The 55,240-nt window shown below is 50.7% G+C and carries 47 protein-coding genes (1 of these 47 running past the window's edge); 20 read left to right on the forward strand and 27 right to left on the reverse strand.

Translation table 11 applies throughout. From position 1 onward, the window contains the following. The 6 genes from DHN43_RS25620 to DHN43_RS25645 form a co-directional block, all read right to left on the reverse strand. Positions 1-346, reverse strand: partial view of an SUF system Fe-S cluster assembly protein gene (locus tag DHN43_RS25620; RefSeq protein WP_063288640.1) — the 5' portion only. The gene continues 50 nt to the left of window position 1, outside the view; only the first 346 of its 396 coding nucleotides appear in the window; its start codon is at positions 344-346; the stop codon falls past the left edge of the window. A gap of 5 nt (positions 347-351) precedes the next feature. Continuing rightward, positions 352-1,599: a cysteine desulfurase gene (locus DHN43_RS25625; protein ID WP_108820545.1), complete on the reverse strand. Its 1,248-nt coding sequence runs from the start codon at positions 1,597-1,599 to the stop codon at positions 352-354. After that, positions 1,596-2,879: a Fe-S cluster assembly protein SufD gene (sufD, locus tag DHN43_RS25630; RefSeq protein WP_108820546.1), complete on the reverse strand. Its 1,284-nt coding sequence runs from the start codon at positions 2,877-2,879 to the stop codon at positions 1,596-1,598. Before sufD ends, DHN43_RS25625 begins: the two co-directional genes overlap by 4 nt. A 15-nt stretch (positions 2,880-2,894) precedes the next feature. Beyond that, positions 2,895-3,647: a Fe-S cluster assembly ATPase SufC gene (gene sufC / locus DHN43_RS25635; RefSeq protein WP_057465164.1), complete on the reverse strand. Its 753-nt coding sequence runs from the start codon at positions 3,645-3,647 to the stop codon at positions 2,895-2,897. 60 nt (positions 3,648-3,707) lie between these two features. Then, on the reverse strand, positions 3,708-5,180 hold the full coding sequence (gene sufB / locus DHN43_RS25640) for a Fe-S cluster assembly protein SufB (RefSeq protein ID WP_057465165.1): 1,473 nt from the start codon (positions 5,178-5,180) through the stop codon (positions 3,708-3,710). Between the two features lie 151 nt (positions 5,181-5,331). Then, complete coding sequence (locus DHN43_RS25645) at positions 5,332-6,489, reverse strand: cysteine desulfurase family protein (protein WP_063304929.1); 1,158 nt, start codon at positions 6,487-6,489, stop codon at positions 5,332-5,334. Between the two features lie 328 nt (positions 6,490-6,817). Here DHN43_RS25645 and DHN43_RS25650 point away from each other — a divergent pair, with 328 nt between their 5' ends. Beyond that, positions 6,818-7,477 (forward strand): alpha/beta hydrolase, encoded by a 660-nt coding sequence (locus tag DHN43_RS25650; protein ID WP_057465167.1) that lies wholly within the window; start codon positions 6,818-6,820, stop codon positions 7,475-7,477. Positions 7,478-7,546: 69 nt separating this feature from the next. Here the strand turns inward: DHN43_RS25650 and DHN43_RS25655 are convergent, their stop codons facing one another. After that, positions 7,547-7,933, reverse strand: coding sequence for an NADH:ubiquinone oxidoreductase subunit NDUFA12 (locus tag DHN43_RS25655; RefSeq protein ID WP_057465168.1), 387 nt, complete (start codon positions 7,931-7,933; stop codon positions 7,547-7,549). Positions 7,934-8,102: 169 nt separating this feature from the next. After that, positions 8,103-8,792 (reverse strand): response regulator, encoded by a 690-nt coding sequence (locus DHN43_RS25660; protein ID WP_108820547.1) that lies wholly within the window; start codon positions 8,790-8,792, stop codon positions 8,103-8,105. A 698-nt stretch (positions 8,793-9,490) separates the two neighbouring features. Between DHN43_RS25660 and DHN43_RS25665 the strand changes: the two genes are divergently transcribed. Continuing rightward, a complete protein-coding gene (locus DHN43_RS25665) occupies positions 9,491-13,162 on the forward strand; it encodes a vitamin B12-dependent ribonucleotide reductase (protein WP_108820548.1) in 3,672 nt (1,223 codons plus the stop codon). Positions 13,163-13,291: 129 nt separating this feature from the next. Here DHN43_RS25665 and DHN43_RS25670 read toward each other — a convergent pair whose 3' ends face one another. The 11 genes from DHN43_RS25670 to DHN43_RS25720 form a co-directional block, all read right to left on the reverse strand. Further along, positions 13,292-14,665 carry an aspartate aminotransferase family protein gene (locus DHN43_RS25670; RefSeq protein WP_108820549.1) on the reverse strand — a complete coding sequence of 458 codons (1,374 nt, stop codon included), beginning with the start codon at positions 14,663-14,665 and terminating at the stop codon, positions 13,292-13,294. A gap of 12 nt (positions 14,666-14,677) precedes the next feature. Next, on the reverse strand, positions 14,678-16,153 hold the full coding sequence (locus DHN43_RS25675; RefSeq protein ID WP_108820550.1) for an NAD-dependent succinate-semialdehyde dehydrogenase: 1,476 nt from the start codon (positions 16,151-16,153) through the stop codon (positions 14,678-14,680). A gap of 89 nt (positions 16,154-16,242) precedes the next feature. Beyond that, positions 16,243-16,728, reverse strand: coding sequence for an Lrp/AsnC family transcriptional regulator (locus DHN43_RS25680; protein ID WP_244306978.1), 486 nt, complete (start codon positions 16,726-16,728; stop codon positions 16,243-16,245). Between the two features lie 13 nt (positions 16,729-16,741). Beyond that, a complete protein-coding gene (gene doeB / locus DHN43_RS25685) occupies positions 16,742-17,749 on the reverse strand; it encodes a N(2)-acetyl-L-2,4-diaminobutanoate deacetylase DoeB (RefSeq protein ID WP_208980956.1) in 1,008 nt (335 codons plus the stop codon). Positions 17,750-17,758: 9 nt separating this feature from the next. After that, positions 17,759-18,748 carry a cyclodeaminase gene (locus DHN43_RS25690; RefSeq protein ID WP_108820551.1) on the reverse strand — a complete coding sequence of 330 codons (990 nt, stop codon included), beginning with the start codon at positions 18,746-18,748 and terminating at the stop codon, positions 17,759-17,761. Further along, positions 18,741-19,754 (reverse strand): hydroxyectoine utilization dehydratase EutB, encoded by a 1,014-nt coding sequence (gene eutB / locus DHN43_RS25695; RefSeq protein WP_108820552.1) that lies wholly within the window; start codon positions 19,752-19,754, stop codon positions 18,741-18,743. Before eutB ends, DHN43_RS25690 begins: the two co-directional genes overlap by 8 nt. Then, on the reverse strand, positions 19,751-20,542 hold the full coding sequence (eutA, locus tag DHN43_RS25700) for an ectoine utilization protein EutA (RefSeq protein WP_108820553.1): 792 nt from the start codon (positions 20,540-20,542) through the stop codon (positions 19,751-19,753). Before eutA ends, eutB begins: the two co-directional genes overlap by 4 nt. A gap of 8 nt (positions 20,543-20,550) precedes the next feature. After that, the gene (locus tag DHN43_RS25705) at positions 20,551-20,991 is read right to left on the reverse strand and encodes a universal stress protein (RefSeq protein ID WP_063289782.1); all 441 of its coding nucleotides are present in this window, start codon (positions 20,989-20,991) and stop codon (positions 20,551-20,553) included. Positions 20,992-21,004: 13 nt separating this feature from the next. Then, the gene (locus DHN43_RS25710) at positions 21,005-22,291 is read right to left on the reverse strand and encodes a TRAP transporter large permease (protein WP_063289781.1); all 1,287 of its coding nucleotides are present in this window, start codon (positions 22,289-22,291) and stop codon (positions 21,005-21,007) included. A gap of 11 nt (positions 22,292-22,302) precedes the next feature. Beyond that, positions 22,303-22,866, reverse strand: a complete 564-nt coding sequence (locus DHN43_RS25715; RefSeq protein WP_108820554.1) for a TRAP transporter small permease — start codon at positions 22,864-22,866, stop codon at positions 22,303-22,305. Positions 22,867-22,944: 78 nt separating this feature from the next. After that, positions 22,945-23,964 (reverse strand): TRAP transporter substrate-binding protein, encoded by a 1,020-nt coding sequence (locus DHN43_RS25720; RefSeq protein ID WP_057464136.1) that lies wholly within the window; start codon positions 23,962-23,964, stop codon positions 22,945-22,947. Between the two features lie 307 nt (positions 23,965-24,271). Between DHN43_RS25720 and DHN43_RS25725 the strand changes: the two genes are divergently transcribed. The 6 genes from DHN43_RS25725 (at position 24,272) to DHN43_RS25755 (ending at position 33,354) form a co-directional block, all read left to right on the forward strand. Continuing rightward, positions 24,272-25,456, forward strand: a complete 1,185-nt coding sequence (locus DHN43_RS25725) for a M24 family metallopeptidase (RefSeq protein WP_108820555.1) — start codon at positions 24,272-24,274, stop codon at positions 25,454-25,456. Between the two features lie 103 nt (positions 25,457-25,559). Further along, positions 25,560-26,258 (forward strand): GntR family transcriptional regulator, encoded by a 699-nt coding sequence (locus tag DHN43_RS25730; protein ID WP_244306981.1) that lies wholly within the window; start codon positions 25,560-25,562, stop codon positions 26,256-26,258. Positions 26,259-26,832: 574 nt separating this feature from the next. Beyond that, a complete protein-coding gene (locus tag DHN43_RS25735; protein ID WP_063318700.1) occupies positions 26,833-28,494 on the forward strand; it encodes an acetolactate synthase large subunit in 1,662 nt (553 codons plus the stop codon). Beyond that, a complete protein-coding gene (locus DHN43_RS25740; protein ID WP_108820556.1) occupies positions 28,491-29,876 on the forward strand; it encodes an aldehyde dehydrogenase family protein in 1,386 nt (461 codons plus the stop codon). The genes DHN43_RS25735 and DHN43_RS25740 overlap by 4 nt, the downstream gene beginning before the upstream one ends. 414 nt (positions 29,877-30,290) lie before the next feature. Beyond that, entirely contained in the window at positions 30,291-32,285 is a 1,995-nt protein-coding gene (locus DHN43_RS25745) for a BCCT family transporter (RefSeq protein ID WP_108820557.1), read from the forward strand. A 763-nt stretch (positions 32,286-33,048) separates the two neighbouring features. Next, positions 33,049-33,354 carry a DDE-type integrase/transposase/recombinase gene (locus tag DHN43_RS25755; RefSeq protein WP_159096989.1) on the forward strand — a complete coding sequence of 102 codons (306 nt, stop codon included), beginning with the start codon at positions 33,049-33,051 and terminating at the stop codon, positions 33,352-33,354. A 583-nt stretch (positions 33,355-33,937) separates the two neighbouring features. Here the strand turns inward: DHN43_RS25755 and DHN43_RS25760 are convergent. After that, positions 33,938-34,168, reverse strand: coding sequence for a hypothetical protein (locus DHN43_RS25760; protein ID WP_057462080.1), 231 nt, complete (start codon positions 34,166-34,168; stop codon positions 33,938-33,940). On the opposite strand from DHN43_RS25760, the gene DHN43_RS25765 reads away from it, so the two are divergent. The 9 genes from DHN43_RS25765 (at position 34,167) to DHN43_RS25805 (ending at position 45,194) form a co-directional block, all read left to right on the forward strand. Further along, complete coding sequence (locus DHN43_RS25765; protein WP_057462081.1) at positions 34,167-34,427, forward strand: DUF4212 domain-containing protein; 261 nt, start codon at positions 34,167-34,169, stop codon at positions 34,425-34,427. The genes DHN43_RS25760 and DHN43_RS25765 overlap by 2 nt on opposite strands. 14 nt (positions 34,428-34,441) lie before the next feature. Further along, positions 34,442-36,229, forward strand: a complete 1,788-nt coding sequence (locus tag DHN43_RS25770) for a sodium:solute symporter family protein (protein WP_063292108.1) — start codon at positions 34,442-34,444, stop codon at positions 36,227-36,229. A 105-nt stretch (positions 36,230-36,334) separates the two neighbouring features. Continuing rightward, positions 36,335-38,164, forward strand: coding sequence for a DUF294 nucleotidyltransferase-like domain-containing protein (locus DHN43_RS25775; RefSeq protein WP_108820560.1), 1,830 nt, complete (start codon positions 36,335-36,337; stop codon positions 38,162-38,164). Between the two features lie 116 nt (positions 38,165-38,280). Further along, positions 38,281-38,802 (forward strand): hypothetical protein, encoded by a 522-nt coding sequence (locus DHN43_RS25780; protein WP_108820561.1) that lies wholly within the window; start codon positions 38,281-38,283, stop codon positions 38,800-38,802. After that, positions 38,802-40,214, forward strand: coding sequence for a 3'-5' exonuclease (locus DHN43_RS25785; protein WP_108820562.1), 1,413 nt, complete (start codon positions 38,802-38,804; stop codon positions 40,212-40,214). The genes DHN43_RS25780 and DHN43_RS25785 overlap by 1 nt, the downstream gene beginning before the upstream one ends. 460 nt (positions 40,215-40,674) lie before the next feature. Next, the gene (locus tag DHN43_RS25790; RefSeq protein ID WP_108820563.1) at positions 40,675-41,139 is read left to right on the forward strand and encodes a type III secretion system chaperone; all 465 of its coding nucleotides are present in this window, start codon (positions 40,675-40,677) and stop codon (positions 41,137-41,139) included. A gap of 26 nt (positions 41,140-41,165) precedes the next feature. Further along, positions 41,166-43,139 (forward strand): type III effector, encoded by a 1,974-nt coding sequence (locus DHN43_RS25795; protein ID WP_108820564.1) that lies wholly within the window; start codon positions 41,166-41,168, stop codon positions 43,137-43,139. Between the two features lie 161 nt (positions 43,140-43,300). Continuing rightward, on the forward strand, positions 43,301-44,293 hold the full coding sequence (locus tag DHN43_RS25800) for a hypothetical protein (protein WP_108820565.1): 993 nt from the start codon (positions 43,301-43,303) through the stop codon (positions 44,291-44,293). Positions 44,294-44,573: 280 nt separating this feature from the next. Then, positions 44,574-45,194, forward strand: a complete 621-nt coding sequence (locus DHN43_RS25805) for a 2OG-Fe(II) oxygenase (protein ID WP_208995632.1) — start codon at positions 44,574-44,576, stop codon at positions 45,192-45,194. A 28-nt stretch (positions 45,195-45,222) separates the two neighbouring features. Here the strand turns inward: DHN43_RS25805 and DHN43_RS25810 are convergent, their stop codons facing one another. Further along, complete coding sequence (locus DHN43_RS25810; protein ID WP_057465180.1) at positions 45,223-45,669, reverse strand: Lrp/AsnC family transcriptional regulator; 447 nt, start codon at positions 45,667-45,669, stop codon at positions 45,223-45,225. A 148-nt stretch (positions 45,670-45,817) separates the two neighbouring features. Here DHN43_RS25810 and DHN43_RS25815 point away from each other — a divergent pair, with 148 nt between their 5' ends. Then, positions 45,818-46,888 carry an ornithine cyclodeaminase gene (locus DHN43_RS25815; RefSeq protein WP_108820566.1) on the forward strand — a complete coding sequence of 357 codons (1,071 nt, stop codon included), beginning with the start codon at positions 45,818-45,820 and terminating at the stop codon, positions 46,886-46,888. Beyond that, positions 46,885-47,808: a citrulline utilization hydrolase CtlX gene (gene ctlX, locus DHN43_RS25820; protein WP_063292007.1), complete on the forward strand. Its 924-nt coding sequence runs from the start codon at positions 46,885-46,887 to the stop codon at positions 47,806-47,808. The genes DHN43_RS25815 and ctlX overlap by 4 nt, the downstream gene beginning before the upstream one ends. Before the next feature lie 76 nt (positions 47,809-47,884). Here ctlX and alr read toward each other — a convergent pair whose 3' ends face one another. The 4 genes from alr to dctP all read right to left on the reverse strand — a co-directional run bounded on the left by alr (position 47,885) and on the right by dctP (position 52,089). Further along, a complete protein-coding gene (gene alr, locus DHN43_RS25825; RefSeq protein ID WP_208995633.1) occupies positions 47,885-49,027 on the reverse strand; it encodes an alanine racemase in 1,143 nt (380 codons plus the stop codon). Between the two features lie 88 nt (positions 49,028-49,115). Further along, a complete protein-coding gene (locus tag DHN43_RS25830; protein ID WP_063292005.1) occupies positions 49,116-50,405 on the reverse strand; it encodes a TRAP transporter large permease in 1,290 nt (429 codons plus the stop codon). Continuing rightward, on the reverse strand, positions 50,402-51,016 hold the full coding sequence (locus DHN43_RS25835) for a TRAP transporter small permease (protein ID WP_057465184.1): 615 nt from the start codon (positions 51,014-51,016) through the stop codon (positions 50,402-50,404). The genes DHN43_RS25830 and DHN43_RS25835 overlap by 4 nt, the downstream gene beginning before the upstream one ends. Positions 51,017-51,096: 80 nt before the next feature. Beyond that, on the reverse strand, positions 51,097-52,089 hold the full coding sequence (gene dctP, locus DHN43_RS25840) for a TRAP transporter substrate-binding protein DctP (RefSeq protein WP_108820568.1): 993 nt from the start codon (positions 52,087-52,089) through the stop codon (positions 51,097-51,099). Between the two features lie 166 nt (positions 52,090-52,255). Here dctP and DHN43_RS25845 point away from each other — a divergent pair, with 166 nt between their 5' ends. Next, complete coding sequence (locus tag DHN43_RS25845; RefSeq protein WP_108820569.1) at positions 52,256-53,215, forward strand: LysR family transcriptional regulator; 960 nt, start codon at positions 52,256-52,258, stop codon at positions 53,213-53,215. A gap of 73 nt (positions 53,216-53,288) precedes the next feature. Here DHN43_RS25845 and DHN43_RS25850 read toward each other — a convergent pair whose 3' ends face one another. Together DHN43_RS25850 and DHN43_RS25855 are read right to left on the reverse strand one after the other, a co-directional pair. Next, entirely contained in the window at positions 53,289-54,458 is a 1,170-nt protein-coding gene (locus DHN43_RS25850) for an amidohydrolase (protein WP_244306984.1), read from the reverse strand. 454 nt (positions 54,459-54,912) lie between these two features. Next, on the reverse strand, positions 54,913-55,240 hold a 328-nt coding region (locus DHN43_RS25855; protein WP_159096990.1), incomplete at its 5' end, for a transposase.

Here is a 55,240-nt window from a genome sequence, read left to right on the forward strand (position 1 = left end):
CCCATGGAGGATCAAAGGTCATATCCACTTGCACGGTGCCAACGCCTGGTACAGAGCTTACTGCGTTTTCTACCCAAATTGGCATTTCGCCAGCAACCGGGCAGCCTGGAGCGGTCAAAGTCATGTCGATTTTGACCGCGCGGTCGTCCTCGATATCAACCTTGTAGATTAAGCCAAGCTCGTAGATATCGACCGGAATTTCCGGATCGAATACGGTTTTCATCGCAGCAATGATATCGCCGGTCAAACGCTCCAGCTCTTCCGCAGGGATTGCGGAGCTCTGGTTGATTTCCGGAGTTGTCAAAGGTCCGTCAGAGAACTCGCTTGTTTGTGTGTTGTCTGTCATAGGTCCTAACCAAACATCATCTGCGCTTTACGCAAGGCTTCTACCAGGCGGTCGACTTCATCATGGGTGTTGTACAGGCCAAAACTTGCACGGCATGTACTGGTCACGCCGTAGCGCGCCAGCAAAGGTTGCGCGCAATGCGTACCGGCCCGAACTGCAACGCCCGCTCTGTCAATCACCATCGAGATATCGTGGGCGTGAACCCCCTCAATCTCAAAGGAGAAGATCGATCCCTTATCCTTGGCGTTACCAAAGATCTTCAGGGAATTGACTTCCTTTAAGCGCTGCTCTGCATAATCACGTAGGGACGCTTCATGCAATGCGATATTTTCGCGCCCCAGACTCTCCATATAGTCAAGGGCGGCCCCTAATCCAATAGCCTGAACGATTGGCGGGGTACCAGCCTCGAAACGATGCGGAGCTTCAGCATAGGTGACAAGACACTCGGTCACGTCCTTGATCATCTCACCACCGCCCTGGAATGGGCGCATCTTGTTGAGAATCTCTTTCTTGCCGTAGAGCACGCCGATGCCGCTTGGACCGTAGAGCTTATGCCCGGTGATCGCATAGAAGTCACAGCCAATATCCTGAACGTCGACAGGCATGTGCACTGCACTTTGCGAGCCGTCGATCAGCACTTTTGCACCACGTTCGTGCGCAAGGCGCGTGACTTCTTTCACTGGAACCACAGTTCCGGTGACGTTGGACATATGGGTCATCGCGACGATTTTGGTGCGATCTGTCAGGAGTTTTTCAAACTCATCCAGCAGAAACGTTCCATCTTCTGCAATGGGTGCCCATTTGATGACAGCGCCTTTGCGTTCCCGAAGGAAGTTCCAAGGCACGATGTTGGAATGGTGCTCCATGATGGAGATGATGATTTCATCGCCTTCCTGGATGTCATCTTCCAAACCGTAGGACACAAGGTTGATTGCTTCAGTCGTTGATTTTGTGAAAATAATTTCGTCAACGCTTGGGGCATTCAGGAAGCGGCGCACGGTTTCGCGTGCCGCCTCAAAGTTTTCGGTGGCCGTGTTCGACAGATAGTGTAAGCCACGGTGCACATTGGCATATTCCTGGGTGTAGGCTTTGGTGATTGCATCAATCACCGCCGTCGGCTTTTGGGCTGACGCACCATTATCCAGGTAGACCAACGGCTTGCCATAGACCTGAGTTGAAAGGATCGGAAAATCTTTCCGAACCTTCTCAACATCGTATGGAGCTGTGAAAGCCGTGTTGTCGACCTTGGTCATTCGCTCACCATATCATCGGCATGAAGCCAACTGCGTGTCATTGCTTCCAGCAATTCTACACACTGTTCCTCTTCAAATTCCTCAATAGCTTCTGAAAGGAATGCGAGAACGAGGATTTTGCGTGCCTGCGCTTCTGGAATACCGCGTGCCATGAGGTAGAACAGCAGGTCTTCGTCAATGTCGCCGGTGGTGGAACCGTGGGCGCACTGAACGTCGTCCGCAAAGATTTCCAACTCAGGTTTGGCATTGATTTCAGCGGTATCGCTCAGCAGAAGCGTTTTGATCATCATCTGACCATCAGTCTTCTGAGCTGCTTGTTCCACAATGATCTTGCCCTGGAAAACTGCGCGGGCTTTGTCGTCGACGACAGAACGGTAGTATTCGCGGCTTTCACATCCTGGAACGGCATGCTTCACAAACAGTGTGATATCAGCATGTTGGTTGTCTTTGAGCAGAGATGTTCCGCGCAGGCCAGCATGGGTGTTCTCGCCCTTGAACTCAAGGAAGAGCTGGGCACGAGAGAGCGATGCGCCTTCATTGTAGATGAAGTGCTGGAAATTGGTTTCCGCACCCAGCTCAATGCTAAGCGTCTCGATATGCTGCGCTTTTGCGCTTTCCACCTGCAGCTTCAGCCAGTGCACATCTGCTTTATCACCAACCTTGACCTCTGTGAGGGCGTTGGATTGGTAAGCAGCGTCGGCATCGCCTTCAAAGCTCTCGATAATGAGCGCTTTTGCGCCCGAACCGATCTCAACCGTGGTGCCTGCATAGGAGCTGACTTGGGAACCGTCGGTGTAACGAACGATCTCAATCGGCAGCTCAATCTTTGCATTTGCATCGATCTTGATGCTGATGCCGCCCTGAACCAGAGCCTGATTGAGGTGCGCCATGGCATCATCAGTGCCCAGCTGTGCTGCCAGGAAGCCGTTGGTCTGAGCGATGCTCAAGCCTGCAACATTCTGATCTGAAGACAGTTCTGGCGCATAGCGACCATTGACGATGGCAATGCGGTAGGTCTTCAGATCACCAGCACCCTTCAAAGCATCAGCTTTAGGTGCGGTTTTTGAAGCCAATGCAAATGCATCGTTCATCTTGGTGCGCAGGTCTGTGTAGTGCCACTCTTCAACGCGGCGATGTGGAATACCTTTCGCTTTGAAAGCATCCCACGCCTGTTTGCGTTGATTTGCGTTTTCCTGCGTTGTTTGCGCGAAAATTGCGTCGAACTGAGCGTTCAGGCTCTGCTCTGCTTTTGTCTCTTTGATATTTGCCGGAGCATTCATCGGTTACCCTCCAGCTCAAGCAGCTTCTTCGCCGACGTAATCAGCGTAACCGTTTTTCTCCAGTTCAAGAGCAAGCTCTTTACCGCCGGTTTTCACGATCTTACCTTTGGACAGAACGTGCACGACGTCTGGTACAATGTGGTCCAGCAAACGTTGGTAGTGCGTGATCACGATCATAGAGCGCTCAGGGGAGCGAAGCTGGTTGACGCCTTCAGAAACAACGCGCAGTGCATCGATGTCCAGACCTGAATCTGTTTCATCCAAAACGCACAGAGTTGGTTCCAGCAGAGACATCTGCAGGATCTCAGCGCGCTTCTTTTCGCCGCCGGAGAAGCCAACGTTGAGTGGACGCTTGAGCATGTCTGGCGTCACTTTCAGCTCTTTGGACTTCTCACGTACGAGCTTCATGAAGTCAGGGGTGGAGATTTCATCTTCACCGCGTGCTTTGCGCTGTGCATTCAACGCAGTCTTCAGGAAGGTCATGGTTGCAACACCCGGGATTTCGATCGGGTACTGGAACGCAAGGAACATGCCGGCAGCGGCGCGCTCATCGGCACCAAGCTCAGCCCAGTCAACGCCATTGTAGGAGATGGAGCCCTCAGTGATCTCGTAATCGTCTTTGCCTGCCAATACATATGACAGGGTGGACTTACCAGACCCGTTTGGTCCCATGATCGCGTGGACTTCACCCGGGCGTACAGTCAGGTCAATGCCGCGAAGGATTTTGTTGCCATCAACTTCGGCGTGCAGGTTTTTGATCTCAAGCATCTATCGTTCTCGTCTTTTCAATTCGTCAATAGGTACGAGGCAAACGCGGTGATCCGCGTTTTAGCCCACACTTCCTTCAAGGCTGATCGAAATCAGTTTTTGTGCCTCAACTGCGAATTCCATCGGCAGTTGCTGGATTACGTCCCGGACAAAACCATTCACGATCAATGCGACAGCTTCTTCCTCATCAAGGCCACGGGCCTGACAGTAGAACATCTGGTCGTCAGAGATCTTGGAGGTTGTTGCCTCGTGCTCGAACACCGCTGAGGAGTTCTTGCTTTCGATGTAAGGGACGGTGTGGGCACCGCACTTATCGCCAATGAGAAGCGAGTCACACTGGGTGAAGTTACGTGCGTTAGATGCCTTGCGATGCGCGGAAACCTGCCCGCGATAGGTGTTTTGAGAGACACCTGCGGAGATACCCTTGGAGATAATCCGGCTGGCAGTATTTTTGCCCAGATGGATCATCTTGGTGCCGCTGTCGATCTGCTGGTGACCATTAGAGATCGCAATGGAGTAGAACTCACCTTGTGAGTTATCTCCGCGCAGAATGCAGCTTGGGTATTTCCAAGTGATGGCAGAACCGGTTTCAACCTGTGTCCAAGAGATTTTGGAGTTCTTTTCGCGGCAATCGCCACGCTTGGTCACGAAGTTGTAGATACCGCCTTTGCCTTCAGAGTCGCCTGGGTACCAGTTCTGAACGGTAGAATACTTGATCTGTGCATCTTCCAGAGCAACAAGCTCAACCACAGCAGCGTGCAGCTGGTTTTCATCGCGCTGAGGGGCAGTACACCCTTCCAGATAAGACACATAAGAGCCTTTATCTGCGATGATCAGCGTACGCTCAAACTGGCCTGTGTTCGGCTCGTTGATGCGGAAGTAGGTGGACAGTTCCATTGGGCAACGCACGCCTGGTGGAATGTACACAAACGACCCATCAGAGAACACAGCTGAGTTCAATGTTGCGTAGAAGTTGTCGGAGACCGGAACAACAGACCCAAGGTACTTTTGAACCAGCTCTGGATGCTCACGAATTGCTTCGGAGATCGGGCAGAAAATAACGCCTGCCTTGGCCAGTTCTTCCTTAAAGGTTGTTGCTACTGAAACACTATCGAAAACGGCATCAACTGCGACGCGATTTTCTGGTGCAACACCTGCCAAGATTTCCTGCTCGGACAATGGAATGCCCAGCTTCTTGTAGGTTTCCAGAATCTCTGGATCCACCTCGTCAAGAGACTTGGGTCCCTCACGTTTTTTAGGTGCTGCATAATAATGAAGGTCTTCAAAGTCGATCTTCGGGTAATCAACTCGCGCCCATGTTGGCTCTTCCATCGTCTTCCAACGACGGAACGCTTCCAAGCGCCAATTGAGCATCCATTCGGGTTCGTCTTTTTTAGCCGAAATGTATGCAACGATATCTTCATTGAGCCCTTTGGGAGCAAGCTCACTTTCGATATCGGTTACGAAGCCATATTTATACTGATCAACATCAATTGCTTTGACCTGATCAATTGTTTCCTGGACTGCCGCCATGCTTTGTCTCCATACGCGGTTCAAAGCCGCATTGGGTACGATTATTGGACCCGTTTGCCCTTACTTAACAGATGCTCTGTCGCAACACAGTGCATCCTTATTTATACGAGGGTTTGTCCTCGTTTATTTTTATATACGGCGTTCACCCCTTCTATGTGGGCTTCATTCGTTTATAAATTTTCGTCCAAGCGCCTAAAAAACGCTCAACATCTTCATGGGTTGTCGCCCAACCGAGACTGACCCGGATTGCGCCACGCGCCAATGATTCCGATACTCCCATTGCAAGAAGCACATGGGATGCGCCTACTTTGCCGGATGAACAAGCAGACCCAGATGAAACAGCGACACCAAACAAGTCAAAGTTGATCAGTGCGGTTTCAGCTGAAATCCCTTCAACTGCGAAACACGTCGTGTTGCCAAGACGCGCGACATCTTTACCGAAGATAATCGCATCTGAAGAAAGTTCATTCAGTCTCTCTTCCATATGGTCTCGCAGGCGCGAAATCCTAGCATGTTCATCAGGATTAGTTGATTGCGCTGCCGCAACCGCAAATCCTGCAATGCCTGCCGTATTCTCTGTTCCGGCTCTTCTCCACGATTCTTGTCCGCCACCCGTCAGCAGCGGAATGGGGCGAAAATCACCTTTCCCGAGGATAAGAGCACCAACCCCTTGTGGACCTCCGATTTTATGGGAGGAGATCGACATGGAGTTGCAGCCAATCATGGCCATTGAAAGTGGTTCTTTCCCTGCCATCTGGACTGCATCCACATGGTAGAGATGACCTAAATCTTCTGTGAGAACGCCGATTTCTTGCAGGGGCTGCAAAACACCGGTCTCACTATTGGCAGCCATAACAGAAACCAACGCGGTTTCATCTTCTCCCAGCTTCTCAAGCAATCTGCGCAGTTCACTCACTACCACGCGCCCGTCTTCATCAACGGGAATGCTTTGAACATTTTGGGCTGCAAACCGACCACCAGCTATAATGGATGGGTGTTCGATTGCGCTCACAAAAACCTGGGTCAGAATATAGGGCTCGCCATTTTTTAGCCAAGTGGGCGATAATGCTGTGACGTTTGCCTCTGACGCTCCACTCGTAAAAATGATATTCGCCGGGTTGCCATCTACCAGATCTGCAATTTTGTGCCTTGCATCTTCGATGATGGATCGGGCGCGCCGACCGCTGCTGTGAATAGAGGACGCATTGCCAGCTGCTTTGTAGGCTTCCTGAAGAGCTAAAAGAGATTCTTCCCTCAGCGGAGCGCTGGCGTTATAGTCTAAATATGTCAGTTCACGGTTTATTGTCATAGTTTAACACAGAAAATGGGGTTCTTTAGTGCCCTAATTGGGTCTCTATGGAAATGGAAACCTTGATATTTTCCACGGTGCTTACGATAAGGGGTAAAGAGTTCCCTTTGAGTTCGTTGAGGTCTATAACGTGCGTGCGCCGAGTTGGATATACCTTTCTCCAATAGAGGCCGATTTTCAGTGTAGCCCTTGAGGTTCATCGTAGAATAATTCTAAACTGGTTCTAATAAACTTGCGTCTCGCAGTCAAGTTTAATCGACAATGATCCGGTATACCAAAAAGCCGGCAGACATTTGCTGCCGACTAAAACAAGAGGATTTTGCAGTATATGCCTGAGGTGATCTTCAATGGCCCTGCAGGGCGGCTAGAAGGCCGTTTCCATCCAGCAAAAAAACGTAATGCTCCGATTGCACTGGTTCTTCATTTGCACCCGCAGTTTGGCGGCACGATGAACAACCAGATTATCTATCAGACCTATTACATGTTTGCGAAACGCGGCTTCGCAGTTTTGCGTTTCAACTTCCGCGGCGTGGGTCGTTCCCAGGGTCAGTTCGACCATGGTCAAGGTGAGCTTTCAGATGCTGCTGCGGCGTTGGACTGGGTACAAACCATCCATCCGGATGCACGTGCTTGCTGGATTGCGGGCTTCTCATTTGGTGCATGGATTGGCATGCAGCTCTTGATGCGTCGTCCTGAAGTTGAGGGCTTTATCTCTATCGCCCCACCAGCCAACTTGCATGACTTCTCCTTCCTTGCCCCCTGCCCGTCTTCAGGGCTGATCATTCATGGTGAGCAGGACAAGGTTGTTCCTCAAAAGGACGTGCAGGCGCTGGTTGATAAGTTGAAAACCCAAAAGGGTATCATTATCGACCATCAGGAAATGCCAGGTGCAAACCACTTCTTTGAAAACCATGTAGATGGTCTGATTGGGAACTGTGCCGGCTATCTCGATCGCCGTCTCGGCCTGATCGGAGAAGACGCTGGATAATCAGCGATGCTTTACGCATTAAAAAAGCCCGGTCGATTGACCGGGCTTTTTTCGTAACTCATGTCTGGCTTATTCGCCAGGTGTCCAGGCGTGGTAGTCTCCAGTCACTTCCGGACGTTTTTCCGGGGTCAGGATGGACCCTTTTGGACGATATGCATTTGGTGTGCCTGTCAGGTTTGGAGAGTGAGCGATTTCCCACTCACGCGCGACATAACCACTCTCTGTTGGTGGAGTGTCTGTGCGGTAATGCATCCAACCGTGCCAACCGGCAGGGATCTGGGAGGCTTCAGCAAGGTTTTTATAAATCACCCAACGACGCTTGCCGCCGCGCTCTTTATAATACTTGTTACCAAAGTCATCGGTCCCGACGAACTCACCCTTTCTCCATGTGAAGAAGCGAGTGCCCCACGTGTCACTGTTCCACCATGTGAAGAACGTAAGCAGAAGGTGTTTCATGTGTCTGGCCTTTCCAGATCGGTGGCTTTGTAAATTTTCCCGGAATATGACGAGTGTTTGGGTGCCTGTCCAGTCTTAGAGTACCGTAGTTTCAACTATTCACCGGAAGTCGCTTTAAATATCCTAGGGTCAGTTATTATTTTCACAATTCCGATGACTATTTTGCACGTTACTTCTTGGTACGGCGCGACAAGTACGGGTTTTGACTGAACTTGTCTGCTGGTGAAACATTTCCAACTTCCAGATCCTTGAGTGAGAGAGGCTCGTTCTCATCTCTTTTCGCCGATCTGCGCGGCCTTGGCACCATTTCAGATTCGGGTGATGGTGCGTTCTCGTCCTTCTGGTATTCGCGCGCTTTGTTGAGCGCCGCGAACTTGGCCTGATTCTGTTCCAGTCGCTTTGCCGTTCCATCAATAATGAAACCACCGTCGTTGTTGCGGACGAACTGACGACGATCCTTGCTGATTGATTCTAGCGATTTCTTCAAAACAGAGGATGAAATCGGCGTGACCAGCAGATGATGGGCCCCTGCTTCCAAGGCGCGCGTCACCAAAGCACGGGTGCCATAGGCCGTAATAAAGACGAGCGGAACATTGATGAGCTCGGGGATTCGGCCTGAACGCATAAGCTTTAAGAGCTGGAAACCGCTGACGGGTTTCATCTCCCAACCGGATAACACCAGATCTGGTGGGTCCGAGATGAGCATTGGTAATGCATCTTTGGGACTGTCATAGACACGCACGCGCCCAAGCTTCAGGGTGCCTAAGATACCCCTTAGGATTGCTTGGGTGGGTTTTGACTGTTCCACAAGAACCACATCTAACTGAGAAATGTCCTTGCCGAAGGAGGTGTGATGCATATCTGCTCGCTAATTTAACCTAACCAGATACCGAAGGTAATTGAGAAACTATATATGATCTCTCCATACAACTACTGCGTAAAATTGCGTGGGGTACACAGACTTTTTTACCCGTGAAATTTTCTGATCCACTGAATAATTTTTCCTAAAAATATCCCCCAGAAAAAATGAGCTTGAATTTGCATTTTCGCTTGGCTTTGCGGAAATGGCGGGGTTCTGCTGCCTGTGCCCGATTTGGAACACACCAGAGCCTCCCCACAATCCACACAGATTACAATATTTGGTGTTCCGATCCCTCTTATGCACACAACCAGTGGACAGATCGCGCTTGACGATGCTTTCCGATTCAATCTAATTTGAGGTCGAAATCAAGACGTGTTCAGGATAGTGCGGCCTCGGCCGGGAGTTCACCACATTTAAGTAGCTTCGAGTGCTAGGAGTTGGATTAACATTCACTTCCAGCGGTCGCTTTTTTTTGCCAATTACAGCCTAAATATTGTGTTAATATATTATCAGCACACTAGATATTGTGATAGCATCGAATTGCGTGCCACTTTACCTGCGTTTACTAGGATAAATGCCAGATAGCGGATTAATCAAAACCGGCGGCGGACTTTTGGTTAAAATCTTAGCTATCGGCACTCTTAAAACCGAGATGCACCGCGGTGACCGTCACCGGGTGCGATAAGGGGCTAAACATGAGAATTGAGCGGCGATATACTGCGGAAGGACAATCCCCCTACGCAGATATTGAGTTTTGCAACGCAACGAGCGAGATCCGTAACCCAGACGGTTCCGTTGTGTTTCGCTTGGAGAACATTCAGGTTCCTAAGCAATTCTCTCAGGTTGCCTCTGATATTCTGGCACAGAAATACTTCCGCAAAGCTGGCGTTCCGGCCAAGCTGAAAGCGGTAGAAGAAAACACTGTTCCATCTTGGCTGTGGCGCAAAGCTCCAGACGACAAAGCTCTTTCCAAGATGGCGAAAGACAAGCGCTTTGGGTCTGAGATCGACAGCCGTCAGGTGTTTGATCGTCTGGCTGGTACATGGACGTACTGGGGCTGGAAAGGCGGATACTTCGACAGCGAAGCTGATGCGCAGGCGTTTTATGACGAACTGCGGTACATGCTCGCGACCCAGAAGGTTGCTCCGAACTCCCCACAGTGGTTCAACACCGGCCTGCATTGGGCGTATGGCATTGATGGCCCAAGCCAGGGTCACCATTATGTAGACTTTCAAACTGGTGAGCTGACCCGCTCTGCGACCGCTTATGAGCATCCGCAGCCGCATGCTTGCTTCATTCAGTCTGTTGACGATGATCTGGTGAATGAAAACGGCATCATGGACCTGTGGGTTCGTGAAGCACGTCTGTTCAAATACGGCTCCGGTACCGGCACCAACTTCTCCTCTCTGCGTGCAAGCGGTGAGCGTCTGGCAGGCGGTGGCAAGTCCTCCGGCCTCATGAGCTTCCTGAAGATTGGTGACCGTGCAGCTGGTGCAATCAAGTCCGGTGGCACAACACGCCGTGCAGCTAAGATGGTTGTGGTTGATATTGACCATCCGGATATCGAAGAATTCGTGACCTGGAAGGTGCATGAAGAACAGAAGGTTGCGGCCATCGTAACCGGTTCTAAAGTGTGTCAGAAGCATCTTCAGGCTGTGATGAAGGCTTGCGTTAACTGCGAAGGCAGCGGCGACGATTGCTTTGATCCTAAAAAGAACCCTGCCCTGAAGCGCGAAATGCGCGCTGCCAAGAAGGCAATGGTTCCTGATAACTATATTCAGCGTGTGGTTCAGTTCGCACGTCAGGGTTACAAGACCATTGAGTTCCCGATCTACAACACAGACTGGGATTCTGAGGCTTATCTGACCGTTTCTGGCCAGAACTCCAACAACTCCGTTCGTGTGACTGATGGCTTCCTGAAAGCTGTTGCTGCTGATGGAGACTGGGATCTGATTGGCCGTATCGATGGTGGTACCAAGAAGACCATCAAAGCAGCCGAGCTTTGGGAACAGATTGGTTATGCGGCCTGGGCGTCTGCTGATCCGGGCCTGCAGTACCACACCACCATCAATGAATGGCACACCTGCCCGCAGGGCGGCGAGATCCGCGCATCCAACCCATGTTCTGAATACATGTTCCTGGATGACACCGCGTGTAACCTGGCCTCATTGAACCTGCTGCAGTTCCGTAAGGAAGACCAGCAGTTCGACTTTGACAAGTTTGAGCATGCGACCCGCCTCTGGCAGATCGTGCTTGAGATCTCCGTCATGATGGCGCAGTTCCCATCCAAGCAGATTGCAAAACTGTCCTACGAATACCGCACCACTGGTCTGGGCTATGCCAATATCGGCGGCCTGCTGATGACCTCTGGTATTGCTTATGACAGTGATGAAGGCCGTGCGCTTTGTGGTGCGATCACCGCGATCATGACCGGTGTTTGTTACGCCACTTCTGCTGAGATGGCTGGTGAGCTTGGCTCTTTCCCTCGTTATGAGGAAAACGCCAAGGACATGCTGCGCGTGATCCGCAACCACCGCCGCGCTGCGCACAGCGAGAGCAAGGGTTATGAGAACCTCAGCACCCTGCCCGTTCCTCTGGATGCTTCCAACTGCCCACAGGCTGAGCTTGTTGAGCGTGCCCGTCTTGCATGGGACAAAGCTCTTGAGCTTGGAGAGGCACACGGTTACCGCAACGCGCAGACCACTGTGATCGCACCAACCGGCACCATTGGTCTGGTTATGGATTGTGACACGACCGGTATTGAGCCTGACTTTGCGCTGGTGAAGTTCAAGAAGCTCGCAGGTGGCGGTTACTTCAAGATCATCAACCGCGCTGTTCCTGAAGCGCTGCGTACACTTGGTTACTCAGAGGCTGAAATTGCCGAGATCGAAGCTTATGCAGTTGGTCACGGTTCCATTTCTCAGTCCCCTGCCATCAACAGCGCCAGCCTGACAGCCAAAGGCTTCGATGATGCTGCACTTGAGAAACTGGCTGGAGCACTTGGGTCTGCATTCGATATCAAGTTCGTCTTCAACCGCTGGACCCTTGGTGATGAGCTGCTGACCGGCAAGCTGGGCGTTTCTGCTGAGCAGCTGGAAGATATGGACTTTGACCTTCTGAGCCACATGGGCTTTAGCAAGGCAGAGATTGAAGCTGCTAACACACATGTGTGTGGTGCTATGACTCTGGAAGGTGCACCACACCTGAAAGAAGCGCATTACCCGGTCTTTGACTGTGCAAACCCTTGTGGCCGCATTGGTGAGCGCTTCCTGTCTGTTGACAGTCACATCAAGATGATGGCCGCTGCGCAGCCGTTTATCTCCGGTGCGATTTCCAAGACCATCAACATGGCAAACACTGCCAGTGTTGAGGACTGTAAAGAAGCTTACATGCTCTCCTGGAAGTTGGGTCTGAAAGCAAACGCTCTTTACCGTGATGGCTCCAAGCTATCTCAGCCGCTGAACGCTCAGCTGCTGGAAGATGAAGACGATGATGCAGAAGACACTGTTGATGACATCATTGCACAGCCACAGGCAGCTCGCGCTGAAGCTGTTGCAGAGCGTGTTGTTGAGCGGATCATCGAGCGTGCTGTTCGCAATCGTGAAAAGCTGCCAAACCGCCGCAAAGGTTACACTCAAAAAGCTTCCGTTGGTGGCCACAAAGTGTACCTGACAACCGGTGAGTATCAGGATGGCCGCATCGGCGAAATCTTCATCGACATGCACAAAGAAGGCGCTGCCTTCCGCTCGTTGATGAACAACTTTGCGATTGCGATCTCCCTTGGTCTGCAATACGGCGTTCCGCTTGAGGAATATGTTGACGCGTTCACCTTCACCCGTTTTGAGCCTGCTGGCATGGTGATGGGCAATGACGCAATCAAGAATGCAACCTCCATTCTTGACTACATCTTCCGTGAGCTGGCTGTATCTTATCTGGGTCGTAACGATCTGGCCCACGTGCCGCCAGAAGCATTGGACAGTGCGACATCTACTTCCCGTTCTTCTGCTGAAGGTCAGGATGAAGAGAGCAGCCCTGCGATTGTTTCTCACGGCCTTGTACGTGGTCAGACTGAAAAATTCCGTCTGGTCCCAGGTGGCGATCCGGCTGTTCAGCTGGCCGGTGCGATCACTGCTCAGTCTGATGCGATTGCAACGGCCTTCCAGCGTGGCGGCGAAGCGACGGCAACAGCAAGCGTAGGCACCGCAACACCTGCAGCTGCACAGCCATCTGTCGCCAGTCAGGTCGCTCAGGCCCGCATGAAGGGGTATGAGGGTGAAAGCTGCGCAGAATGCGGCAACTTCACCATGGTCCGCAACGGCACCTGCCTAAAATGCGACACCTGCGGCTCCACCAGCGGCTGCAGCTGATTACCGATCAAAAGCTTCTAAAAACAGGCCCCAAAGCTCTGCTTTGGGGCCTGTTTTCGTTTTAGAAAAGAATGAATGGCACATTGCTAGAGCAAGCTGATTGAGACACCAGCCTACACTAAATCAGTATCAACCTAATACAGCTTTCACCGCTCTTACTGTTGCGGCAACGACTGTGTCTGCTTCTTCGTGTGTTAAGCAGAATGGGGGGGCAAAGCCGAGGATGTCGCCTTGGGGCATTGCGCGTGCGATGACTGCATCCTGAGACAGCAAGGCTGCGGAGATTTGAGCCCCGATTTTGTCGGATGCCTCGAAGAAACTACGGTCGTCGCGGTCTTTAACAAACTCTACGGCGCAGAGTAATCCCTCGCCGCGCACATCTCCTACATTGGCATGATCACCCAAAGCTTCCTTCATGGATTTGTTGAGATATGCACCAGTGGTACCGGCCTTCTCAACAAGGTTCAGGTCGTCAAGCAATTTGAGGTTTGCGACACCGGCTGCGGCGCCAATGGGATGAGCTGAATACGTCCAGCCATGGCCGATTGGTCCATTTTCATCTGTGCCCTGTTCAAGAACCTTCCAGACCTTGTCTGAGACAATAGAACCGGAGAGCGGTGCGTAGGCAGATGTCAGGCCTTTGGCGATGGTGATGATGTCCGCTTCCAATCCATAATGATCAGAACCAAACATGGATCCGAGGCGCCCGAAACCTGTCACCACTTCATCAGCAATCAGCAGAATATCGTGTTTTTTCAAAACGGCTTGAATAGCCGCCCAATAACCAGCTGGTGGTGGAACAATCCCGCCGGTTCCCAGTACCGGCTCGCCAATAAACGCCGCAATCGTGTCGGCCCCTTCTCGCTCAATCAGAGCCTCCAATTCAGTAACACAATGGGCGACAAATTGCTCTTCACTTTGCTCCAAATTGTCACGGCGGAAATAATAGGGAGCCTCCGTATGAATGACCTGTTCGACGGGCAGATCAAACTTCTTATGAAACAGCTCAAGGCCTGTCAGCGAACCAGTAACCAGACCCGAACCGTGGTAACCACGCCAGCGGGAGATAATTCGCTTTTTCTCCGGCCGACCTAAAATATTGTTGTAATACCAGATCAGCTTGATGTTGGTTTCATTGGCATCTGAGCCGCTCAACCCGAAGTAAACCTTAGACATATTACTCGGCGCACGATCTAAAATCATCTTGGAAAGTGTGATCGACGCTTCTGTGCCATGCCCGACATAGGAGTGATAATAGGCCAGTTCTTTGGCCTGTTCGGCGATTGCCTCAGCAATCTCCTGACGGCCATACCCTACATTCACACAGTATAGTCCGGCGAACGCATCCAACATTCGGCGCCCTTCACGGTCCTCTATGTAAGAACCTGAGGCGGTCTTGATCACTCGAGTTGACGTTTCACCTCGGGCGTGCTGAGCCAGATGAGTTGAAGGATGGAAAAAATTCTCCCGATCCCATTGTGCCAGCTGATCGTTTCGTAACATGACTTTCCTCCCTTATGCCCAGTCGCGGCAAACGTATTTAACTTCAGTAAACTCTTCCATGCCCAGTCGTGCGCCTTCCCGGCCCAGACCAGATTGTTTGGTGCCTCCAAATGGAATGGGTGCGCCAGTTACCTTTGTGCGATTGACTGCAACCATTCCGAATTGAAGAGCACGGCTAACCCTATAAATCCTGCGCGGATCATCGCTGTGCAGATACGCAACCAGCCCATATTCACTGTCATTGGCACGGGCGATGACTTCCTCTTCACTGTCAAAAGGAGCTATCGCAGCAACTGGCCCAAAGGTCTCTTCACGCATAATGAGAGCCTCTGCGGGCACATCAATCAGCACCGTCGGCTCAAAAAACAGTGGTCCCAATGAATGTCGGGTGCCCCCACAGGCAATCTTTGCGCCTTTGGCAACGGCATCGGCGACATGTTCTTCTTGTTTCAGAACAGCTTTTTCGTTCATCAACGGACCAATGTCCGGATCATCCAATCCAGCACCTATGGAAAGAGACTGAGCGGCTTTTGTAAAACTTTTGCAGAACTCTTCGTAGATCGGACGCTCAACAAATATTCGGTTCGCCCCCAGACAATCCTGACCGGATGTTGCGAACTTGGATTTTATGGCCTCAGCAACCGCGTTCTTCAGATCTGCCCCTTTAAAGACAATAACCGGAGCATGTCCGCCAAGTTCCAGGATAAGACGTTTTATGGTGGAGGCGGATTGGCTATAAAGCAGTTTGCCGACAGGGGTAGACCCCGTAAAGGACAGCGCCCGCACGCGGCTATCGCGGGTCCAGGGCTCGACAATTTCTGGAGCTGAGCCAGTCACCACATTAAACACACCTGCGGGAACTCCAGCTCGCTCAGCCAGTTCCGCTAGGGCGAGTGCGCTGTACGGGGTTTCCGCTGATGGGTGGGCAACGATCGTACAACCTGCTGCCAAGGCAGCGGCAGCTTTCCGTGTCAACATCGCACTTGGGAAGTTCCAGGGTGTGATAAGGGCAGCAACCCCAACGGGTTCCCGCCAAAGCTCCACTTCTGCATCTGCTAGATGACTGGTGACGCCTTCAATGTTGGGACGCTTGGCTTCCTCGGCATAGAACTCAACAAATGCTGCACCATACTCTATTTCACCACGGGCTTCTGACAAGGGTTTGCCCTGTTCCAGAACCATGATCCGTGCGAGATCTTCTTTATGCGTAAGCTGAAGTTCAAACCAGCGTCGCAAAATAGACGCTCGTTCTTGCGGTAGTAATCCCGACCATTTGGGAAAGGCATCTGAAGCTGCAGTTACCGCAGCAGACGATTCATCTGCTGAAAGGCCTGCGACATCCCCTAGGTAATCCCCGTTTGCTGGATCAATAACCGCAAATGTCTCATCTGTTTTTGCAGCACACCACTTTCCATTTATATAGGAAAAGGAACGCACTAGCGCTTTGTCTTGAATGTCCGTCCGTGCAGACAAGGCTGTTTCTGACATGGCGCATCCTCCTTGCTCTACAACAGAATTTGCCTGTTTTTGGCGGAGGATGTGACTGAATGAAGTGTTCGTTACAGAATAATCGTCTGCTAATCGGCTGCGAAAAGAAGATTCAACGGAGGTGCCGCATTTCCCTTTACAGGCTTCGTCACAATGTACGTGAAGTAGCGGGATAACCCGATGCGTGCATCCAGCATGGTGTCGATCAGCCTTTGATAGGCGTCTACGTCTCTGGTCACGATCTGTATCAGATAGTCAAATCCGCCCCCTAATGCCCAGCAAGCCACGACTTCCTCGTAGTTCTGCATGGCTGTTTCAAAGGCGTAAAAGCTCGCAGCCGTATGGTCCACCAGTTCAGCAGCGACGAAAACAGTGACGTGAGGCCCCAGTTTTTTGAGATTAATTCTTGCACCATAGCTTTCGATCAGACCAGATTTCTCCAGCTTCTTCAGCCGGTCCCAACAAGGTGTTGGAGACAATCCGATGCGGTCCGCCAAAGCGGCTTTGGTGATGCGGCCCTCATATGAGAGTATTCGCAGGATATCCAGATCACGCTGATCAAGTTGCATGCTCATCTTTTGATATCTCTCACACTTCAGGAACGCCAATCACCGCCGCACAATCACCGGATTTGATCAGTCCGGGGAAATGACGACTAATGAGAATGCCGCTACGCTTTGCGTGGTATCTGGTTGGTTCAACACCGGTTCTGTCCATTGGCCAAACACGGGCAACAATGTCACCTTCTCCAACGGGATCTCCCAGATCGACCATAGGTTCGTATAGCCCGCCCTGCTCGCAAAATGTAAAGCAATCTGCGCCTGGCATCCCCAAATTTACGGAGGACTCCAGTTGTTTTTCTCCTTGCAGGATACCGAACTGGATCAAGACGTTACGCAATCCTTTGCGTGCGATTCCGATTGTTTTTGCCGTCGCAGTTCCACCACCGCCCAGTTCTGTTGTCACAAGAACCTTGCCCATGCTTTCAACTGCTGTGTCGTACATACCTATATTATCGATTTCGAGGAGCTGAACGGAGTAAGGTGCGTTAAACGCAGCCATTGCTTCAAAGCAGGCCTTCTCATTGCTCTTATCTTCCAGAATATGAGCTGCTGCGAACGGCACAAAATCAAGGGTCTTACCTCCGCTATGGAAGTCGACAGCGACATCTGTCAGAGGAAGCAGGTAACGTTGAAAGTAGTCGGCAATTTTCTCGGTTGGAGTTCCGTCAGGACGACCGGGAAATGAACGGTTCAGGTTTCCCCTATCAATGGGTGACGTCCGCGTTCCCGCCATAAATGCCGGAAAGTTGAAGGCCGGAACTATGATAATTCGACCAGTTACGTCCTCTGGTTTCAACGCAACTGTCAGTTCCTGGAGGACAACTGGCCCTTCGTATTCATCGCCGTGATTTGCGCCTGTTAAGAGCGCTGTCGGCCCTTCCCCGTTTTTGATGACCGTAATGGGGATCATAACAGAGCCCCACGCACTGTCATCACGGCTATAGGGTAACCGTAAAAACCCATGATGAATGCCGTCCTGATCCAATGGGATTGTGGGCGTGATGGGATTTGCCTGCATAATTTTCGTCCTAATACACACGGATCAACTATTGATAGCTGTGCCTGCTTTTACGGCTTCAGCTCGGGCTCCGGCCAAGGTGGCAATGGCGGTGTCTTGCACCCCAGTTCCTGTCAGATCGCAAACCGTAATGTCTTTGTCCGACTGCCGCCCTGGCTTTTGGCCAGAAATTACTTGTCCAAGTTCTGCGTACATCTCAGTACTGTTGATCGTGCCAGCTGCTATCGCTGTACGGAGTTCGCCTTGTTTGATGGATTGAGATAAGCGGTCACAAACGAAAACAGAGGCACCTGGAATAACGCAGGGCGCGAGTTCCGATTTATAGTCGGCATCTGATCCCATGGCAGTAATATGCTGCCCAGGTCGCATCATATCCGCCTTGATCAAGGGCTCTTTGGAGGGGGTTGTTGTTACGACGATATCGGATTGAGCCATAACCTCAGCGATGCTGCCAGCAACGACTTCAATTCCCAATTGAGTTGCACACTCCCGAGCACAGGCAGCTGCTTTTTCGCTGTTGCGCCCCCAGATAACAGCTCGTTCAATATTACGAACAAGCGTCAATGCTTGCAGTTGGAGGCGGGCCTGAATGCCACTTCCAAGAATACCGGCAATCTTGCTGTTCTCTCGTGACAGATGCTTGGCTGCGACGGCTCCAGCGGCAGCTGTGCGCACATCGGTCAGATACCCGTTATCGAGCAGTAACGCCTTGACGATGCCGGTCTTTGCATCAAACAACACCATCAATCCGTTCAGGCTTGGCAGTCCCAGTTTGGGATTGTCGAAGAAACCCGGGCTCATCTTGATCGCAAAACTGTCTATGCCGGGAACATAGGCAGTCTTCACATCCACTTCCCCATTGTGCTCAGGTACATGGAAGCTCAGGATAGGCGGCATTACAACGTCTTTTGTTGCAAGCAATCGAAATGCATTTTCTACACATGCAACAGCATCCAGATCCAAAGAAACAGCAGAGCGCAGATCTGCCTCCGTCAGGATATTAATCTCAGGCATAAAGGCTTCCATTCACAGAGGTCGGCGCGGCAACATCGACGTTCTCGCCGTCGATCAATCGTTTATGCAGCGCCATATCAATATTTTGCCCGCTGATGAGGCTCACACATTTTCCGGGTGTTTTGATCTTTCCAGCGAGTAAGGCAGCAATACCGACACTGCCTGAGCCTTCAATCACCAGACGTTCCTGCCAGTAAGCGTGTCGAATGGCTTCTGCGATTTCTTCTTCGCTGACCAAGATCAAGTCATCTACCAGGTCCCGTGTCATCTCGAAGGTATAGGCATTGTTCAGCCCAATCCCACCACCCAATGAATCTGCGAGTGTTGGCACTTCTTCAACAAGGATCGGTTTGCCTGCACGCTGGCAGCTATACATGGCGGCACCGCGCTCCATTGAAACGCCAACTACACGAACTGAGGGATTGATGGTTTTCATCACCAAAGCCACTCCAGAAATTAAGCCACCGCCCGAGACTGGTACGAGTACCGTATCCAGATCAGGCGTTTGCTCCAGCATTTCCAGTGCAACAGTGCTTTGCCCGGCAATGATATCCCGGTGATCGAATGGCGGGATCATCGTCATTCCGTCTTCTACCAGCCGATCTACTTCAGCCTGAGCATCGTCCTGAGAACTTCCGGTTATTCGAACTTCAGCACCCAGCGATTGAATTGCCTCTACCTTGTTCTGCGGAACAAGTTTTGACATACAGATGATGCAACGCACCCCTGCTTTTGAGGCAGCATAAGCCAGACCGCGACCATGGTTTCCAGTTGAGACACCGACGACACCAGCTTCTTTTTGAGCTGCGTTGAGTGACAAAATTGCATTTGTCGCACCGCGCAGTTTAAAGCTTCCCGTGATCTGCGTTTGCTCAAGCTTCAACAACACTTCTGCAGAGCAGATCTGGCTCAAGCTGGGTGAGCTGACCAAGGGGGTCGTTCTAACGTGCCCCATTATCTTTTGGCGTGCAGAAAAACTGTCATGAACGGTGATTTTTTGCGTCATTGTGCGCTCATCCGACTTTTGATTGAGTGTTGGAACAGATGGCCAAAACCATGTACGATTTGCTCGGAGCCCAGATGCTGAAGGCAACGCCAGATCATTGCCTGATTTGAAGTCACCACTGGCTTGCCAATCCGATCTTCAATCCTCTGAATGCACACTGCCGCCCTCAACCCGGTACACGAGATGAACAATGCGTCTGCACTCGGCTCCATAGCTGCACAGGCAGCCTCAATAATCGTAGACTCGGAAAGCCGCGCAATCTCACGGTCATCATCGACACCGAGATAGTTTGCACTGGCGATTTGAAGGCCATTATCGGCAAAGTACTGAAACACTTCCTGCGAAATACTGGCAGAGTATGGAGTTAACACGCTGATCCGTTTTGCATCTAAAGCTTCGAGCGCATCAAATGCTGCAGAGCTGGGTGTCACAAATGGGGTGTCAGATTTGCCAGCTTTCAAATAATCCCCGACAACTGCGTTTCCCAGAACAACTGAAGCAGCCGTACAGCTGTAAGCGATTACGTCCAACGCATCTCCAGGTAATATCTGCGAAGCAGCTTCTGTCAGGCGTGGACCTGTTGCCAGCAAATTCGCTCGTGTACCTGGGTTTTGATAGGTGATCCGGTTTGCGTAAATGCCGATCTGATCAGGATCGCACATGCGTGCGAAATCCCCTTCGCTGGTGTGATCTGTTGCCAAAACAATCAGACCTATCCGTTTATTGACTGAACGGGCGTCAAAGTTGGCTTCAACCAGAGAGGCCTTAGGACGACAATCAAAAACCATGTGCCCTCCTAAACAACAAGGACCGGGCATTCCGCCAAGCCTGTTACCTTGTGAGAGACACTGCCAAGCAAATATCCTTCGATTGAACCCAACCCTCTGCTCCCCAAAACAATCACATCGTTTTGGTGTTCTCTTGCAAAGCCCACAATCGTGCGGGCTGTTGGGCCGGATTTGGCAAAAGCGCGGATGTTTGCACACCCGGCATTCAGGGCAAGTTGCTTCCCCTGCTCTGCCACTTCACGAGCGTGATTGCGCATCACATCATCCACGCTCTCATTTTCATCCGGGCGCACGATTGCGAAGGATGCTTCCAACATTGAATGATGTTTGTAAACGGTCAGAAGAGAGAGCGGGATGTTGCCGCAAACAGTCGCCAATTCAACGGCCTTGAGCAGTGCTCGCTCCGCCCCTTTAGACCCATCAAATGGAACAAGGATAGATTTAAACATCGAGTACTCCTTGTTACTTGGCAAAAGCTAAGTCGCGCAGAAAGAGCGCAATTTGTGGGAAAAAGATCAGAGCAATGGCGACTCCAACCAACATCAGGATAAACGGTGGCGTCCCGCGGATAACCTCAGCATACGGTCGCTTGAACACTGCAATGGCCGTGAAGATGTCACATCCAAATGGCGGCGTTGCTGAGCCTATGGCGACTTGCAATGTGATGATCGTGCCAACCAACACCGGATCCAAACCAACAGCCTTAACAACTGGTGCAAAAATGGGTACCAGCACCAGAATAACGACGATTGGGTCGACAAACATACAGCCAACAAAAAATGCCGCTGAGATGACAAACAGGATACCCATTGCACCCATGTCAGAAATGCCGATCGCAGTCAGGATTTCCTGTGGGACCTGAGCAAAAGAAATGATCCAGGAAAATGCTGCGCCTGCGCCGACCAGAATGAACACCACAGCGGTAATTAAACCGGTTGATTGAGCTGTCTTGTAAACATCAGTCAAAGTCATGGAGCGGAACACAAAGACTTCCAGAACCAAAGCGTAAAGCACACACACTGCGGCCGCTTCTGTAGGGCTGAAGATGCCGCCATAAATGCCACCAATAATGATTACCGGAAAACCTAGCGGCCACAGCGCCTGCCGGACTGCGGTCAACCGCTCGCGCCAACTGGCTTTAGGCTCAGTTGGGACTTGGTTACGGACGGCGTAAATGTAGCTGTAGATTGAAAACAGAACGAGGATGAGCAGTCCCGGCCCGATACCTGCGATAAACAATTCTGCAATAGATGTATTTGAAACAACGCCATAAATGATCATTCCAATTGATGGTGGGATCAGAAAAGCAATGTCACTGGCATTGACGATGAGCGCCAGAATGAAGCTGTCTTTGTAACCGGCCTTAAGCATACGTGGACGCAAGGGCGATCCAATAGCCACAACGGTTGCCTGCGTGGACCCTGAGACTGCGCCAAACATTGTGCAGGCCATTGCTGTCGAGATGGCAAGACCGCCGCGCACGTGGCCCGTAAAGGCCATGACCAAATCAATCAGGCGGCCTGCGGACTGTCCCCGTGTCATGATATCTGCTGCAAAAATGAACATGGGCACAGCAATGAGAGATGCAGGCCGAATACCTGCAACCATTTGCTGGATCATGGTTTCCATTTGCCCGAAATCACCGAACATCATCAAAAAACCAATGAAGCTCCCGACGATCAAAGGGATCATCATAGGAAACCCAAGAAGAAGAAGAGTAATCATCGAAAGGAATATTGTTGCTGCCATGATACTATCTTTTAGACCTCGATCTCATCTTCTTCATAACCCTCAAGCATGTGGGTCGAGAGATAGATATCGGGAGCAGTCAAGTTCTTGATGGCAGTGAGCAGGTACTGTGTTCCCGTCATGAAAAAACCAACGGGCACCCAAACCAATATCACCCAAACAGGAATTTGCAGTGCAGGTAACACCCGGCCACGAGAGGCCTGTGTTTCAATGTAGTTGATTGAGTAATAACAGAGCAGGAACAGAAAAATTGCGGTCACCAGCGAGATCAGGACCATCAGAATCTTACGATAGCCAGGAGACAAGCCGTCATAAATGGCACTCATACGGATGTGGCGCCCATGCCGTGCTGCATAACTGATACCAGCGAACGTGATCAGAATAATCAAGATACGGTTCAGTTCCTCGGAAAAGAAGATGGAATTTCCAAGCACAAAACGCCCGATTACATTGGCGATCGTGTTTGCTGCCATCAAAAGAACGCCGACTGCAAGCAAGGCGGATTCAATCCGGCTGATCGCTTGGTCAATAACACCCAAAAAGCCTGGCAAGTTTGATTGTGCCTGATCACTCATTCCACCGTCCCGCATTACATGAGGCGTGTAAGGCGAGGAGTGCTCGCCCTACATATCTTGCGCGATAACAACTGACTGTTAGTCTGCAGTCGCGGCCAGATCGGCTTTCATTTGTGCAATGATTGCAGCGCCGCTATCACCTGTCATCTCGATGAAGGTCTTTTCAACCTCAGCCGCGGCTGCCTTGAAACATCCACGCTCATCTTCGGTCAGAACAGTGACTTTCATCTCTGGCTTGGCTTCCATGATCTTAGCAAGCTCAGTTTCAGCGGCTTGTTGCTGATAGACGACGGTATGGTCATATGCAGCAGCTGCTGCCTTTTCCACCAGGTCCTTATCTTCTGCGCTTAAGCCATCAAAGAAATCTTTGTTTGCCATCACCGCGGTGGTGAAATTGTTGTGCCCCGCATACGTGATGTAATCGGTGACCTCATAGATCTTGGTCGAATAGAGGAAGAAAGTCGGGTTCTCCTGCCCCTGAATAAGGTTGGTTTGCAACCCACCATAAACCTCGCCCCATGGCAGTGGTGTCGGGCTCGCACCAAACGCACGATAGCTCTCAACCAGCAGTGGGTTGGTCATTACGCGAAACTTGACTTCGTTCAGATCAGCACATGTTTTCACCGGTTTCTTGGTGGTCATTGCCACCTCGCCCTCGGGGAACATGTTCAGCAGTTCAAGGCCTTTTTCAGCATAGAGCGGCTTGAACATGTCATTGATCGCCTTGCTTTCCCTGTAGAAACGAGCGAGATGCTTTTGATCTGTAGGAAGGAGATAAGGCACAAAGAACACTTGTGCCTCCGGTATCAAAGCGCCGGTGAAGCCTGGAGACTGATCAACAAACTGCAAGATGCCATCTTGCGTCTGTTCCATGATATCAGCAGACTCACCAAGAGTTCCATAAGGGAACAGCTGGATTTCATGATCAGAGTTGGCTTCAATTTCTGCTTTGAATTTTTGAGCATACACGCCCTGAACATCAGTCATGGCTTCTTCAAAAGCATATCGCCATGTATCAGCCTGCACTGCTCCGGTTGCAGCAAGAACCAGTCCCACCGCTGCGCAAGATTGTAACGCCCGTTTAAAGATACCTGTCATTAATTCCTCCCCCAAAATCATCCTGATGAATATCTGTTTTACTCGGCATCTTGCGCGCCGTTTCTAGTGAATGCCTGTGACTGCTCATTGGAACTGCCACGTCGGCAGGTTTGCTATGCAACCGCAAACCTACGTGCAAATACTTGATGTACACAACATGATCGATATTTCGGCATAGTCAATAATAAAATTACCCACATAGCTATATTTTGCTAATTTTAATGCTGGTAAATTTGTTATTTTTGATTGATCTTATTGGTGTTAGTTACTGTTGTGTACAATTATATTTTTGACAAGGGAGGGCGACATGGGCCTAGAAAATGCTCCATTCAGCAAAACAGAATACGATCGGCGCATTGCTCAGACCCGCAGTGCCATGATGCAGGCCGGGATTGAGGTCTTGTTTGTGACTGATCCATCGAACCAGGCTTGGTTGACGGGCTATGACGGCTGGTCATTTTACGTGCATCAAGGCGTAATCCTGCCACTGGAGGGAGATCCGTTATGGTGGGGCCGGATCCAGGATGCAAATGGGGCGCTGCGAACTGTTTGGATGGATGACGACCATGTGCTTGGCTATGCAGATCGCTACATCCAGTCAACAACCTGCCATCCTATGGAGGATCTGGCATCACACCTTGAAGCAAGAGGCTACTCCACATCCCGCATCGGTGTGGAGATGGAAAACTATTATTACTCCGCCAAAGCACATGCGGTTTTGTTTTCAGAGCTCCCCAATGCAGTGCCTGTTGATGCAACGGCGCTGGTTAACTGGCAACGCGGTGTTAAATCAGAAGAAGAACTTGTTTTCATTCGAAAAGCAGCAGCCATCTCGGACAAAATTATCAGGATTGCACTGGAGAAAGCTGAACCTGGGATGAGGAAGAATGAGCTGGTTGCGGATATAAGCCACGCCGGGATTACTGGTGTTGGAGATGACTGGGGAGACTATCCTGCCATTGTGCCTCTGACACCATCTGGAAGGGATGCGACAGCACCTCATCTGACCTGGAACGGCAACCAAATGCGAACTGGAGAGATTACTTTCTTTGAACTCTCCGGTTGCTACCGGCGTTATCACGCCCCACTGTGCCGCTCAGTCTTTCTTGGCAAACCTCCACAATCGATGGTCGACGCCTCAATGGCCCTGACAGAAGGGTTGGAAGCTGGCCTGGAGGCGGCCAGAGCAGGAAACCGCGCCTGTGATATAGCCAATGCACTCAACAATGCACTCACCAAAGTCGGCATTGATCGTGGAGGACGCTGCGGTTACCCGATTGGTCTGAGCTATCCACCTGATTGGGGCGAGCGCACTCTTTCGCTTCGACCTACGGATGAAACAGTTTTGTTGCCCGGAATGACCTTTCATTTCATGCCAGGCCTTTGGCTGGAGGACTGGGGGCTGGAGACCACGGAGACAATCGTCATCACCGAGGCAGGCCCAGCCCAAGCTCTTTGCAATGTTGAGCGCAAACTCTTCATAAAAGACTGATTTATAAACACGTCAGGCCAAACAACTAGTGTGCCAAGGGATCAATAGCTTTGCCCTTGGCACTATGAGTATATACAACGAAAACACGAGAAAAGAGTGATCGGTGAACATCTTGGATCTGGCAAATATAGACTATAGCGCACGCGACCGGTTTGACCGGATGTATGATGAAATTAGGGATCGTATCTGCCTGTTGGATTACGCGCCCGGAAAACGACTTTCTGAAACAGAACTGGCGGAAGAATTCGGTGTCAGCCGGACACCATTGCGCCGGGTGCTGGTTCGCCTGGAAAGCGAAGGCCTGCTGCGCTCAGTTCATGGTGTCGGTACCTTTGTAACGGACGTGGACATCAAGGAGCTGGAACAAACCTATCTGCTGCGCATGGAACTGGCGGAACTCAGCGGAAAATTGTCGCCAGCACCTCCCACAAAGGAGATACTGTCTGAGTTTGAGGCTTTGACTGCCCGCGCCAAAGAACTGCAGACAAACCCAAATGCCCGCGAGTTCTCGATCCTGATCATGGACTTCTTCCTCACCATCCTCAAGCTCACAGATAACGGTCCTTTGCGCGAGGTTTCGGAGAGGCTCTACATGCAGACAACCCGCATCTGGCTCAAGTCTCTATTTGCATCCGTCATCGATTTGACAGACGAAGTTATCATCTTCAACCGGGAAATGGATGATATCCTGACAGCGTTAAAGCTGGGAGACCTGAAAGCCGTCTCCCTCATCCAAAAAGCCCACATCTCCATGAGCTTCACCCGCATGAGGATCTCTTACCAAAACGTTGAGGACAAGTAGGGCAACAGACGTACTTGCCTCTCTTATCCTACCACGATCGTCAGAATGAAACAGCTGTTAACTATTGACACCAAAGACATGCTTTAGGAAAACAAGCTACATTAAATAGGCTACGCAGTAAGATGGTCGCAACCTACGAACGAATAACCGTAAAGTCCGTTGATAACCTTAATCCAATATTGCGAATGATCTTCGCAGTGTATCCAATCTTGAAGCTGACAGAAGCAGAACTTAAATAACACTCAATAATCTAAAAATAAATAGTAACTCATCGGTATACCAATCAAATGATTTTAGCTACGGATTGATGTGACTGCTGACGTATTCTCTCAAGAATGCTCAACTTGAAGGTTCACTTATTATAAAACATTGGAGCAAACATAAGTGTATGCACCGAACCTGAACCAAAATCCTGCTACTTAGTAGTCCTTTTGTTTGACGGAGAACCAACCGCCAAAAGATATCCCCACGGAAACTTCAATCATCAGCATACTGCCTTTACTAATTTCTGATCTCATAGAGAGAACATAAGCCTGAAGTTCTAAAGCCAAGCGTTGACTGAACAGGAGATCCCATGCCTGACTCTCATGCCCCGATGAAAGCTTCTGATCGTCTTGTAGCTGCACTGGAAGCGGAAGGTGTTGAATACGTCTTTGCTGTTCCTGGTGAGGAAAACCTTGACGTTCTTGAATCCCTTCGTACCTCAACAATTGAACTGGTGTTGAACCGACATGAGCAAGGTGCGGCCTTTATGGCTGCCACTTATGGGCGTTTGACTGGCAAAGCAGGCGTCTGCATGGCGACGCTAGGACCTGGCGCGACCAACTTTGCGACCCCGGCGGCCTACGCTTTTCTGGGCGGCATGCCTTTGATCATGATCACCGGGCAAAAGCCGATCAAGAAATCCAAGCAAGGGCAATTTCAGATCATTGACATTGTCAGTCTGTTTGAGCCGATCTGTAAGATGTCCAAGGCGATTGTACATGGTAACACCATCCCTGCCCTGATCCGTGAGGCTTTCCGCGTGGCAGAAGAGGAGCGCCCCGGCGCGGTCTTGCTGGAGCTGCCTGAAGATATTGCTGTTGAAGAAACTGATGAAGCTGTCTTGCACCCTCATCCCCGTTACTACGCGGTCGCAGATGATACGGTGCTGAATGAAGCAGCTGAGATGATCCGCAATGCAAAAATGCCGTTGCTGTTGCTCGGAGCTGGAGCAAACCGTAAGGACGCTCACTCCATACTCAAGGCTTTCGCCGAAAAGACCCAGATTCCGTTTTTCAACACTCAGATGGGCAAAGGCGTCATTGATGAGCGCTCAGACCTGTTCCTTGGTACTGCCGCGCTCTCTGATGGCGACTACTTGCACTGCGCAATTGCACGGGCTGATCTGATCATCAATGTGGGTCACGACGTTGTCGAAAAACCGCCGTTCTTCATGGAACATGGCGGTACCAAAGTGATCCATATGAACTACAAGGCTGCGCAGGTTGATCAGGTGTACTTCCCTCAGGTTGAGGTGGTTGGCGATCTTGCCCGCTCCGTTGCGCGGCTTGGCGATATCCTGGGCGGTCCGCTGGACTTTGATCGCAGTTATTTCCAGCGCATCAAAAAAGAAACAGACCTACACACCTCTGAAGGTGGTGATGTTGCGCGTTTTCCGGTTATCCCACAACGGGTGGTCGCTGATACACGCAGGGTGATGGGTGATTTCGATATTATTGCGCTCGACAACGGGATCTACAAGATCTGGTACGCCCGCAACTACAAGGCTCATCAACCCAATACGGTGCTTTTAGACAACGCATTGGCGACAATGGGCGCTGGCCTGCCTTCGGCTATGATGGCAGCCAAGCTTTATCCAGACCGCCGGGTTATGGCGATCTGCGGTGATGGCGGTTTCATGATGAACAGTCAAGAGCTGGAAACGGCTGTTCGGTTGAAGCTCAATTTGGTGGTCACTGTTTTGGATGACCGATCTTACGGTATGATCCGCTGGAAGCAGGCTCATGCAGGGTTTGAAGACTGGGGATTACAGTTTGGCAACCCTAACTTTGTCGAGTATGCAAACAGTTATGGTGCTACTGGCCACAGGATTACCCGCACAGAAGACCTGCTGCCGACCTTTGAAGCGGCCTTTACTGCTGGCGGGGTCCATCTGGTTGATATTCCCGTTGATTACAGCGAAAACCAGCGGGTCTTGATTGACGAGCTTGCAGCCAAGGTGTGTCTGATATGAGCAAGACACTGGATGTCGTCAATCCGTACAGCCTGAAATGCATCGGCAGTGTCGAGACCAGTGAATGGGAGCAGGTCGACGCATTTCTGGAGACTGCACACAATCTCTTTCGTCAGCGTGATGAGTGGCTTCCTGCTTTTCAACGAATAGCCATCTTAAAGAAAACAGCTCAGCTCATGGAGGCTCGTTTTGACGAGTTGGCGTTCCAGATCGCCAACGAAGGTGGCAAGCCATTGGTTGATGCCCGCGTGGAAGTGATGCGCGCCATTGATGGCGTGGAACTTTGCGTACACGAGGTTGGCCAAATGACTGGCCGCGAAATTCCGATGGATTTGACAGAGGCGGGATCAGGTCGCATCGCGTTCACCCAGCGTGAGCCGATCGGCGTGGTCGTGGCTGCGAGCGCTTTCAACCACCCACTCAATCTGATTGTGCATCAGGTGGCACCGGCGGTGGCTACAGGTTGTCCGGTTATCATCAAACCAGCTCCCGATACACCACTGTCCTGCCAGGCTTTTATAGGCATGTTACATGAGGCCGGATTGCCTACAGATTGGTGCCGTGCCGTTGTTTGTAATAACGAAGTGGCTGAGCAGATGATCACCGATCAGCGGGTTGGGTTCTTCTCGTTTATTGGTTCTGCACGTGTTGGCTGGATGCTTCGCTCAAAGCTGACACCAGGTGCGCGCTGCGCTCTGGAACATGGCGGTGCTGCGCCAGTCATTGTCAGCGAAGATGCCCATATCGACGACATGATCCCTCTTTTAATCAAGGGAGGCTATTATCATTCTGGTCAGGTCTGTGTTTCTGTTCAGCGTGTATTTGCTCCTCCCTCTAAAGCGCAGGAAATCGCGCAAAAGCTGGCAGAGGCTGCCAAACTGCTGAAAGTGGGTGATGCGACTGATGCGACAACGGATTGCGGTCCGTTGATCCGGCCTGGTGAAGTGGACCGGGTTGAGGAATGGGTGAATGAGGCTATCGATGGAGGAGCCGAGTTGTTGGCAGGCGGAAAACGCCTGGGCCCGACAACCTATGCCCCCACCGTGTTGCTGAATCCGCCTGCCAATGTCCGCGTTTCGCAACAGGAAATCTTTGGTCCGGTGATTTGCGTCTACAGCACTGATAGTATTGCAGAGGCTATTGAGACTGCAAACAGCCTGCCCTTTGCGTTCCAGGCCGCTGTTTTCACTCAAAGCTTAGAGACAGCCTTCCAAGCCGTCCAACATCTCGATGCCACTGCTGTCATGGTCAACGACCATACCGCCTTTCGTGTGGACTGGATGCCCTTTGCTGGTCGTCGCCAGTCCGGCTACAACACCGGAGGTATCGGCTACACCATGCACGACATGACACAAGACAAGATGGCAGTCATCCGGCTTTGATGTTCCCTACAGAGTTGAACTGAGCATTTCAAAGCCCAGTCGCGATCAGATATCTCGTTTTATGCTGTATTGAGCCGGGCTCTCAGGCGAAACAGTTGAGTTTGACAGCGCTGCTCTACAGCTCAGCACGAGCACTCTTAACTTAAATCTACAAGCCTTTGAAATTAAAAAAGAATACGTACTTTTAGGTGCGACATAAAAGCTATTGCCACTTGGTGAAGCCAGGAGTAAATGCTCGGCCCCAGCTTTGGTCATTCGAAGCATATATATTTGTTTTGCTTAGAACCATCCTGAGTTGGACACATTGTTTTAAGAGGCCGTCTACACAACTGAGATAGCTTTGCTTTGAAAAATGCAGTCCTCGTCACTCGTGCGCCCTTTTTTTGCATTTTTCGGCGCTTGTTGAAGCACGTGATGAGAATAAAGCACAAGTTTAATCCTCCTGTTTTTATCAGCTCCATATCGCTGATTTTTCTGCTCCTGATTACAGCAGTCATCTGGCCGGAAGGCTCTCAGAGGTTTTACAGCAACATTCAGGATTGGATCGAAACAAACACTGGTTGGCTCTATATTCTGGCAGTTGCGATTTTTCTGCTGTTCATCCTTTTCATCATGGTGAGCCGGTTTGGTGATATCAAACTGGGACCTGATCATGCTGAGCCTGATTACGCCTACAAAAGCTGGTTCGCCATGCTGTTTTCAGCAGGCATGGGCATTGGACTGGTTTTCTTCGGTGTCGCAGAGCCGATCATGCATTTCATGTCTCCACCAGACATGGAAGGGCAGACTATTGAGGCTGCTCGTGAGGCAATGAAGATCACCATGTTCCACTGGGGTCTGCATGCCTGGGCGATCTATGGTGTGGTGGCTCTCTCATTGGCGTATTTCACCTACCGCCACCAATTGCCTTTGTTGCCGCGGTCTGCGCTCTATCCTCTGTTTGGAGAGAAGATCTACGGTCCGATCGGCCATGCGGTTGACACATTTGCGGTATTAGGCACTTTGTTCGGTGTATCCACCTCGCTTGGCTATGGTGCTTTTCAGGTGAATGCTGGCCTGAACTATCTGTTTGACGTCCCTGTTTCGACAACCTCACAAATCATTCTGATTGTGCTTATCTCCAGCATGGCAACGGCTTCGGTTTTTTCCGGCCTTGATCGAGGTGTGAAACGCCTTTCTGAAACGAACCTCATTCTGGCTGTTTGCATTATGGTGCTGGTTCTGATTGTTGGGCCAACCGTGACTTTGCTGCAGACTGTTGTGCAAAATGCAGGCGCATATATGGGGGACCTGATCCATAAGACCTTCAACCTTTATGCCTATGACCGAAAAGATGACTGGCTGGGCGGTTGGACTCTGCTTTATTGGGGGTGGTGGATCTCGTGGTCACCTTTTGTAGGTACCTTTATCGCACGCGTTTCCCGTGGTCGTTCCATCCGTGAATTCCTCGTTGGCCTGCTGTTTGTGCCAACAGGGTTCAGCCTGATCTGGTTCACGATCTTTGGGAACACAGGCATCGATCTGATCCTCAATGGAGGGGCAGATAGCCTTGCTGAAGCCGTTTCTACTGATGTGTCTCTGGCTCTCTTCAAGTTCTTTGAGTACATGCCATTTTCATCTGTACTCTCCATGCTGGGCGTCGTGCTGGTGGTGGTCTTTTTTGTAACCTCCTCCGACTCCGGGTCTTTGGTTATTGACAGTTTGACCTCTGGCGGCGACATCAACTCCCCTGTTTGGCAGCGTGTATTTTGGGCTGTGTTGCAAGGCGCTGTTGCGATTGTGTTGTTATCGGCAGGTGGGCTGGGAGCTTTACAAACTGCGACAATTGCCAGTGCGCTCCCCTTCCTCATTGTTATGCTGCTGATGTGCTTTGGCCTTTACAAAGCCTTGCAGGATGATGCTTTGCGCACCAAAAACCTGCAAATGCACCACACCACAGTGCAGTACACAAAAAGCACCGTGGATTGGAGGCAGCGCATCGGAACATTGACTGAAAACGCGACCTTAAAAGACGCACGACATTTTATGGGTACTGTTGGCAAGCCTGCTCTGGAAAAGGTGCAGGCGGAATTTGAGACACGCGGTTTCAAAGCCACACTGACCGGTACCAAGAACTATCGTTTGACCATCGAGCAGTCTGAAGAAACGGTCTTTGTGTATGGCCTGCGAAAACGGTACTTCACAACCGCATTGGCAATCGGCCCCGGCCATCTCATCGACGAAGATGAAAATGAGGACGAGACCGAAGAGGAAGGCACCAACTACTACCGCGTCGAGGTGTTCCTTGCCCAAGGCGGTCAGGAGTACGACGTGCTCGGCTACACCGAAGAACAGCTGATTGCGGACGTCGTCACACAATACGAACGCTTCATGCAGTACCTCCACTTGTCACAATCCGAGTTGCTTTGATACCATTGTTGGTTGTTAGGTTATCCGCAGGAGTTTATGCAACGACCATCGATACGTTCACATTTAAAAAAATAGCTATAATCAAAAATGTGTCTCAACTGATACTTGGAGGCTCATCTATGTCTCCAAGTACATTGAGTTTTCGAAGCTATCTTAGAGTGTTGTGTGTTCCGCAAACGGAACACACAACACCGGCATCACCTTACTTCCCCAACACAGGAGATGACGCACTTCATGAGACTTTGGCAGCGGCAACAGGCGCGCGATAAAGACGAGTATGAATCGAGATAGAGAGAACGATGATCGTTGCCCGATGTTTTTGCCTTGCCAGCTATCACAAGCCTTATTGACGGACTGGGATACATCAGATGTACCCTAAATTTGGAAGTTATTGCGAAAGCTGGGCTGAGCCTTAACAACTCCGAGTTGACGGAAGCCGTATTTCCTCAGAGCATGCCATATGCATCCCGGCCTCAGATAATCAGCGAAGTCGTTGCCCCTGCACCGATTGCACTGCAGACAGAAACACATAGTATTATCTGAAGAAACAACAGCACTGACAGATCTTGAACTCGCACAACTAAGTTTGAAAAAGCACAGAAACTCTGTGCTATCAGAAGTAATAGTCAAAGTGTGCTCGATGATGCCTGCGCTCTGCTTTAGACATCAAAAGCGAAAGTATGACTGATATTATCTTTATCTATTTTATGTTGCCACAACAATTGGAATCCACCCTGAATTCCGGACAATTGAGTATACTAACTTGGATTATTTTGTACCAAACATCATCTGGCTTGCTGAGACCACCTACTGTGTCACCGAGGAAGGTTGGCGGTCTGTGGTCGACATTAAGGATATAGCAACACGGGAAATTGTCGGCTGGGCTATGGACAAGTATATGAAGTCAAGCCTGCTCAGTGATGTTTGCAACATAGCTCTGGCAAGGCGCAGATTGACTATCGGTCTTATTCAGCATAGCGACCTCGAGTCGCCATCTCGCTCCGAGGAGTATCGCAAGCTGCGGCGTGAAACTGGCGTCAGACAATCCATGTGTAGCGTGGGCAAGTGACTTGATAATGCTCTCATGGAGAGCTTTTTTGCCTCTATGAAGAAAGTCTCATCCAGCGCTTGTTATTCTAGTCAAGGTAGCAGGCAAAAGCAGCGATCTTTGAATACATTGAGGTTGTTCCACAGCCGCCGACGCCAACATTCGGCAATAAACTACAATTCACATTGTTAGGCATATGAACAAAGGGTTCGGAAAATGGCGGCATAACTACTTTAATCAAACTGTCCGGAAACTGGGACAAACTCCAGTTTTGACAACACTCATGGAAACGTTCTCGGTTCCTTGAGAACTCATGGTGTCTATATTTATGTCGCAACAATTTGACAAGTTAAAAAGGAAACCAAGCTGTAAGTAGTTTCAAAGTCTTTGGTTGTAATACATAAGTATTCTCTACGTAAGTAGGCGTGTACAAGTTGACTTTGGGGGAACAAACTGGGTGCTGAAGGTGGCTTGTGTGGGAGTCGTTGGAAGATCTTGTGATAGCTCAGTTCCGGCTTTGGGAACTGACGCAACGCTTTCTTGATGAAGTGGGGCGGGTTAAGGGAGCAAGTGGCTAGCTGTGTAAGTCTGCGAGCTCTAAACTCTACGCAAATGTAAAGCTTAGCTTTCTGGAAATGGTGATGTTTTGATGGGATTCTACGTCACCTGAGCGGCTTTTCTTGATGGGGTTTGTTAGGCCAAACAAGATCAACGAATACTCTCCAAGCCAGCTGACCAGTGGGAGGTACTGGTCATCAACAGCAAATCCAGTTTGAGATTTGGGGGCATATGCCGTCCGGTTGAATTTCATCCGGCCCAAACGGGAGGAGAGCATGTCAGATAACTCATCCAACAACGCATATTGGGCTGCCAATATGCGTATCATTAAAATAAGCCTCGTTATATGGGCTCTGGTCTCGTTCGGGTTTGGCATTTTGCTACGCCCGCTGCTGAGCGGCATTCGTGTTGGCGGCACTGATCTGGGGTTTTGGTTCGCACAACAGGGTTCCATTCTGGTCTTCCTGGCGATCATCTTTTTCTACGCCTGGCGTATGAACCGTCTTGACCGTGAACACGGCGTTGAAGAAGAATAGGGGCTTTTCAGATCATGGATCAGTTTACTATCAACTTGCTATTTGTGGGCAGCTCCTTTGCGCTCTACATCGGCATCGCGATCTGGGCCCGTGCGGGTTCCACATCTGAATTTTACGCTGCAGGCCGCGGTGTCCATCCTGTCACCAATGGCATGGCAACTGCAGCTGACTGGATGTCTGCGGCATCATTTATTTCCATGGCCGGCCTTATTGCGTTTACCGGCTATGACAACTCATCCTTCCTGATGGGCTGGACCGGTGGCTATGTGCTACTGGCACTGCTTCTTGCTCCGTATCTGCGCAAGTTTGGCAAGTTCACCGTCTCTGAGTTTATCGGTGATCGCTTCTACAGTCAGACCGCTCGTATTGTTGCTGTGGTTTGCTTGATTGTTGCGTCAACCACCTACGTGATCGGTCAGATGACCGGTGTTGGCGTCGCGTTTGGCCGCTTTCTGGAAGTTGACAACACAACAGGCCTGCTGATCGGTGCCTGTGTTGTGTTTGCTTACGCTGTGTTCGGTGGCATGAAGGGCGTTACCTATACGCAGGTCGCTCAGTATGTGGTGCTGATTACCGCTTACACCATTCCAGCAGTTTTCATCTCGCTGCAATTGACTGGCAATCCAATTCCAGGACTTGGTCTGTTTGGTAATGATGTTGCAAGTGGCGAACCACTTCTGACCAAACTGGATCAGGTGGTGACTGAGCTTGGCTTCAACTCATACACATCGAACAATGCTGACACCTTCAACATGGTGCTGTTCACGCTGTCTCTGATGATTGGTACTGCTGGTCTGCCGCACGTGATCATGCGCTTCTTCACCGTGCCTAAAGTGGCTGATGCACGCTGGTCCGCAGGTTGGGCGCTGGTGTTTATTGCATTGCTTTACATCACCGCTCCTGCAGTTGGCGCGATGGCACGTCTCAACATCACAGATATGATGTGGCCAAACGGCGGCATTAATGGTGGTGCTGTTGAAGTTGCACAGATTAAGAACGACCCAAAATATGACTGGATGCACACCTGGGAAAAGACAGGACTTCTGGCTTGGGAAGACAAGAACGGCGACGGCAAAATCCAGTACTACAACGACAAGAGTGAAAAAATGCAAACTCTTGCCGGCGAAAAAGGCTGGGTTGGAAATGAGCTGACAAAATTCAACCGTGACATCCTCGTGCTGGCGAACCCGGAAATTGCAAACCTTCCAGGTTGGGTGATTGGTCTTGTCGCTGCAGGCGGCTTGGCAGCGGCCCTTTCAACAGCAGCAGGGCTCTTGCTCGCAATCTCCTCAGCGGTTAGCCATGATTTGATCAAGGGGGCAATTAGACCATCAATCTCAGAAAAGAGTGAGTTGATGTCTGCCCGAGTGGCCATGGCGGTTGCGATTATTGTGGCAACCTATCTGGGGCTCAATCCTCCGGGCTTTGCGGCGCAAACGGTGGCACTGGCCTTCGGTCTTGCAGCGGCATCCATCTTCCCTGCGCTGATGATGGGTATCTTCTCAACCCGCATCAACAACACCGGCGCTGTTGCGGGTATGTTGTCTGGTCTGGTTGTGACCCTTGTTTACATCTTCCTGCACAAGGGTTGGTTCTTCATTCCAGGAACCGCCAGCTTCTCTGATGCTGACCCACTGCTTGGTACGATCAAGTCCACATCGTTTGGTGCGATTGGTGCGGCTGTGAACTTCGCTGTTGCTTACTTTGTTGCAGGCATGACGAAGGAAACACCTCAGGTGATCAAGGACCTCGTGGAAAGCGTACGCATCCCTCGTGGAGCCGGTGCAGCTCAGGACCATTGATAACTGACGCGGGTTGCTGAACCTCAGTAACCCGCTGTCTTTTGATCCTGTCCTGCCCGGCCTATGCTGGGCAGGACTTTATTTCTTCCAGCTGAAGGCGGAGCCATGCCTCTTACATCAGAGCAAGTCCTGCAGTTTCTGAAATCCGTGCATCCCTATGATGTTCTTCCAGAGACAGATCAAGAGGCGTTGTCCAACCAGATAACAGTGTGGGAGCGCGTCCACGGTGCTGATATTTATGAGCTTGGAGAACAGCTGCCGGGGCTCTTTCTCATCTACGAGGGCGGCGTCGAAATCCGGGATAAGAATGATGCCGTCATAAGCCGTCTCGGCATTCGCAATTCGTTTGGGGAGCGCGGTCTGTTTCTGGACGGACGCGCGGTTACATCCGCAAAAGCAGGTGAGCCAACTGTCCTTTTGGTGCTCCCGCCTGCGTTATTGACAGAACTGATCGCAGCGCATCAACCCGTTGCCCGTTTCTTTGACCGGACTCAGAAGCCGCGGACCCGCGAAAATGATCTGGCCGCCATTCCAATTGAATCGTTTATGGCGCCCAACCCGATTACCTGTCGTCCTGACGACACAGTGCAACATGCTGCCCAGCAGATGAGGGATGCCCGCGTTTCTTCGCTGTGTGTGACAGATGCAAAAGGTGGGCTGATCGGGATCATTACGGTGCGGGACCTCTCCTTTAAGGTTTTGGCATCTGCTTTATCAGTTGAGACACCGGTTGAAGCTGTCATGACGGCTAATCCCATTGTGCTTGCCCCATCAGCCATCGGGTCGGATCTTTTACATTTGATGATGGAACGGCGTATTGGTCATGTCCCAATCGTGGAGGGTGAGCGCCTCGTCGGCATGGTGACGCAAACGGATTTGACACGGTTTCAGGCCATCAGTTCAGCTGAGTTGGTCAGCGAAGTTGCCAGGGCCAAAGATGCCTATGACATAGCACGGGTGACGGCCCGGATACCCAACCTGCTGGTGCAGCTGGTGGCAGGTGGCAGTCGGCACGAAATTGTCACACGGTTGATCTCTGATATTACTGATGCCGCAACCCGCCGCTTGCTGAAACTGGCAGAAGAAAAGTTTGGTCCTCCACCCATCCCGTATCTTTGGCTTGCTTGCGGCTCGCAAGGGCGCCGCGAACAGACCGGGGTCAGTGATCAGGATAATTGTCTGTTTTTGGATGACCACGTTACCGACGAGCAACGGCTTGGGTACTTTGCTGATTTGGCAAAGTTTGTGTGTGATGGACTGAACACCAGTGGTTACATCTACTGCCCAGGTGACATGATGGCGACGAACCCGCGCTGGAGCCAGCCGTTATCTGTCTGGAAAACCTATTTTGAAGGGTGGATCAACAAACCGGACCCAGAAGCGCAGATGCTCAGCTCTGTCATGTTTGACCTCAGGCCAATTGGCGGCGAGGTTTCCCTCTTTGAAGACCTGCAAACACAAACACTGGAAGCTTCAAGCCGTAACTCAATTTTCGTGGCACACATGGTCAGCAACTCGTTGAAACATACGCCGCCACTCAGTTTGCTGCGCGGGTTGGCAACCATCCGCTCTGGTGAGCATAAGAATACGTTGGACATGAAGCACAACGGCGTGGTGCCAGTGGTTGATCTGGCACGGATCTATGCGCTGCAAGGACAGATCGGGGCGGTTAATACCCGCGCACGGCTGGAAGAAGCTCGTGAGAGTGGCCAACTGAGCAAATCAGGTGCGGGAGACCTTCTGGATGCTTATGACCTGATCGCCGAGACGCGAATCCAGCATCAGGCCGATCTGGTTAAACAAGGCGCTCAACCCGATAATTTTCTGCAGCCTTCTAGCCTGTCAGATTTTGAACGCTCTCATGTTCGGGATGCGTTTGTTGTTGTTAAAACCATGCAGTCAGCAGTCGGGCATGGTCGCGGAATGCTAAGCTAGAGTGCGTTCTGTTTGATTGGATTCAATCAAACAACAAGAATTCGCTCCGCTCTAGACCAATAATAATCAAAGCTGTGGCGAGACAAAAGCGACCACAGTTACCTGGGAGGAATAACATGTTTCTTGAATTGATCGGGACCTTCATTGCAGGCATTGCCGGAGCTGGTCTTGTGATGTTGATCAATCATGTTCTTGGCGGGCGATTGCCGCGCTGGTTTGCGCCAGTTGCTGCCGGTGCTGCCATGTTGCTGGCAACAATCTCCAGCGAGTACAGCTGGTTTTCGCGCACCAAAGATACGCTCCCTGATGGCATAGTGGTTGCTGAAACTGTAGAAAGCAAAGCCTTCTATCGTCCATGGACCTATCTGTTTCCCTTCACTGAAAGATTTGTCGCGATTGATACTGCTACGATCCAGACACATCCAGAGCAGCCGGGCATGAAACTGGCGCAAGCTTACTTCTTTGGCCGCTGGTCTCCGGTGAACAAGCTTCCTGTGCTTACTGATTGTGCCACCAGCCGACGGGCAGCATTGGCTGACGGTATCATTTTTGAGGAAGGTGGAAGCATCTCTGGGGCTCAGTGGGTGTCAGTGCCGGAAAATGACAGGATCACCTCAACAATATGCGGAGCGGGGTAATGTTAACAGGCCTCAGTTTACGATTTCGGATCTTCCTCTTGTTCGCGGGTGTTGCCGCAGCAAGTTGTGCCGTTGTCGGGGCTGCGCTTTATTTCGGATACACCCGTATTGCAGAAACAACACCAGCCTCAGGTTTCCTGTTGGCCGGCATTCTATCCATTTTTGGTCTTCTTGCGATCTCGGTCAGCATCTGGCTTCTGTTTGACGAAAATGTTGCCAAACCAGTGCAACGTCTCTCCGCTGCCATCCGCACGACAGCTCATGCAAACGTTGATGCCTCAATTGATTTTGAAGAAGCCAAGTACCTGGGCGACCTTGCGCCTGCGGCTCATGCGGTTGCCTGGCGTTTAACCAATGACAGTGCAGAAACTGATGAGTTGGTTTCTGATGCAACGGCACAGTTGGCGAGCGAGCGCGAGCAGCTGGCCTTACTGTTAACTGAGATCCCCGTCGCCATCGTGCTCGTCAGCCCTGCACACAAAATCATGCTTTATGACGGTCAAGCCGCAGACATTCTTGGGCAGGTTCATGTTCCACGTTTGAGTGCATCCATCTTTGATTACTTTATTGAGGAGGAAGTGCGTGCTGCCTATGATCAGCTGATCGAATTGAAAACAGAAATTGCGGTTGATGTGAAAGGAGCCCGTGGCAATCTCAATTTTCAATTGCGCCTTAAAAAACTCAGAGGGATGTCGGGCTATATGATCCTGATTGACGATGCGACCGCACGCATCGCACCAGAGGCACCGCGACCTCTGATTTATGATTTTGAAGCGGCCCAGCACCATTTTGAAAAGGAAATTGAGGAGCGTTCTCTGCGTGATCTCAGCTTCGTCGTTTTCGATACAGAAACAACTGGCCTCATGCCAAATAAAGACGACATTGTCCAGATCGGGGCCGTGCGGGTTGTTAACGGACGTATCATTCCCGGTGAAACAGTTGACCAGTTGGTCAATCCGGGCAGACCCATTCCAGCGGCCTCAACCGGAGTTCACCGGATCACAGATGACATGGTGGCAGATGCTCCAGACCCGGTGACTGCAATTTCAGAGTTTCACACCTTTGCCAAAGACGCCGTCATTGTCGCGCACAATGCTCCGTTCGACATGGCATTCCTACATCGATACGGCCACTTGTCCGGCTATGCCTGGGACCATCCGATCCTTGATACCGTCCTCTTGTCTGCTGTCGTTTTCGGCGCGGATCAAGAGCACACTCTCGACGCCCTTTGCACTCGCCTTGGTATAGAAATCCCCATAGCATTGCGCCACACAGCCCTCGGCGATGCCCAGGCCACCGCCCAAGCCCTCTGCAAACTCCTCCCCCTCCTATCCTCCCACGGCTTCAACACCTTCGGAGAAGTCATTAAGCAGACGAGAAAACATGGTCGGTTGTTGAAGGATTTGAACTAAATTTCAAGCGTTAGACGGATATGTTTCCATAAATTCCGAAATTCTACCTGACATTACCACCCAGCTTATCCACTTGAAGTGCTATTTGATCAGAAATAAATCCTGATATGTATAAAACTCCCAAATGGCTTAGTTTTTTTTAAATCTCTATTTAATTTTTCATTAAAACACCCTTAATCTACTGGGATTAACTATGTTAGGGTACGAAACACAGACTAACGATAGTAAAGCCATTCTCAAAAAATAGAATATCTCTATATTTAGAAGATAAATATACGTTCGTCTATTTGCAGCAAAATACCAACATGTACTTCAAATATATATTGGTTGCATCGGCCCCTCAAACTCCATCACACCTCTGTGAGCTATGCCTATCGGCACAATCACCTATTGCAACGTGTTCTAATGTTTTGCGCAGACATAAGGCCGTGGACGGCGGCAAGACATAGGGCGGAAAACTATGGTTGGTACGAGCGAAGTATCGAAACTCGTCACGGAAGTGAGTGACTTATTCGTTGATGCATCCGTGTTTGCGGATCCGGCACGAGACAGTTGGCTGTTTCAGTTCACGTCAGGTTTGGACGTGATTGCGACACTGGAAGAAGACAGACATGCCCTCGCCATCAGTGCGGAATTGGGCGGAATACCAGAAAAGAACCGGGTTGATCTGCTGGAGTATTTTTTAAAGGTCAATCAGTCTTGGGCGGGCACCGGTAGCCTGCGGTTTGCAATGTTGGCAGATACAGACAAGACCATCACCCTCCTCTGGGATATTCCGATGAATGGGTTGGCTCGTCACGACCTTTTTGCTGCCCTTTCTGAGTTTGCAGAAAGGGCGCAGGGTTGGGCTGAGCTTTTGAAATCTGGCGTTCTCCTCACACAGGAGCACGCAACAGAAATTCCCCAAAACTCCCTTAAAATCTGATCCCCATAAGAACGAGGGCTTCCCCGATGACCATCCCGCAAGCGACTTCTACGGCACCAACAATTGCCCCTGCCAACATCCCACCACAGGCTGATACAACAAGCAGTCCGGCGCCGAGTTCTCCTCACCCGGCGCTGCAATCGCATCAACAAAAAGCCGTTGAAACGCAGTCCGCTGTCAAAGATCAACTCGCAACGACGCAAGGAAACGCTGGTGCTGACAAATCACTATATGATCTGATTTGTGTCGGGCGAGGCACATCGGCAGCAGCCTACCTCACCAGCCTGAAACGGTGTGATTGCTCTATTGTTGCGGACAGCACGAAGAACAACGTGCTTGTGGTCGGCAAAAATGATCCATGGGCCGGTGCACGAGGCTATGAAAAAGGCCATTACACTCAATGCATCAACCAGGCACAGCAGCTGGTGAACCCTGGTGATGAACCAATTGCATCCTCTTGCCTGGACCCGGTTGACAGACAGGAGTGGTCTCAGCTCAATGCGCAACGCATCGATCAGGTTTCTGGTGGGAACATCCTTGATGCCGAAGTCCGTCAGATCAGCCGAGACAGAGAGACAGGTCTTTATAAGGTGCAGACTGATGCAGATAGCGAGCCGCTTCTGGCCAAGAAGGTCATCCTTGCCACAGGCGCCGGCATTGAACGCTCAGACTACGAGTACCATCACGTCCCGCCGGAAGTGGCTGATTTCAGAAATTCTGGTCACCCCAATGCTGCCAACTGCCTGGATTTGGATCAGTTCCAGCGTAACGAAGCAGGCACGCGAGACCTGACCGGACGTGTTGTGGCGGTAATGGGCCCGAATGCGGGTACAGATGCGATTATGGAGCTTTCAACACGCGGCGTTGATAAGGAAAACATCTTCTGGATGATGCAGCCCCATCAAAAGCCTGGCGTGGCACTGACATGGGATGTGCGCTCTGTTGGTATTGAGGCTACCTTCACGGCACAGGAAGCGGGTAATGACCGTTCTGATGGCGGTACGGTGTTCCGTTATCAGCAGATCAACAAAGTCTCTGCGGGTGAAAATCGCCCCTTGACCATCAGCACAGATGGTGGAGACTTTGAAGCAGACTACCTGGTCTATGCAGTCGGTCAGCGCGGTGGCGGAACCAGCAGAACCGAAGTGGTTGAAGGGGCGGCTAAGAAAGTCCCGCTCCTTGAAAGAGAACTGGCCTCTCAGTTGCAGCCAGTCTACGACGTCAACCAGCGCTTCAGTGACCTTTCTTCCGGTGGGGCCTGGCAGCACGTGGTGGGTCTGGAAGTTGCAGGTACGACCAAGACTGAAGGTCTGGAAGTGGTCGGTGCTGCTGCGATGCAGTCCAGTCGTGGGATCCAACACAATTACCTTGACGCAGATTACAGCTCACAGCTTGAAGCTGTCCTTGAGAACAATCCTGAGTTCCGTTCTTTGGCTACAGAACATTTCCCGGCTCTGTTGGATACAAAGTCATTTGAACAGCTTCTGAAGCCTGATTCCGGTTTGAAAAAACCGGGCGAATATGAGGACCAGAAGGCTGCACTGTTAAGCGCACTTAAAGCAACCGACGCTGAGCAATCTCTGAGCGACGTTAATGAGCTGCTGCATACCTTCGATTTACGGAGCAAAGCGGCAAACGATCTGGGGGGTACGGCTAAACCAATCCGCGTGTCAGACCTGCTGGCGCAAGGCTTGAGCCGCACACAGCCCGCGACTGTTGCAGACCCACGCCTGATTGGTGGAGCACAGCTGAACATTGCAGCCCAGACTGAAAGCTTCAAACCACAGCAGATCACGACACCGGGTGGTATCAACTTCAACGAAGATCAGCAGACCATTGCCCTTTATGTGGCCCAAAACTATCCGGACATTCCTGCGGACAAAGCCAACGAGTTCGTCGCTAGTGTGATCGCGCAACGCACAGATGGCAACCACTTACGCGGTTTCACACCAGAAGAACGTACGCAGTTTGAAACTGAGTTGCAGGCGCTTTCTGAATAACGCCTGTGTTCATCAAACCACTGATTGCTCGGTCACAGTCTGTTTGATGCAGACGTGACCGCACGATGCAGCATGTTCATTTCAATCAAGTCAGGACAAAGATGAGTACCTTTTTCAAGAAAAGGGCTCATCAGTCCTGCAATTTCTGAGAAGAAACCAGGATGCCAGTCACACTTGCAACATCAACGCCGCAGGTACAAGCAAACCTACAGCATACGGTGAGCTCAAGCTCTACCGATAAGAGCATAAAGCTGCCAGATTATCAGGAACGGCGCCTGAATGATGTTGGAATCACGGTTAAATACAATGCAGAGCTCTCAAGTCAGAAAGTAGAGAGCTCTTTAAAGGCTGTATCGATACACCGTGTGGTCAACAATGAAGTTGCTGTCACAACTAACGCTCTTCATAGCATCATCCCACCGGGGAGTGATGTGGTTATCAATCGAAGTGCCCCTCACATTACACCGGCGTCTCCTTCACAAACGGTCGCGGGCACTCACCAGAGTATCTTGGAGACGAAAACATCATTGTCTTCGCTCCCAGATAGCGCTTTTTCTGTCATAGAAGGGACATGGCATGATGCAAACACAGTCAGCATCGCCGCGCCCGGAAACGTGTTTGGAGCATCTGGATGTCTGTCCTGTGCAGATGTCTTACTGGAAATTCCGATGGAAACGGAATTATCGCCTGCATTTGAAGAAGTAACACAAGCGTTTGGCGTGAAAGTCTTTGATAAAGGCGAAACCGTTCCGGTGAAGTTTGACAAGTGTGATCTCAACGTCGTTGAATATCAAATTACACCAGCAAACCACCAATACTCTCTCGAAGAAGCCAATGGGTTTTTCGTCGAAAGACATGAGTTTCCTCATATCTTTATGGCTTCGTCAGATCAGGACGAGATCGTTATTACCGTGGGCAAACAGATCAAAGACGACAAATTTGCGCTGGCCAATATTAAAGTTCCGGATGGCAAAGCTATTATGCTTCCGGGTGGAACCATTCACACAGACAGTTTGTCACGAGGAAACATCGTAATCATGCTCACTGAATGTGTGGGGGCGGATACGGTCCTCATGCACGACAAGGACAGCCAACCGATCACGTTGCGGGTAGACAGCTCAGAACGCATTGGTCTCGCTGAGTGGCATCTGTAACACGACTGCAATGCCATTTGATTGGGGGATTTCTTTCAAATGGCATTTCCCTATGCACTTGTTCTGCAGATCTTAGAAATCAAGCGCGTAAAACAGACTTTTTGATAGTGAACTATTATTTCACAGCCAAATCAACACAAGAGATCTCTCTGGTTGATTTGATCCTTTACCATTTAAATTACAGTCTCAAATTTTCTGCACTCAGAACTGAGAATTTTTGGCTTTTCTAACCTGTGCTACAGCTACCACCTGTTTTTTGCTGCGTCAGGGAAGTTGGAAAATGATCAATTTCGATGCTCTCAGAGACTCCAATACTCGTACAACTCCTTTCCAGTATCTGGTGGGGGAAAATGTACTGACCCAAAAGCAAGCTGCTGATGTTCGTCGTGATTATCCAGATATCAAACAGACTGGGTATCTGCCCTTGTCAAAACTTGAATCGACTGGCGCATTCAAGCAACTTGTAGATGATCTTTACAAACCGGAACTGGCTGAAATTCTTTCGGAAAAACTCAGTTTGGATCTTATGGACAAACCACGGATGATCACTGTGCGACGCTTGTCCAAACACGGTGATGGCCGTATTCACAACGATTCTAAATCCAAGATCTGCACCATGCTCATCTATCTCAATGAAGATTGGGATGACGCCGCTGGAGGTGCCATTCGTGCCCTTAATGGAGACACTGACATGGACGACTATGCTGAGGAGGTCTCTCCGCTCGCTGGGAACGTGTTCGCATTTAAACGCTCAGAAACAAGCTGGCATGGCCATCCTTCTTTCAAAGGTGAACGCTATGTGGTGCAAGTAACGTTTCTCATCTCTGGAGAGGAATTAGCGCGGAAAGAGAAACGCGGCGGATTCCAAACTAAGCTGAAACGCTTGTTGCGGATCAATTAGGAACCCAAACAAGGCAAGTTGCTAGCAGTCAAACGCTGGACAGCAAGATGCTTGTTTCGCTGTTCATGACGCCTTCGATCAGGCGGACTTCGCGCAGGACGCGGTCGAATTCTGAGAGGTTTTCGACGCGGATGTCTGTTACCAGATCCCATTTACCGCTGGTGGTGTGCAGGACTTGCAGTTCGGGCAGACCGCGTAGTTTGCGGATGACCTGGGTGGTGTTGCGTCCCATCACTTCAATCATCATGACAGCGCGGATCTCGCCGCTGTCATAATCTTCACGCACTCGTGCCGTAAAACCAAGCAGAGCCCCTGTTTCCAGCAGCCGGTCCATGCGTGTTTGTACTGTTGCGCGTGAGACGCCCATAATCTGTGAAAGTTTGGAGACTGGAGCACGGCCATCCAAACGCAAAAGGCTGATTAATTGCCGGTCGAGTTCATCATAAATATGTTTCGCCGTATGGTTTTGCTTCATAAGTGCTCTCAACCCATAAGTTTAGCAATAATATAAAATTAACCTAGCAATCTGTCAAAAACTATCTCTCATACTTAGCAAGATTGATATGTTTTTTGCAATTTGCACAGTTGATACTAGGGAAACTGTAATTACTTGAGGAAAGCTCATGTCAGCCCCTGCCCCGTCAGAACTCGCGTTCGTTCCATTTGTCAGTGTCGACAATATGATGAAGCTGGTCCATCACATTGGCATTGAGAAAATGCTCTCGGGCATCGCCGACTACGTCGAAGAAGATTTTCGTCGTTGGGAGCTGTTTGACAAGACACCCCGGGTGGCTTCCCACTCCAAAGAAGGTGTTATCGAGCTGATGCCGACCTCGGATGGCGAGACATACGGCTTCAAGTACGTCAACGGGCATCCAAAGAACACTAAGGAAGGCCTGCAGACTGTTACTGCGTTTGGTCTTCTGGCAGATGTGTATACCGGTTACCCTGTCCTTGTGACTGAAATGACCGTGCTGACAGCGCTTCGCACAGCAGCGACCTCAGCTGTGGTGGCAAAATACCTTGCTCCTAAAGATGCTCACACCATGGCGATGATCGGCAACGGTGCGCAGTCAGAGTTTCAGGCTTTGGCGATGAAGGAAATCTGCGGGATCAAAACCTTGCGGCTTTACGATGTTGATCCCAAGGCGACTGAAAAACTCATGCGCAATCTGGAAGGTCGCGGTTTGACCTTGCAGTCCTGCAAAAGCGCAGAAGAAGCGGCTCTTGGCGCACAGATCATCACCACCTGTACCGCCGACAAGCAGAATGCCACCGTGCTTTCCGACAATATGGTTGGAACTGGCGTGCATATCAACGCGATTGGTGGCGACTGCCCGGGCAAGACTGAGCTTGCCAGTGGCATCCTGGCCCGCTCTGATGTTTTCGTGGAGTATCCACCTCAGACACGCATCGAAGGCGAAATTCAGCAGATGCCGGAGGATTTCCCTGTCACTGAGATCTGGAAAGTGATCACGGGTCAGGCAGAGGGCCGCAAAGACGAGCGTCAGATCACGCTGTTTGACGGTGTAGGCTTTGCAACTGAGGACTTCTCCGCCCTTCGCTACGTTCGTGACCAACTTAAGGGCACAGGTTTGTACCATGATCTTGATATGCTAGCCGATCCTGATGATCCGCGTGACCTGTTTGGTATGGTGATGCGTGCAGAACCGGAAAGCGGAGACGCTGCATGAACCGTACATCCGTTCAAGCGCCCGGCGCCGTCGTCATGGTTCGCCCGCACCACTTTTCAGTGAATGCGGAGACTGCTGCTGACAACGCTTTTCAGGCTGAGATCACAACAGATTCAGAGCACGCCAAGCAGGCTTATGATGAGCATACCGCAATGGTGGAGCAGCTTGAATCTCACGGTGTGCGCGTTCATGTGTTTGAGGGAGATACTCCGGGACTTCCAGATTGTGTTTTCCCTAACAACTGGTTCTCTACTCATGCTGGTGGACACGTTGCGATTTTTCCGATGAAGGCAGAAAATCGCCGCCTGGAGCGTCGTCACGACATTCTTGAAATGCTGAAGTCAGACTACCGTGTTCAGGATGTCATCGACTATTCCGGCCTTGAGCAGGATGGGCTTTATCTTGAAGGAACTGGCGCAATGGTGCTCGATCATATTGATCGTGTTGCTTATGCGGTGGAGAGCGACAGAACCAACCCAATCGCGCTGGAACGTTTTTGCACGCACTTCAACTTTGAGCCGATGGTGTTTGCAGCTGAAGACGACAAGGGCACGTCGATCTATCATACAAACGTGCTGATGTGTGTTGGAACCAACTTTGCGCTGATCGGTACAGACATGATCACAGATACGGCGCGGCGCTCAGAAGTTGTGGCACGCCTTGAAGCCACAGGTCGGGATGTGATTGAGCTGAGCAATGCTCAGATCTCTGGTTTTGCCGGAAATGCAATCGAACTGATGGGCAAGGATGGCCCCCTGCTCGCACTTTCGCAAACTGCCTATGATATTTTGACAGAAGAGCAACGCGATAGGATCTCAGCGACAGCAACATTGGTGCCGCTTGCTATCCCAACGCTTGAGCTGGCTGGCGGTTCTGTGCGCTGCACAATTGCAGGTCTTCACCTGTCCCCGCGCAACTAATTCTCGCAAAACGAGATACACCCGCCGGAGACCCTCCGGCGGGTGTATTTGTATCCGTTGTAGAGATTATCTGAAGTCAGATGAGCAACGTTTCTTTCTTCGTGACATCCTGAGTGTGTTTTACGACGCGCGGATTGCGTTGACCCCAATCTGTATAAAGATCAGCCATGATGGTGCCTGAGGACGCCTCTGCCATTTGAGTTGTGATTTCAGCAGATTGCTGGCTACCAAACACAACCACTTCCTCTCCCAATGCAACGCCCATGAGATCTGACACATCCACGACAATGGTGTTCATGGAAATTTTCCCCAAAACGGGCTGTTTTCTGCCCTGAACAAGCACACTGCTTAGTCCTGCAAAGCGTCGCAGATATCCATTGGCGTATCCCAGTGATACAGTCGCAAGCCGCTTGTCTTCATTTAGCACCGTCGCACGGTCATAACCAATCGTGCTGCCAGCGGGGAATTCTCCAAGGCTTATTATTCTCGCCTTTAATGTCATGGTGGTCTTAAAGCCAAGCTCTGGCTTTACAATGCCGTACATCACCGCACCACAGCGCATCATGTCCGTATAAGGGTTGCATGAAGAGACAAGTGTCAGCGTGCTGCCGGCATGGACCAGCAAGTTCTCACGCCGCAGAGACGTATTGGCGACGACCCAATCCACGTCCTTGTGATAGCGCGCGATGCTCGCCTCAAGTTCTTCAGGTAGGTTTGAGGGAAAATGAGTGCTCACGCCTGTGATGTGCGGTCCCAGCAACTCTACGATACGCTGGCATACCTCTTTGCCTTTTAGGGAGGAAAGCTCCAAGCCATCCCGAGACATTCCGCCTGCATTTAACGAGAGATGGTAGTTTGCAGGAGTGCTTTCATTCCTGCGGACACTGGCAAGTTCCAATGCGCCCTCAAAGCTGCCCACTTGCTCCTGAACCTGAAAAGGCAAAGCAGCTTCAGCCTCATCGCGCGTTGTTGCCCGCAACCGGAGCAAGTTATCTTTGTAACCGGTGTCGCGAACAGCCTGCGCTTCTGCGTTTGACGTGATGCCGACGTAACGAACGTTGTTGCGCTGGATGATTGGCATGACGTTCGCGATACCGTGTCCATAGGCATCTGCTTTGACAACTGCACAGAACTTGGTTTTGTCGGGCAAAAGCCCGAGCGCAATCTTTAAATTCGCTTCAATTTGGGTGCACGAAATCTCGCACCAAGATGAATACATTGGTGTTGCCATCTTCATATATGCCGATGTGAAAGTAACAGTAGAGAGCTGCCTCAGCTCATTAGAGTGAGCTGAGGCTAAACTCTGATCAGCCGAACACCAGTTCTGGCAACCAAAGCGCAACCTGCGGAATAAAGGTCGTGATTACCAGCGTTGGCAGCCATGCGAATGCAATCATTATCAGCGTCGGCTTCATCATCTTGTTGACCGGAGCGTCCGTCACACGAGCCCCAAGATAAAGCAATGGTGCTGTTGGAGGCGTGATGTTTGCCATGCCCAGATTGACACCAAGCACCGCTGCAAAGTGAACCGGTTCCATGCCGACACTTTGCACGATTGGCAGCAAGAGCGGCGCGGACAACAGCAAGCCGGAGATATCATCCATCAGCATGCCAATGAGGATCATGACCAGATTGACCATCAGCAGGATAATGATCGGATTATCAGAAACTGAGTAAATCAGATCCTTTGCCATTGCCGGAATATTCTCAAACACCAGAAACTGGCTGACAATGAGCACCATAAGCACCATCATCATGACAACACCGATGGTTGTGCCGGCATAGCGCAGTGTTGGAAAAAAGTTCTCCCTATCAAGACCGCGATAGATAAAGAAGCCGATCGGAATTGCGTAGATTACAGCGACACCAGCAGCTTCTGTTGGTGTCATAACACCACCATAGATGCCACCCAGAATGATCACAGGCATCAAGAGCGCAGGCATAGCTTTGAAGCTTCTGGTGCGCAGCTCAAACGTGAACTTGCCTCCCACACGTTCGGTCTTCAGGTCCTTTACATTCCGTAGCATCACGAAGTTCACGATGCAGAGGAAACCGATGAGAATGACCCCTGGAATAACGGTTGCCAGAAAGCACTTGAGTACGGATTGCTGTGTGGTCCAGGCATAGAGAATTTGTGAGGAGCTTGGCGGAATAAGCAGGCCCAAGGGACTAGCGCTCACGATCAGCGCCGCTGCCATGCCTTCCGGATAGTTGGCTTTGCGCAGATGCGGCATCATAATGGAGCCGATGCAGGTGAGTGTAGCAGCAGCAGAACCAGAGATCGCTCCGAAGATGCCACTTGCAACAACCGCAGCGGCACTCAGCCCACCACGGACGTTGCCCACCATCAGCTCAGCAAGGGACACCAAAGGTGCCGCTATCCGGCCTCGCTCCATGATTGCGCCAGCCAGGATGAACAATGGGATTGCAAGCAGGACCAGTGAGCTTACCTTCCAGTGCCCTGTTGGCATAAAGCCGCTGACGTCGTGCCCGCCAAAGAGCGCGATGAATAGTAGAACAGCGCCAAAGGACATTGGGACGCTGACGCCAATCACCAGCATGAGACAGATAAGAATAAGGCTTCCCAGAATAATCATAGTGCTGGCTCTTTTGTTTTTGTTGTCTCTGGCATGACCGGTGGAAGCGATACATCATCTTGCTGTTGCACATTTGGTTGTGCCGCAGATTTGGCTGGGCCGGTTTTGACGAGCACGATCAGATGCAGCAGGCTGTAGAAGGCCATGGTTGCAAAGCCGACCAGCATGGCAAGGCGTGGGACAAAGAACGGAATTCGAAGGGCAATTGTTGCGCGCCACCGGGGATAGCTGTCGATCTCATCAATAATCATGAGCGCGGACCAATAGACCAGTGCCATCGCAATGATGAACTCAATCGAACCAATAACGAGGGCCCGTACATGTGCTTTGCGTGGATCCTTGATCACATAGGTCAACAAGTCTGCATTTACATGAGAGCCATCGTAGGTTCCCATTGCTGCGCCTGCGAAATACATCCAGAAACAGATAATCAGCAGCCACTCTTCATAGGCAAACAGGTCTGAGCCAAATCCATAGCGAAAGATCACCACGAGGAAGAACGTGCCAGCCATGATGATGCAGCCAATGGCAAGCAACCAGGATTTGATCGTTACCAGGCGATCGACAAATCGAGACCAGCCTGGTGAGAGGTGTTGTGAGAGTTCAGACATGAATGCTCATAGTTCTGGCTTAACTTCAGGAAAAGGAACGGGCAGCAACAGACCACCCGTTCGCATAGGTGTCTTTGTGCTTATTTATCTGCCATCAGAGCATCGATGGTGTCTTTGCCAACGATTTCAGAGATTTGTGGCCATACGTCCGCACGCACTTTCTCAGCAATAGCAGCACGGTCCTCATCAGACATTGTCACAACCTGATAACCGCTTTCCTGAAGCTTTGTGACGTATTGTGCCTCGTTATTTCGGCCCCAAGCAGCATAATCACGGGCGGCTTTGTCAAAAGCTGACTGGACAGCTGACTGCTGCTCTTGGGAGAGTTTGTCCCACGTGCGGCTGGAGGCGTAGTAGGTGGTGTTTTCGACTACAGCGTTGTACGGGATGAAGGCTTTGCCAACATCAGAGGTTGCAAATGCGCTGTAAGCCAGCTGCGCAGTACAGCAGATCGCTCCATCAACCGTACCCGCCTGAATGGCAGGAAAGACTTCGCCCCAGTTCATTGTGGTGGCTTTAAACCCAATTGATTCAACGGTCGCTTTGATGACCTGAGAGCTCCAGACACGAATGTTCATGCCTTTGTCGCCTGTGTTGCCTGCATTGTCAGGCACATCGTTTGCTACAACACCGATGAACCCTTCTGGTGCGTTCGCCAGAAGCTTGAGACCCAAGCCGTCAAGACGCTCAGCAAAGATTTTGTTGAAGGCAGAGCCCTTGTTCAGATAGACTTTTTCGGCTTCATCCCAGCTGCTCACAAGGTATGGCAGAGAGTTGATTTCAAGGACCGGATCACTGTGCGCATACACCACAGAATGCACCAGATCTACGTTTCCACGTGCAGCAGCTTCAAACAGTTCTTCGCCCGCACCGAGCTGGCCTGCCGGGAACACGGTTACTTTCAAATCAACATTGGCAGCTTCAATATCAGTCTTGATTTGCTCCAGCAGTGTGTTGCCGTAGTGCTCAACTGGTACAACACCGGCAAGCTTCAAGGTGGTTGCAGCAGAAACGCCGCTTGTCAGGCCGATTGTCAGCGCAGTTGCAACTGCGAATTTTGTGAAATTGGTCAAGTGTCTCTCCTCCGGAAAATCGTTTTTTGCGTATGCCTAGTGCTGGTTGTGTGCGCTACCCCTTTTTGCTGCAACTAACAACCTACGCATAAATTCATAGGACCAAGAGTAGACGCATTAAGCAAGTTCATATATTTAATGTAGATATAAATTTGAGTAATATCATATGAATCGAACCTCTCTTGAACGCTTCTGTCGAAACCTCGATTGGAACTTGCTTTATACCTTTCTCATCATTGTTGAAGAGAAAGGGGTTACCAAAGCAGCAAAGCGACTTTTGCTGACACAACCAGCCATTACCAATGCCTTGAAACGGTTGGAAAATCAGTTTGATTGCATGCTGATAGACCGTAATGCAGGTGAGTTCTCACTGACCAAAGCCGGGCAGCTTCTCTATGAGGAATGTCTTGAGATTTATAGCGGTGTGTCGCGCATTGCAGCAGTCTTGAAAGACGTGCGCGAGGACGTGACCGGACACGTTTCCATCGCAACAGCAACCCATGCCGAGTCGCCTGTGATTGATGCAGCTTTTGTCCGTTTTCACAGGACGCACCCAAAGGCGACGCTCTCAATCAAGGTTGCAACAAGTGGTGATGTGGTGACGCAGGTGAAGCGCAAAACGGCGTCTTGCGGAATAGGCCTCACCACGGCTCGTCAACCCGGCCTGACCTATGAGATTATCTACCGTGAGAGATTTGCGCTTTATTGTGGTCGCCTCAGCCCGCTGTTTGGGCGTGATGATATTCGCAAGGAAGAGCTTGCCCACGAGCCCTATGTGACTTTCCCCACTGATGAACCCGGCGGAGAAATGAGTGAGTTTGCCATGGCACGCAACAAGCTGGGCATTGAGCATTCCCCTGTTGGCCGGTCCTATCATTTGGAAGAGTTGCGCCGATTGATCGAGATTGGCGTCGGCGTCGGCCCATTTCCGGTCCATGTGGCCCGGCCTTACGTCGAGGCGAAGCGCTTATGGCGCATTACCGACTTTGCAGACCTGCCGGTCTACGACATTGCACTCATTACGAACTCAAAGACCCGGCACAATGCTGCAGAGGCAGCGTTTATTGAAATCTTGCGGGATGAAATCAAAAAAGTGCCTCTGGAAGACAGAAGTTACCTGAACTAGGCCTGACCACTGGGGGGGGCAAACGAATGCCCCATCTCTGCGAGAGATGGGACTACAAGCTCGTCGGTGAACTTTAATCAGCAAGACCCAAAAGCTGATCAATGATCGTAACGAACAGATCTGCTCCGATCGGGATCAGCTCATCCGGGAAGTCATAGTCAGGATTGTGGAGCTGAGGCTGTGTTTCTCCAGAGCCCAAAAAGAACATCGCAGACTTTGCCCCATCCAATCCAAATCGGCCAAAATCTTCTGACCACCGCATCGGATAATCCAGTTCCTTCAATGGGGTGCCGACCCGCTTCGCTGCCTGAATAATCTGATCACGGCTTTCTGGATGGTTGACACAGGCAAGGAAAATATCATGCCATGTGATTGCAACATCCAGATCAGGAGTTGCCTGCGTGACAGCTTCTTGTGCCCGGTCAATCATATCTTCCATCAATGCATCACTGATGGCCCGCAGTGTGACACGCAGCTCTCCAAACCCGGGTGCAATTCCAAACGTTGGCTCCCCTAAACGGGCATGTGTTAGTGTGCTGAGTGTAAATTGATCATTCATTTCCCCGCCGACACCCAGCTTCGCGAGCTGCTCCATCAACACAGAGATTGCCGAGGCTGGAGAGAGACCATCTTCCGGTGCAGCTGCATGAGAGCTCTTTCCGCGCAGGTTGATCTGCATTCCGCGAGATGCGCAATTGGCATACTCCCGGCAGATGCTGACTTCTCCCATGGGGCGTCCCGGTAAATTATGCAGTGAGAAGGCGAAATCGGGTCGGAACTCTGCGAAGTTCGGATCTTCAATCACAGCCGCCGCCCCTGCTCCAGTCTCTTCAGCTGGCTGGAACATCAACACGACACGCCCTTGCTTCGGGCGTCGTGCGGACAGCAAATGTGCTACGCCAAGAACCATCGTCATGTGCCCGTCATGCCCACACAGATGGCCACGGCCCGGGATTTGTGAGCGATAAGGAACCTCAGAGATCTCCTCAATCGGCAACCCATCCAGCTCACACCGGATCATCACAGTTGGCCCATCTGCAGCGCCACGATACTCAGCAATCACCCCAAAACCGCCAAGCCCGGAAAAAATACGATCAGCCCCAATCCGCTCGAGTTGCCCAACAATAAAGCGACCAGTTTGTTCTTCTTCACCAGAAGCTTCCGGCGCTTTATGCAGTGTTTGCCGAACATCTATCAGATAACCAATTTGTTCAGCAGTCAATTTGAGCTGGATCGTGTCCAAAATATAAGTCTCTTCTGCCAATATTGCTAATACCACTAATTTACAAAACTTGATGCCATATTAAGAAAACCAACGCCATCAGAGATCTATGTCAAAAAAACTTGGATACTTGTTTTCTGATACCGGCGTTTCATAATGCATAAGATCCAGAAATCAAATCGATTAGATGTATGTCAATATAAGTAATTCTTATACTTAACTCAGAAGTTGCGATCCGTGCGCCAACCTATTTTTACAAACTGATCATCCAAGTTTTCCGATAATCAGATAGTTCCATTATCATCAACTAATTACCAATGAAGCGCCGCAACTCAAATCTTAAGCTGGCATTTATTTAGTATTATGCCCAGTAAGCCTTGATTGAGGGAAACGCTATTAATTTCGATAATCGAAAAAATATTTATAAAACAGAGCATACTAATCATTATAGTGTAGATTCTATCTTAGAGTCTGTTCAAGAATAGCCATATCGAGCAATTCTTCGAACCATCAGCTTGATCATTGCAACGTTCATTAGAGCTTCTGTGGTTTTTGCATATCGTTCCAAATCCTTTGACAACCTGCGGTTTATGCCAAGCCAGGCGAACGTGCGCTCTACGGTCCAGCGTTTTGGAAGTACTTGAAACCCTTTCTGGTTTGGCTTGACGATTTGGAGCGGCCGCGGGCTCGCCTTTGCTGCAATTTTCCCCTGATATCCTCCATCAGCACAGATTACTTCAAGAAAGGGAAAGCGGGATGTCACCTTTTGGCAGACACTGGCGAGGCCATCGCGGTCCGGWCTC

This window comes from Pseudovibrio sp. Alg231-02, from assembly GCF_900143565.1.
GTDB lineage: Bacteria > Pseudomonadota > Alphaproteobacteria > Rhizobiales > Stappiaceae > Pseudovibrio.

Excerpts from the sequence above, each read along its gene's own strand:
- DHN43_RS25845 (WP_108820569.1), top strand. The coding sequence starts at position 52,256 with ATGAATCGAACCTCTCTTGAACGCTTCTGTCGAAACCTCGATTGGAAC.
- DHN43_RS25795 (WP_108820564.1), top strand. The coding sequence starts at position 41,166 with ATGACCATCCCGCAAGCGACTTCTACGGCACCAACAATTGCCCCTGCC.
- DHN43_RS25805 (WP_208995632.1), top strand. The coding sequence starts at position 44,574 with ATGATCAATTTCGATGCTCTCAGAGACTCCAATACTCGTACAACTCCT.
- ctlX (WP_063292007.1), top strand. The coding sequence starts at position 46,885 with ATGAACCGTACATCCGTTCAAGCGCCCGGCGCCGTCGTCATGGTTCGC.
- DHN43_RS25740 (WP_108820556.1), top strand. The coding sequence starts at position 28,491 with ATGAGCAAGACACTGGATGTCGTCAATCCGTACAGCCTGAAATGCATC.
- DHN43_RS25665 (WP_108820548.1), top strand. The coding sequence starts at position 9,491 with ATGAGAATTGAGCGGCGATATACTGCGGAAGGACAATCCCCCTACGCA.
- DHN43_RS25670 (WP_108820549.1), bottom strand. The coding sequence starts at position 14,665 with ATGTTACGAAACGATCAGCTGGCACAATGGGATCGGGAGAATTTTTTC.
- DHN43_RS25690 (WP_108820551.1), bottom strand. The coding sequence starts at position 18,748 with ATGCCTGAGATTAATATCCTGACGGAGGCAGATCTGCGCTCTGCTGTT.
- DHN43_RS25710 (WP_063289781.1), bottom strand. The coding sequence starts at position 22,291 with ATGGCAGCAACAATATTCCTTTCGATGATTACTCTTCTTCTTCTTGGG.
- DHN43_RS25765 (WP_057462081.1), top strand. The coding sequence starts at position 34,167 with ATGTCAGATAACTCATCCAACAACGCATATTGGGCTGCCAATATGCGT.
- DHN43_RS25720 (WP_057464136.1), bottom strand. The coding sequence starts at position 23,964 with ATGACAGGTATCTTTAAACGGGCGTTACAATCTTGCGCAGCGGTGGGA.
- DHN43_RS25675 (WP_108820550.1), bottom strand. The coding sequence starts at position 16,153 with ATGTCAGAAACAGCCTTGTCTGCACGGACGGACATTCAAGACAAAGCG.
- DHN43_RS25830 (WP_063292005.1), bottom strand. The coding sequence starts at position 50,405 with ATGATTATTCTGGGAAGCCTTATTCTTATCTGTCTCATGCTGGTGATT.
- DHN43_RS25800 (WP_108820565.1), top strand. The coding sequence starts at position 43,301 with ATGCCAGTCACACTTGCAACATCAACGCCGCAGGTACAAGCAAACCTA.
- DHN43_RS25770 (WP_063292108.1), top strand. The coding sequence starts at position 34,442 with ATGGATCAGTTTACTATCAACTTGCTATTTGTGGGCAGCTCCTTTGCG.
- DHN43_RS25760 (WP_057462080.1), bottom strand. The coding sequence starts at position 34,168 with ATGCTCTCCTCCCGTTTGGGCCGGATGAAATTCAACCGGACGGCATAT.
- DHN43_RS25835 (WP_057465184.1), bottom strand. The coding sequence starts at position 51,016 with ATGTCTGAACTCTCACAACACCTCTCACCAGGCTGGTCTCGATTTGTC.
- sufC (WP_057465164.1), bottom strand. The coding sequence starts at position 3,647 with ATGCTTGAGATCAAAAACCTGCACGCCGAAGTTGATGGCAACAAAATC.
- DHN43_RS25735 (WP_063318700.1), top strand. The coding sequence starts at position 26,833 with ATGCCTGACTCTCATGCCCCGATGAAAGCTTCTGATCGTCTTGTAGCT.
- DHN43_RS25645 (WP_063304929.1), bottom strand. The coding sequence starts at position 6,489 with ATGACAATAAACCGTGAACTGACATATTTAGACTATAACGCCAGCGCT.
- DHN43_RS25725 (WP_108820555.1), top strand. The coding sequence starts at position 24,272 with ATGGGCCTAGAAAATGCTCCATTCAGCAAAACAGAATACGATCGGCGC.
- DHN43_RS25780 (WP_108820561.1), top strand. The coding sequence starts at position 38,281 with ATGTTTCTTGAATTGATCGGGACCTTCATTGCAGGCATTGCCGGAGCT.
- DHN43_RS25650 (WP_057465167.1), top strand. The coding sequence starts at position 6,818 with ATGCCTGAGGTGATCTTCAATGGCCCTGCAGGGCGGCTAGAAGGCCGT.
- DHN43_RS25815 (WP_108820566.1), top strand. The coding sequence starts at position 45,818 with ATGTCAGCCCCTGCCCCGTCAGAACTCGCGTTCGTTCCATTTGTCAGT.
- DHN43_RS25680 (WP_244306978.1), bottom strand. The coding sequence starts at position 16,728 with ATGAGCATGCAACTTGATCAGCGTGATCTGGATATCCTGCGAATACTC.
- DHN43_RS25655 (WP_057465168.1), bottom strand. The coding sequence starts at position 7,933 with ATGAAACACCTTCTGCTTACGTTCTTCACATGGTGGAACAGTGACACG.
- DHN43_RS25660 (WP_108820547.1), bottom strand. The coding sequence starts at position 8,792 with ATGCATCACACCTCCTTCGGCAAGGACATTTCTCAGTTAGATGTGGTT.
- DHN43_RS25785 (WP_108820562.1), top strand. The coding sequence starts at position 38,802 with ATGTTAACAGGCCTCAGTTTACGATTTCGGATCTTCCTCTTGTTCGCG.
- DHN43_RS25745 (WP_108820557.1), top strand. The coding sequence starts at position 30,291 with ATGAGAATAAAGCACAAGTTTAATCCTCCTGTTTTTATCAGCTCCATA.
- DHN43_RS25810 (WP_057465180.1), bottom strand. The coding sequence starts at position 45,669 with ATGAAGCAAAACCATACGGCGAAACATATTTATGATGAACTCGACCGG.
- DHN43_RS25705 (WP_063289782.1), bottom strand. The coding sequence starts at position 20,991 with ATGTTTAAATCTATCCTTGTTCCATTTGATGGGTCTAAAGGGGCGGAG.
- DHN43_RS25790 (WP_108820563.1), top strand. The coding sequence starts at position 40,675 with ATGGTTGGTACGAGCGAAGTATCGAAACTCGTCACGGAAGTGAGTGAC.
- DHN43_RS25715 (WP_108820554.1), bottom strand. The coding sequence starts at position 22,866 with ATGAGTGATCAGGCACAATCAAACTTGCCAGGCTTTTTGGGTGTTATT.
- eutA (WP_108820553.1), bottom strand. The coding sequence starts at position 20,542 with ATGGTTTTTGATTGTCGTCCTAAGGCCTCTCTGGTTGAAGCCAACTTT.
- sufB (WP_057465165.1), bottom strand. The coding sequence starts at position 5,180 with ATGGCGGCAGTCCAGGAAACAATTGATCAGGTCAAAGCAATTGATGTT.
- alr (WP_208995633.1), bottom strand. The coding sequence starts at position 49,027 with ATGTATTCATCTTGGTGCGAGATTTCGTGCACCCAAATTGAAGCGAAT.
- sufD (WP_108820546.1), bottom strand. The coding sequence starts at position 2,879 with ATGAATGCTCCGGCAAATATCAAAGAGACAAAAGCAGAGCAGAGCCTG.
- DHN43_RS25775 (WP_108820560.1), top strand. The coding sequence starts at position 36,335 with ATGCCTCTTACATCAGAGCAAGTCCTGCAGTTTCTGAAATCCGTGCAT.
- DHN43_RS25625 (WP_108820545.1), bottom strand. The coding sequence starts at position 1,599 with ATGACCAAGGTCGACAACACGGCTTTCACAGCTCCATACGATGTTGAG.
- eutB (WP_108820552.1), bottom strand. The coding sequence starts at position 19,754 with ATGACGCAAAAAATCACCGTTCATGACAGTTTTTCTGCACGCCAAAAG.